The following is a 42305-nucleotide window of genomic DNA, read 5'->3' as shown; positions in this document are numbered from 1 at the left end:
TTCCGCTGATATAGCTCAGTTGGTAGAGCGCACCCTTGGTAAGGGTGAGGTCCCCAGTTCGAATCCGGGTATCAGCACCAGATTAAAATTAGATACAACCAGTTTTGTTTGACTGCCATAGCGTTGTGGTCCCACCTGATCCCATGCCGAACTCAGAAGTGAAACGCACCCGCGCCGATGATAGTGTGGCAGCTGCCATGTGAAAGTAGGTCACAGTCAAACACCTATCACCAAGCCCCGCTCAACGAGCGGGGCTTTTTGTTTTGCCTGTCTTTTATTCCTCATTGTTTTTCTGTTCCGGAGAGCTCTGGAGCCTGTCTGTTCGATCTTTTTGACTGTTATATCAATCCCGGACAAAGGGCCAGCTTCTCCGACCCGCTCAAGCACCTCCCTGTGACGCTCAGCACATGACTTCCCTGTCATGTGATGGTCGGTGAAGCAGATCCCTTCGTCCTCCTTGATGCTTCGGCGTGGCCTGTTGGCGCCGTCTTCGGGCAACTCGGTGTTCAAGAAGAGGCAACAGAGAACGGCTCCCACGACCGTGAAATGCCATGGCCGGAAAATGTTCCTGCCGTTCCGGCATTCCCCCCTTCCCTGGCGGTCAGATGGCATTCACGAGCCCCATCGATGGGTTTACGGCGAGGCGGCTGTGTTGCCTCTGGCACCAGAGGCCTCAATCTGATCAGATACTGAATGGAATTGGTATTACTGATCACTGTCATGGTACGGGGGTGTCGGAATGCTCTATCATGATGTCCTGTATAGCATGAACCGATCCTGGCTCGGAAAAGAGTGACCTGTGTCACCTTTTAATCGAGTGTTTTGCTGCAAAATGCCGCATAACTCGTATCTTATCTGCAAGTTAACAAGAGCTTGTCGAGTAGAACATTCGGTCGCAGTCAGTCAGAACAACTATGTGAGCATGATGAACGATAAACATAAGCAGATAGACATCAAGGATGTCACCGAGGCGGTGCGTTCCCACAGGCCTACAGACGAAGGTCACATCTATGTACGAGCGCAAAAAGGACAATGGCAGCAGCTGCGCAAGATGATGGGATGGTTTTTCATGCTGTTGTTTACAGTGGGTCCCTGGCTGAGCTGGAATGGACGACAGGCGTTACTGTTTGATGTAGAGCAGCAGCGTTTTCAGATATTTTCGACCACTATCTGGCCACAGGATCTGACTCTTTTGGCTCTGCTGTTGATGGTGGCGGCCTTCGCTCTGTTCTTTATCACTACTTTCCTCGGACGGGTATGGTGTGGCTACCTGTGCCCCCAGACGGTATGGACTTTCGCGTTTATCTGGTTCGAGGAAAAGCTGGAAGGCAGCGCCAACAAACGCCGCCAGCTGGACAAGTCGTCATGGAACTTCAACAAGATATGGCGCAAGAGTGCCAAGCATCTTTCCTGGCTGGCGGTATCACTTTTTACCGGTTTTACCTTCATCGCCTATTTCGTTCCGGCAAGAGAGCTGGCGGTAGATCTGCTGACCTTTTCGACCAGCTTCTGGATCGGATTCTGGGTGCTGTTCTTTGCGTTCTGTACTTACGGTAATGCGGGCTGGATGCGCACCATAATGTGTACCCACATCTGTCCCTATTCTCGCTTTCAGTCCGCCATGTTTGATAAAGACACCTATACGGTCAGCTATGACGTCGAGCGGGGCGAGAGCCGTGGCCCGCGTCCACGCAAGGCGGATCCCGAAAAGCTGGGGCTGGGTGACTGTATCGATTGCAATCTCTGTGTTCAGGTCTGTCCGGCGGGAATTGATATTCGTGACGGTCTGCAATATGAGTGCATCAACTGCGGTGCCTGTGTGGATGCCTGTGATCAGACCATGGATCGAATGGGCTATGAAAGAGGGCTTATCAGCTATACCACAGAGCACAAGTTGCAGCACGGAGAAAGCGATGTGGGGCGACCCAAGCTGATTGGTTACGGCATTGTCATGGTGCTGATGCTGGCCGCCTTTGCTTATATGGCATCCAATATCATGCCGATGGGTATCGAGATCATCCGGGATCGAAACCAGCTCTATCGTGAAACTGCCGAAGGGCTGGTAGAGAATACCTATACCCTGAAAATCATGAACAAGACGCTGGACACCGAAACCTACCGGCTTCGTGTCGAGGGGATAGATGATGTTGAGTGGATAGGTCCCGAAGAAGTCGTGGTTCGCGGTGGTGAGGTATTGAGCTTGCCGATCAGTCTGGCGGTGGATCCTTACCTGCTGTCAATGCCGGTCAAGGACATCACTTTCGTGATGACTCATACCGGGCTTGATGAAAACGACAGCAAGGCCAGGTTACGCAGCAAGAGTAAGTTCTTCAGCTCGATTAACTGATATCCTCAGACCGCAGCCAGTTGCTGCGGTCTTTTTTGGAGTGGCATGAACTATTACCAGCTTACCCCCGATGTGATTGCCGATGCGCTGGTCAGTGTCGGCATTTATATCGATTCGGGACTCATGGCGTTGAACAGCTATGAAAACCGGGTCTACCGATTCAAGAGTGATACCGATGGCATCTTGGTGGCCAAGTTTTATCGCCCACATCGCTGGAGCCGGCAGCAGATCCAGGAGGAACATGATTTTCTGTTCGCCCTGGATGATGCCGGTGTTCGCGTGGCGGTACCGCTCATACGTGATCAAAACAGCGTTTTCGAACACGGCAACATGCTGTTTGCGGTCTGGCCCTCGGTATCCGGTCGTCAGTTCGAGGCCGATAACCTCGATCAGCTTGAGGCGTTGGGAGAGCAACTGGGGCGGTTACACACGGTAGGAGAGCAGTTTGTGCTGCACCATCGACCACAGTTGAGTACCGATGACTATCTGTTGCGGGCTCAACGGGTGCTTGAGCAAGAGGCTCGGATACCGAATCGACTGCGGGGCGAATTTTTTGCCCGGCTGAATGAGGTGGTGGAGAAAGCGACCGCACTATATCGGCCCAAACAGCAGCTGACCCTGCATTGTGACTGCCATGTCAGCAATATACTGTGGCGTGACGGACTCTGGCTGCTCGACTTCGATGATTGCCGCACCGGTCCGGCGGTACAGGATCTGTGGATGATGCTCAGCGGTAGTCGTCAGGAACAGCTGTTGCAGCTGGACACCCTGCTGGCCGGTTACGAGACGGTGCGGGAATTTGATGCGGCAGAGCTGTCGCTGATTGAACCACTAAGAGCCATGCGGATGGTTAACTATATGGCCTGGTTGGCGGCGCGTTGGTCTGATCCTGCCTTTCCGGCCAATTTTCCCTGGTTTAACACCGAAGACTACTGGCAACAGCAAATTCGAGTATTATCCGATCAATTGCAGAGTCTGGATGCAGTACCATTATCCTTGACCTCCTGGAACTGATTACTTAACGTGAGTCAGCCTCTACTGAATGGGATCCTGTATGAAAAAATATATTGTTGTTTTGTTTGCCCTGCTGTTGGCTCCACTGGCCAGTGCCGCTCCCGAATTCAAGGAGGGCGTTGAATACACTGTGGTGAATGAAACCGCCAGCAGCAAACCGGAAGTGACCGAGTTTTTCTCTTATGTGTGCTCGCATTGCTACAGCTTTGAGCCACTGATGGAAAAACTGCAAGAGCGGGTACCCGAAGTACAGTTGCAGAAAGTACCGGTTTCTTTTCTCGGTCGGGAAATGGGCCCCGTGCTGCAGCGCGCCTATGGTGCTGCCGTACTGCTCAAGGTGGACGACAAGCTGACGCCGGTTATCTTCGACCAGATCCATCGGCAGAAAAAAATGCCCAATGGTCTGGATGATATCAAGGCGATCTTCGTTGCTAATGGTGTTGAAGCCAAGGCTTTCGATGGCGTGATCAACAGCTTTGCACTTAATGGCATGGTCGCCCAGTACGACAAGGCCACAGAGCGCTTCAATGTGCGCGGCACGCCCACCATAGTGGTCAGGGACAAGTATCAGCTGAACATGAGCGAAATAGGCTCGGAAGAGCGGTTTTACCGGGTGGTGGAGTATTTGCTGTCGGTAGGATAATCGGTCTTGCCATGATGCGGCCCGCCGCATCATGGCTCCGGGTGTCATGACGTATGGCGCTTGCTCTGGACTATGGTACGAACGTTGGACTGACTGTCTTCCTGATAGCCATCCCCCTGGGCCTGCCAATAGGTTGTAGGCAGATGGAACAGATAAAATTTCTCCCGGTGGGTGTCGGTGACAAATCCCATGCCCTTTAACGCCAGTTCATAATGAATATCGGTGATGAACTCGTGAGTAAAGCGCTGCCTTCCGGAGAGCGCGGCTATATCTGCTTTGGTCAGATAAACCCCACTTTTCGCCTCCTTGAAGCGTTCATGCAGCCAAATGGCAAACTCCTTCGCACTTTTCATCCGTTACTCCTTTAGGCCAAGGCCGTCTGTTTAGGTATAGCAGCGTCTTACCGGCTCAGCTCTGTAACTGTTGTAGCAGCCGATCCATGGCCCGGTAGCCCAGCGCTTCGATTAAATGATGGCGCCCTATTTCTTGTTCGTCGTTCAGATCGGCTATGGTTCTGGCGACCCGGATCAATTTATGCCAAGCGCGGATGGAGAGTTTCATTCGGTGCAGAGCCTGCTCCAGAAACAAGGCATCCTCCTGCTCCAGTGGGCAGAACTTATCCAGCTCGGCGGCACTGAGCCGGGCATTGGTTTTGCCGGCGCGTTTTAGTTGTCGTTCTCTGGCTGCCAGTACCCTCTTGCGTATCTGGGCCGACCCTTCGGCTTTGGGCCGTATGCGACTCAGCTCTCCCGGGGGTAATAGTGGTATTTCTACCGACAGATCGAAACGATCCAGAAAAGGCCCGGATATTTTGCTCAGGTAACGCAGTATCTGCTCGGAAGAGCTGCGGCTGTAGCCATCTGCATAATGGCCGCAAGGGCTGGGGTTCATGGCGCCTATCAGCTGAAAGCGGGCGGGAAACGTTACCCGATGCGCCGCCCGGGCGATGGAGATACTGCTGGTTTCCAGCGGTTCGCGCAGGGCATCCAGTACCCGTCGTTCAAATTCGGTCATTTCATCGAGAAACAGTACTCCGTTATGGGCCAGAGAAATTTCCCCGGGTCTGGGATAGCTGCCTCCGCCTACCAGCGCCACGGCAGAGGCCGAATGATGAGGCTGACGAAAGGCCCGCAGTCGCCAGTTTTCTGGATCCAGGTTCAGACCACTGATGGACCTGATGGCGGCGGTCTCGAGCGCTTCCTCCTCGCTCATCGGCGGCAGCAGCCCCGGCAGGCGACTGGCTAGCATGCTCTTGCCGGTACCGGGCGGGCCGAGCAGCAGCAGATTGTGCTCGCCGGCGGCGGCAATCTCGAGTGCCCGCTTGCCACCTTCCTGGCCGATCACATCGCAAAGATCGGTGATATAGTCGCGTTCTTCCGATATGACTCGTTCTGGAACCGCTAATTCTCCTTCTTGTTGCAACCAGGCGGTAATGGCCAGAAGGTGGGGAGCCAGCCGGGCCGGGCAGGGGTGGATCACACCGGCCTCTATACCATTGCCGGCGGGCAGTACCAGTATCCGCTCACTGTCGCGGGCGGCCAGTACCGCCGGCAGGGCGCCTTTAATCGATCGCAGCGCCCCGGTCAGTGCCAGCTCGCCCAGAAACTCCAGCTGCTCCAGGCTGGTGGCGGGGACTTGGCCTGAGGCGGCAAGAATAGCCATGGCGATGGGCAAATCGAAACGGCCCCCGTCTTTAGGCAGATCGGCGGGAGCCAGGTTGACGGTGATACGCCGGGCGGGAAATTCAAAACCGGAATTCAGCAGGGCACTGCGTACCCGATCCCGGGCTTCCTTGACCGTGGTTTCCGGCAGACCGACGATATTGAAGGCGGGCAGACCATTGGCAAGATGGGCTTCAACGGTGACCAGTGGCGCGGCGACGCCCAAACTGGCGCGGGCAAAAACAACGGCGAGTGACATCCGGTCTCCCTGATATTTTATTTTTAAAAATTAACTTTTTTTAGCTTTTTTAACTACCTTTTCGTTACCCCGATTTGGCCGTTTTTTAATATTGTGAACAAGAAAGTCTTGTCTAGCTTAGCTCACCATGCTAGTTCTATAGGTCTGCTTGAGTCGAAGGTTCCGGCTCTTCATCCTATTTAACGGTCGGTGACATGAATTTCTTTGTACGTTTCGTCAGCATTATCGTGGTCCTAGTGGTGATTATAAAATCACCTCTCGGGGCACTGTGGTCTGACGAAACGTAAAATAACCGGCAGACAACAACGCAAAACCCCCGAGTCACCCACTCGGGGGTTTTTTTTAAACCGGCTTTGGCAGTAACACATGGACAGCAATAAAATGAATGGCGCACAGTACATCGTTCAGACTTTGAAACAACAGGGAGTCACCCAGATCTTCGGTTACCCCGGCGGCGCCATCATGCCGCTCTATGACGCGCTCTACGACGGTGGAGTGGAGCATTTGCTGTGTCGTCATGAGCAGGCTGCCGCCTTGGCTGCCGTGGGCTATGCCAGAGCCAGTGGTCAGGTGGGTGTGTGTATGGCCACTTCCGGCCCCGGGGCTACCAACCTGATCACCGGTCTGGCCGATGCCATGCTCGACTCCATTCCGCTGGTGGCCATTACTGGTCAGGTGCCGATGGCAGCCATCGGCACCGATGCCTTTCAGGAAGTGGACGTGCTGGGCATGTCGTTATCCTGCACCAAGCACTCCTATCTGGTGGAAAATGTCGAGGATCTTGGTGCCGTTATCGCCGAAGCCTTCGAAGTGGCCCGCTCCGGCCGCCCCGGCCCCGTGTTGATCGACGTGCCCAAAAATATTCAGGTTGCGCTGGTTGAGCCCAAGGCAACCCCGAGTTTCAGCACCGAACCCAATGCCCTGGATGAAGACGCCCTGGCTCAGGCTCAGGCACTACTGACGAAGGCGAAGAAGCCGGTGTTGTATGTCGGTGGCGGTGTCGGCATGGCCAATGCCGAGGCAGAATTACGTGCTTTTGCCCGGCAAACAGGTATGCCGGCGGTGACCACCCTCAAGGGAATCGGCACCCTGGATCCGGATGACGAGCTGTTTTTGGGCATGCTCGGCATGCACGGTACAAAAGCCGCCAATCTGGCAGTTCAACAGAGTGATCTGCTAGTTGTGGTTGGCGCCCGTTTCGACGACCGGGTCACCGGCAAGCTGGACGCCTTTGCGGTGAACGCCAAGGTTATCCATCTGGATAAAGACGCTGCCGAATTCGGCAAGGTGCGTCACGCTCAGGTAAGCATAGATGCGGAGCTGATGACAGTACTGCCCTTGTTGGTGAGCGATAAGATGGTGAGCGATAAGTTGGGTAACGAAACGCTGGCTATCGACGACTGGCGTCAGCACTGCAAGGCACTCAAGGCCGATCACGGCTGGCGTTACGACCACCCGGGTGAAGCCATCTACGCCCCCTTGATGCTCAAGCAGTTAAGTGATGCCCTGCAGGATACCGCCATGGTGAGCTGCGACGTGGGTCAACACCAGATGTGGGTGGCTCAGCACATGAGCTTTACCAGCCCGCGCAACCACCTGAGCAGTTCGGGTCTGGGCACCATGGGCTTCGGCCTGCCGGCGGCCATCGGTGCCAAGCTGGCCCGTCCCGAACACGAATCGGTGCTGGTCTCCGGCGACGGTTCCTTCATGATGAACGTGCAGGAGCTGGGCACTCTCAAGCGCGCCCAGTTGCCGGTAAAAATGGTGCTGCTCGACAACCAGCGACTGGGCATGGTGCGTCAGTGGCAGGAACTGTTCTTCGACGGTCGCTACAGCGAAACCATACTTACCGATAACCCAGATTTTGTGGCCATGGCCGCCGCCTTCAATATTCCCGGCGAAACCATTACCTGCAAAGAGGAAGTGGAGCCAGCCATCCAGCGCATGCTGGCGGCCGATACCGCCTACCTGTTGCATGTTCGTATTTCAGAGCAGGAAAACGTATGGCCCCTGGTGCCGCCCGGTGTTGCCAACGACCAGATGATGGAGAAAAAAGCATGAACCAGCACAATTTGCAGATAGAAGCCCAGTTTCGTCCCGAGGTCCTCGAGCGGGTGCTTCGTCTGATCCGTCATCGTGGCTTTCGGGTGGATGACATGGAAATGTCCACCTCGGTTGATTGTAAAAGTCTTAATATTAGAGTTACTGTCAGCAGTGACAGAGCCATTCAGCTGTTGAGTCGCCAACTCGAAAAGCTGATGGATATAACCCGTGTCGAGGCGCAGCTTGTGGAGCAACGATTCAGAAAAACGGCTTGAGGGAACAACCAATGTCTACTGCCAAATACATCTGGTTCAATGGTGATATGGTGCCCTGGGAAAAGGCCCAGGTGCATGTAATGAGTCATGCGCTGCATTACGGCTCGTCGGTGTTCGAGGGCATTCGTGCCTATGAGACGCCCAGGGGCCCGATGATTTTTCGTCTGGAAGAGCACGTACAACGCCTGTTCGATTCAGCCAAAATCTATCGAATGAAGATCCCGTATACCCATGAAGAACTGATGGACGCCTGCCGGAAAGCGGTAAGCGAGAATGAGTTGAACAGCGCCTACCTGCGGCCGCTGGTATTTATCGGCAACGTCGGCATGGGCCTCAACGCGCCTAAAGACGTGCCGTGCGACGTGATTGTCGCCGCCATTCCCTGGGGCGCCTACTTGGGCGAAGAGGGGCTGGAGCGGGGCGTGGATGTCTGCGTGACCTCCTGGAACCGGCTGGCGCCCAATACCATGCCCACCGGCGCCAAAGCCGGCGGTAACTATCTTTCTTCTCAGTTGATATCCGGCGAAGCCAAGCGCCACGGCTATGACGAGGGCATTTCTCTCGACGTGCATGGCCACCTGAGCGAGGGCGCGGGAGAAAACCTGTTTCTGATCAAGAACAAGGTACTCTATACCCCGCCGGTTACCGCCTGTATCCTGCCCGGTATCACCCGCGATACCCTGATGACCCTGGCGCGCGAAGCCGGTTATCAGGTGCGGGAAGAAGCCATCTCTCGCGAGGCGCTGTATCTGGCCGATGAAATGTTCATGACCGGCACCGCCGCCGAGGTGACCCCGGTGCGCAGCGTGGATGGCATAGAGCTTGGGGCCGGTAAACGAGGCCCGATCACCACAGAATTGCAAAAAGCTTTTTTCGGGTTGTTCGACGGCAGCACCAGGGATAAATGGGGTTGGTTGACCCCGGTGAAAGTTTGATTTTCAAATAAGAGAGAGGGGCGCACTGCGTCCCTGTTTTACTCAATTGTTGTTACAGGAGTTATAGAATGCCAAGGTATCGTTCCGCCACCACCACTCACGGCCGCAACATGGCCGGCGCCCGCGCCCTCTGGCGCGCCACCGGCATGACCGAAGAAGATTTCGGCAAGCCGATCATCGCCGTGGTTAACTCCTTCACCCAGTTTGTGCCGGGCCATGTACACCTGAAAGACATGGGCCAGCTGGTGGCGCGTGAAATCGAAGCCGCCGGTGGCGTCGCCAAGGAATTCAACACCATCGCCGTGGATGATGGCATCGCCATGGGTCATGGCGGCATGCTCTACAGCCTGCCCAGTCGGGATCTGATCGCCGACTCGGTCGAGTACATGGTCAATGCCCACTGTGCCGACGCCATGGTGTGTATCTCCAACTGCGATAAAATCACCCCGGGCATGCTGATGGCCGCCCTGCGGGTCAATATTCCGGTGATCTTCGTCTCCGGTGGCCCCATGGAAGCCGGCAAAACCAAGTTGTCTGACCAAATCATCAAGCTGGATCTGGTCGACGCCATGATCCAGGGTGCCGATCCTACCGTGTCTGACGCTCAGAGTGAGCAAGTCGAGCGCAGCGCCTGCCCGACCTGTGGTTCCTGCTCCGGCATGTTTACCGCCAACTCCATGAACTGCCTGACCGAAGCCCTGGGCTTGTCTCAGCCCGCCAACGGCTCCCTGCTGGCCACCCACGCGGATCGTGAACAGCTGTTCAAGACAGCCGGCCATCGTATCGTCGAGCTGACCAAGCGTTATTACGAGCAGGATGACGACTCGGCCCTGCCGCGCAACATCGCCACCAAGGCGGCGTTTGAAAACGCCATGGTGCTGGATGTCGCCATGGGTGGTTCCACCAATACCGTACTGCACCTGCTGGCCGCCGCCCACGAGGCCGGTGTCGACTTCACCATGACCGACATCGATGCCCTGTCGCGCAAGGTACCCCAGCTGTGCAAGGTGGCGCCGTCCACCCCGAAATACCACATGGAAGATGTGCACCGCGCCGGTGGTGTCATGGGCATTCTCGGCGAGCTGGACCGTGCCGGTCTGCTGCATACCGAGCTGCCGACCGTGCTGGGTATGACCCTGGCCGAACAGCTGGCCCGATACGATGTGATGGTGACCGAAGACGAAGCGGTGAAAACCATGTTCCGCGCCGGTCCTGCCGGTATCCGTACCACCAAGGCATTCAGCCAGGATTGCCGCTGGCCGACTCTGGACGACGACAGAGCTGAAGGTTGTATCCGCAGCCTTGAGCACGCCTACAGTCTGGAAGGTGGCCTGGCCGTATTGTCCGGCAACCTGGCAGTAGACGGTTGTATCGTCAAGACCGCCGGTGTGTCCGACGATAACCTGGTGTTCCGTGGCCCCGCCCGCATCTATGAAAGTCAGGATACGGCGGTAGAAGGTATTCTGGGTGGCGAAGTGAAAGCCGGTGATGTGGTGGTGATCCGCTACGAAGGCCCCAAAGGCGGGCCCGGCATGCAGGAAATGCTCTACCCCACCACCTACCTCAAGTCGATGGGCCTGGGCACCAAGTGTGCGCTGATCACCGATGGTCGCTTCTCTGGCGGTACCTCGGGCCTGTCCATCGGTCATGTCTCCCCCGAGGCGGCCAACGGCGGCACCATAGGCCTGGTACAGAACGGCGATATCATCGATATCAATATTCCGGGTCGCAGCATAGTGCTGGACGTGGCGGAGTCCGAACTGGCCGCCCGTCGTGAAGTCATGGATGCCAGGGGTGAGCAAGGCTGGCGGCCGATTGGTCGCGAGCGGGAAGTGTCTTTCGCCCTGCGCGCCTATGCGTCGCTGGCCACCAGTGCTGACAAGGGCGCGGTACGCGATATCAGCAAGCTGGGGGGATAATAATGGCACAACCGGCATTGAAAGAGGCCGCCAAGCTGCGGTCGGCGACCGAATATCTACGCTGCATCCTGCTGTCTCCGGTGTATGAGGCGGCGCGGGTGACCCCCTTGTCGCCGCTCAAGAAACTTTCCGAGCGGCTGGGTCATTCGGTATCGCTGAAGCGGGAAGACATGCAACCGGTGCATTCTTTCAAGCTACGGGGTGCTTACAACAAGATTGCCCAGTTAAGCGCAGAGCAGCAGCAGGCCGGGGTCATTGCGGCCTCGGCCGGCAACCATGCCCAGGGCGTGGCCTTGTCGGCCGCCAAGCTGGGCATCGACGCCACCATAGTGATGCCCACGGTCACCCCCGACATCAAGGTGGAGTCGGTGCGCCGTTTTGGCGGCAAGGTGATACTGCATGGCAACAACTTCGATGAAGCCTATGCCCGTTGTCTGGAGCTGGCGCAGGAGCATAGCCTGACCCTGATCCCTCCCTTCGATGACGAAGACGTGATCGCCGGTCAGGGCACCATAGGGCGCGAACTGCTGGAGCAGGATACCCGCCTGACCCATGTATTTGTGCCGGTGGGCGGCGGTGGTCTGGCGGCCGGGGTGTCGGTCTACATCAAGCAGCTGCTGCCTCAGGTCAAGGTGATTGGCGTCGAGGCCGAGGGCTCGGCCTGCCTTAACGCCGCCCTCAAGGCCGGGGAAATTGTCACCCTGGACCGCGTCAGCATGTTTGCCGACGGGGTGGCGGTGAAGCGCATGGGCACCGAGACCTTTCGCCTGTGCCGCGAGTATCTCGATGGCGTGGTCACCGTCAGTTCCGACGAGATCTGCGCCGCGCTCAAGGATATCTTCGAAGATACCCGCGCCATCGCCGAGCCTTCGGGCGCGCTGTCGCTGGCCGGGTTGAAGAAGTACAGCCAGGCGGGTGATTACAAACATGCCCGCATGGCGGCGGTGCTCAGCGGTGCTAACGTCAACTTCCATTCTCTGCGTTATGTCTCCGAGCGTTGCGAGCTGGGTGAAAAGCGGGAAGGGGTGCTGGCGGTGACCATCCCCGAGCGCAAGGGGGCTTTTCTGGAATTCTGCGAGGTACTTGGCAACCGCATGGTGACCGAGTTCAACTATCGCTACTCGTCGGAAGAAAAGGCCGCTCTCTTGGTGTCGGTCCGGCTCAGCGACGGTGACCGGGAACTGACCCAGATCATGATGGAACTGGAGCAGGCCGGTTATCCGGTGGCCAACATGACCGACAACGATCTGGCCAAGTCCCATGTACGTTACATGGTGGGTGGTCGGCCACCCAAGGCGCTGCATGAACGGCTGTACAGCTTCAGGTTTCCCGAGCAACCTGGTGCCCTGATGCGCTTTCTGCATACCCTGGGTACGCACTGGAACATTAGCCTGTTTCACTACCGCAACCACGGTGCCGAATTTGGCCGGGTGCTCTGTGCCTTCGAGCTGCCCGACCAGGATCTGGCCTCGTTCGAACGCCACCTGGCCGAGCTGGGCTACCGCTGGGATGAGGTGACTCAGGATCCTGCCTATCAGTTCTTTCTGGCTCATTAATGGTAAGTTGATCTTGCGAAAGGATGCTTGCGGAGCAGAATGAGGGTGGATAATAAGATGGAGGCAACACGATAATCCTGATGGGTTATTGTGTTGCCTTTTTTTATGCCAACGCAGCCTGGGTGCGTTTGAAAACGAGTGCAGTTATGGTTCCATTAAGCTTTGTGACAGAACCAAAAACACACTTATAACGCTGGTGGTGTACCTTCAGCGTTAGAGATAACGGCGTCAATTTGTACCAAAGCGTCCATAGGGATAGCTGATACGCCAACGGTTGTTCTTGCAGGAAGATCGCTGTTGAAGAAAGTTGTGTAAACTTCGTTTACGGCATCAATATCGGCGATATTTTTCAGCTGGATATTGATTTTAACCGCATCGTCCATAACGTGGCCGATACTTTCTACAATCGCTTTAATATTTGTTAAGCACTGCTTTGCCTGCTCTGTTACATCACCAGCTACCACTGCACCCGTTTTTGGATCCAAAGGTAATTGAGCTGAAATGTGATTGTAATGAGAAAACGCGACAGTTTGTGTAGAGAGAGCACACTTTGGGGCATTTTCCGTATTGTTTGCTCTGATGACGATACCATGCCGGTCTTCAACCGCTTGGGGCGGGGTGCCATCTCCGTGTGACACAACCACATCAATTTGTACCAAAGCATCCATAGGCAAAGCGGAAGCTGCAACTATTGTCCGCGCAGGAACATAGGCCAGGGTTCTGGCGATAGCCGAGTCCGGGAAAAATGTGGTGTACACTTCGTTTACGGCATCAATGTCCGCAAGGTTTTTCAGGAAGATATTTACTTTAACGATATCGTCAAAGGGAACATCGATACTTTCTAAAATGGCCTTGATATTCTTCAGGCACTGTCCAGTCTGCTCTTTTACACCACCCGCTACCAATTCACCAGACTGAGGATCGATCGGTAATTGAGCTGAAATGTTGTTGTAATGAGAAAAAGCGACAGTGTGTGTAGATACAGAACTTTTGGGAGCATTTTCAGTGTTTTTTGCCACCTTGACGAGATCGCAAGGCGCTTGTGGAGTGGTCCCTTCACCGTTTGAAATCAGGGCATCCACCTGCAGCAGGGCACCATCCAGCGGCAAGGCATCGACTGCGACTGTCGTCCGTACGGGCAGATAGTTCTGGAAGAAGCTGGCATATACGGCATCGACAGCGTCAATGTCCGCGATGTCTTTCAGGAAGATATTGATTTTAACCACATCGTTCATGACGTGGTCGATACTTTCCACAATGGCTTTAATGTTCTCAAAGCACTGCCGTGCCTGCGCAGCGATATCAGCTGCCACAATGTCACCGGTTTCAGGGGAAACGGGCAATTGGGCCGAGATATTGTTGTAATGAGAAAAGGCAACGGATTGTGTGGATACAGAATTTACCGGTGCCTTTTCCGTGTTTATTGAACGCTTGATAATAGTGCCACTCATATCGATATAACTCCTGCTTGATATAAAGTTAACTGGATTTCAGTTTGACTCGGTACCACCGTCTGCCTTTTTGGCTCATTCAGAGCGGGTAATGGTTCAAGACGGGGCCCCTAAACTTAAAAAGCCGCACGAAGTCCGCGCGGCTTTTTGGACTTGCCCTATGGACAGCTTACCGTTTCAGCGGGGTTCAGCCAGCAGCCAACACACCACCAACTACTGCAACCACACCACCCAGGGCTCGGGTTACGCGGTTGTCGGCTTTCTGCATGGCAGCACCCAGACGACGGCCGGCAAAGGTAATGGCCAAGGTGGCGATGACGAAGCCGGCCATGTAAGACATCAGGCTGGCGCCGGCGGTCATTTCGGTACCGTGGGCGTAGCCGTGGGTGATCATGAACAGGGCGACCAGGGTGCCGCCAATGGCGGTGGGCAGCTTGGCCATGGTGGCGATCAGCACGCCGGCCAGCAGGACCGACATGGCGATGCCGGTTTCCACACCGACCAGACTCAGGCCGCCCCAGGCCAGGGCCGCACCCACGATCATGCCACCCACCACAAACAAAGGCGTGCCATTTTTCATGGCGGTGTTCTGGCGGATGCTCCAGAAACCGATGGCGGCCATGGCCAGCAGGTGGTCAAGGCCCATCATGGGGTGCAGCAAACCGCTGAGAAAATCGCTGTGGGTGTGCCCGTCATGGCCGGGGTGGGCAGAGGCGGCGGTGGCGGTCAGCATCAGGCCAACGGTCATCAGCAATTTAGTCATTTTGTTCATGGTGTTCTCCGTTAATTTACGCTGTTTGTTATTGGATTATTGATTGTTTTTAGCTGGAGCCTGATCGCTCAGTTGGTGCTGCCGGGTTTTCCGGGACGGCGCTCGGGCAACATGCCCTGCTTCAGAATGAAGCTGATGATTTCTTCCAGGCCAACGCCGTCGTACAGGTTGGCGAAGATGAAGGGGCGCTCGCCGCGCATTTTCTTGGAATCCCGCTCCATTACATCCAGCGAAGCATGCACGTATTCGGCGATGTCGATCTTGTTGATAATCAGCAAATCGGACTTGGTGATACCGGGACCGCCTTTACGGGGAATTTTGTCGCCGGCGGAGACGTCGATCACGTACAGAGTCAGGTCGGACAGCTCCGGGCTGAAGGTAGCCGCCAGGTTGTCGCCGCCGGACTCCACCAGCACCAGTTCCAGGTTGGGGTGACGCGCCTGCAGATCGTCAATAGCCGCCAGGTTCATGGAGGCATCTTCACGGATGGCGGTATGCGGGCAGCCGCCGGTTTCTACCCCGAGAATACGGTCGGCTGGCAGGGCGTCGTGCTTCAGCAGAAAGTCGGCATCTTCACGGGTGTAGATGTCGTTGGTGACCACGGCGATGTCGTAGTGATCTTTCAGGGCTTTACACAACTGGCGCAACAAGGCGGTTTTTCCGGAACCAACCGGGCCACCGACGCCTACTCGTAAACAATGTTTCATTGCGACTTTTCCTTCAGTGAGGTCGAAGCGGTCAGCTTCGGAATAATCTTGAATACTGGGTTTCATGCTGGGCACTGCCGAGGGCCAGCCCCGGTAAAATCGGGCCCAGTTGCTCGTCGGTTAACGCCAGTGCGGTTTCAACCGCAACCACCAGCTTGGGGCGCAACTGTTCGTTCAGGCGCTGAGCGGCGGTATGCCCTAAAGGCATGGCTTTGCAGGCCACCGCGAGCTGGTTTTCCAGCCAGCCCCAGACAAAGCCGAGCAAAGTCTGGCGCACCGGCACTTGCCGTTGGTGTGCGGTCCAGGCGAACACGGTGACGTAACCGGGCTCTTCCGGCAGTTGGGCGTGGCCCTGCTCTGCCTGCGGCTGCAGCGACAGGCTGGTGAGCAAGCGCATCAATGCCAGCCCTAAACGCGTGTCTTCATCGCTGAGTTCGGCGGTTTCGCGGTTGGCGTGCAGCCAGTCGTTCCAGAATGCCAGGCCGTCGCTGTCGCCCTTGGCCCAGCAATTCTGTAGCCGCGCCAGCACCGGCAATTCGCACCGGCTCAGGCCATCGTCGAGTACGCCTTCCAGCCACTCGCCCAGTTCCTGTTCGTTGCGCACCCAGCCCAGCTCAAACGCACTCTCCAAACCTTGTGACCAGGCGAATGCACCAATCGGCAATGCCGGGCTGATCAGTTGCATCAACCCCAGCAATGCCAGATCACTGGCCACGACTGGTTGGTTATCAGTGTGCATGGTTATGGTCGTCGTCATGGGAGTGATCATGTCCATGGCCGTGAGAGTGCCCGTGAGAATGTTCTCGCCCGGCGTGGGCATAGGCACCCGATTCAGGGTCAAACGGCGCCTCGTGGTGGCTCAGGGTGGCACCCAGCAGTACCGCCAGCTCTTCCAGTACGTGGTCCGGCGGGAATCGCACCCAGTGGCGGCCGTCTGCGTCTGCGCCAATGGCGAGCGACACGTGGCGGTTACCCAGGTGGTAGCACAACCGTCCCAACGGCAGACCGCCCTCGATGAACGCGGTAGTTACCGGCTCGTCGGCGGCACAAATACGGATCACCTCACCGCTGCTGGCCTGCAACAGATCGCCGTGGCGCAGCACCGGGCCACGATCGAGGAACAGGCCGACGTCGCGGCCGTTATCGGTCACCGCCTTCAGGCGGCCACGGATGCGCAGCTCGTAGGGTAAGGTCAGTGTGTCGTACACCTCGGCCTGGGTGCTGCCGTCTATTCGCTGTGTTAATTCAAGCATTTAGTTGTCCTTGCAAGCGATTTAGAACAAATGATAGCGCTGGGCCAATGGCAACTCGGACAGCGGCTCACAGGTCAGTAACACGCCGTCTGCGTGAACTTCGTAGGTTTGTGGGTCTACCGTCAGTTTCGGGCAGGCGTCGTTCAGCTTCATATCGCTCTTACGCATCTGGCGGACGTTTTTAACCGCCACCAGCGGGCTCTTCAGGCCCAGTTTTTCTTCCAGCCCGGTGTTCATGGCGGCCTGACTGACGAAGGTCATCCGGGTTGCGGCTGCCGCTCTGCCTAAGGCACCGAACATGCGGCGGTAATGCACCGGTTGTGGCGTGGATATGGAAGCGTTGGGGTCGCCCATGGCCGCTCCGGCTATCATGCCGCCTTTCAGGATGATCGACGGTTTGACGCCGAAGAACATTGGTTTCCACAACACCAGATCCGCAAACTTGCCGACTTCTATGGAGCCGACTTCGTGGCCAACGCCGTGGGTAATCGCCGGGTTGATGGTGTATTTGGCGATGTAACGCTTCACCCGGAAGTTGTCGGTGCCTCGCTCCTGGTCTTCCGGCAACAGGCCGCGCTGAAGGCGCATTTTGTGCGCAGTTTGCCAGGTGCGACATACCACTTCACCAATCCGGCCCATGGCCTGGGAATCGGAAGAGACCATCGAAATCACCCCTAGGTCGTGAAGGATGTCTTCGGCGGCAATGGTTTCGCGACGGATGCGGGAATCGGCAAAGGCCACGTCTTCCGGAATATTGGGATCCAGGTGATGACACACCATCAGCATGTCGAGGTGTTCATCAATGGTGTTAATGGTGTACGGCCGGGTCGGGTTGGTGGACGACGGCAATACGTTGGGCAGGCCACAGGCGACGATAATATCGGGCGCGTGACCACCACCGGCACCTTCGGTGTGGTAGGTGTGAATGCAACGGTCTTTGAAGGCCGCCAGGGTGTCTTCCACAAAGCCGGATTCGTTCAGGCTGTCGGCGTGAATGGCGACCTGTATGTCGTAGCGATCGGCCACATCCAGTGCGTTGCTGATGGAGGCCGGCGCTGCGCCCCAATCCTCGTGGATTTTCAGGCTCATGGCTCCGGCTTTGACCTGTTGCTCCAGCGCTTCTGGCGTACTGGCGCTGCCTTTGCCGAGAAAGCCGATGTTGATCGGTAAATCATCCACCGCCTGCATCATTTTGCCCAGATGCCAGGGGCCGGGGGTGTGGGTGGTCGCGGTGGAGCCGGTGGCCGGGCCGGTGCCACCACCGATCATGGTCGTCAGACCACTCATCAGCGCTTCGTCAACCTGCTGCGGACAGATGTAATGCACGTGGGTATCGACGCCGCCGGCGGTCAGGATGTTACCTTCACCGGCGATGATTTCGGTTCCGGGGCCGATAACGATGTCAATATCGGGCTGGGTATCCGGGTTTCCGGCCTTGCCGATGGCCGCGATGCGACCGTTTTTCAGACCCACATCGGCTTTAACGATGCCCCACCAGTCGATAATGATGGCGTTGGTAATGACAGTGTCCATCACCGCATCGTCACAACGCTGGCTCTGTCCCATGCCGTCACGAATCACTTTGCCGCCACCGAATTTTACTTCTTCACCGTAATGGGTGTGGTCGTGTTCGATTTCGATCCACAATTCGGTATCACCCAGGCGGATCCGGTCACCGGTGGTCGGGCCATACATGTCCGCATACGCTTGACGGGAAATCTTCATGTTACTGCTCCCTCTTTCGGGCTCTTGTCCAATGGCCCCATAACCTCACCACGAAAGCCGTAGATGCGGCGCAGGCCGGAAAACGGAATCAACGAGACCTCGCGGCTCTGGCCCGGCTCGAAACGAATCGCCGTACCTGCGGCGATTGCCAGGCGATACCCGTAGGCCTGTTTGCGATCAAAGCGCAGGGCCTGATTGGTTTCGGCAAAATGATAGTGGGAACCGACCTGTATGGGACGGTCGCCGGTGTTGGCGACATTCATGGTGATGCTGTCACGACCAACACACAGTTCGATGTCACCGCTTTGCAGCTGATATTCACCGGGGATCATGGCTAGCTTCCTCAGACAATGGGGTGATGAACGGTGACCAGCTTGGTACCGTCGGGAAAGGTTGCTTCGATCTGAACGTCCTGGATCATCTCGGCCACGCCGTCCATAACATCGTCACGGGTCAGTATTTCACGGCCGGCACTCATCATGTCCGCCACGGTGCGGCCTTCGCGGGCACCTTCCATAATGACGCAACTGATCAGCGCAATCGATTCAGGGTAATTCAGCTTGAGGCCTTTGGCCTTGCGGCGCTCAGCCAGTAGCCCGGCGGTAAATAACAGCAACTTGTCTTTATCTCTTGGCGTTAATTCCATCGCTAACTCCGTTAGTCGTCGACGTTGTATATTGATGGCCCATGCTGTTCATACGCATAGGCGTTGGTCGTCGCCAAAGCGGGTGCTTTGGCGTGAATAATCAGGTCAGCCAGATCCGGGGCACAGTGGCCTCGTGCCCAGTCAGCCGCGGGCGCAGAATGACTCGCGCCTGTTGAAACAAATCCCATACTTCGTTGCGTTCATGGCCGAGGTAGCGAACCAGCAGCACGCCACGGCGATAAGTCACCGCCCAGCGACAGTTGGCGGGCAGCTGTGCACGCAGCGCTTCGACGGCTTCAGCGGGATCGGCCAGGCCAATCGCCCACAAGGTAGCGTGTACGGTGGCACCGCCCTGCCCCCATTTACCGGTGAAGCGGCGATGACTGGGGTCCAGAGACTGGCGCTCCAACCACAAGGGGCGGCCATTACGGGTAACCTGGAAGCGTTGTTCGAGGTGGCCGTTGACGAACGGCAGCACGCTGGCGGGGCGGCCGAGGCCAAGGATTTCCCAGCCCAGGCATTTGGCGTTGTCTTCCAGCTCGATAATGAACGTTTGCTCGCCACGGGAGCCGTCGAACGCCAGGGTTTCCTGAGGCAACCATTCCAGCGTAGCGCCATCAGCCACTTTCAGATGAGTGTGCTGAGTCCAGGCGACGCTGTTACTGTCGGCTTTGTAGAGTTTGTTGGCGGAAGGTGTGGTTAACAGAGCATGAGCGCCTGCCGCCACGGTGACATCAACGCTGAGCGCATCGCCACTGACCAGGCCACCAGGTGGGTGCAACAGATACACATGACAACAGCCGTCGCGGCCTTCCGGATAAAATGGCCTCTGCACGCGCAAGGGCCCAAAATGGTGGGCTTTGATCATGCTGGTGATGGTGGCATCACCGTCCGTGCGGGTACCAAAACCCAGTGTTAAAGAGGCCGCCCAGTGGCGGCCGGCATCAAAGCGATGCCCAGAATCCACGACTGCCCGTTTTTTTACGGGTATAGAGGAAAGAGTCGTCATGCCATCGAACACCTTTTTTATGAGCCCAACGCAGTACCTCCGCTGATCCATCAGCCGATTTTCCTGACAGGCAGGGCTATAAGCTGAAGATAGCAGAATGATCTCGAACGTCTACGTGCGCAGGTACGGTCAGGTTGACGGAGTCGGCTTGTCAGCCGGCGCCGGTTATCAGCTTGCGAGCATTGATTGCTTGTAAAATGCAAAACTGATGCAGATAAAATTCGTATACAGATTAGGGCGGAGACGAACGTCTCTGGGTGTGTATGCCAATTTGAGGAACTCAAAGGCCTGAAAAAACAGACTTTTCGAACCACCAGCTGTGCCCTGTGCCGATTATATCGTAGTGAAAAAAAACCGTCTAGGCGCTGGGCCGCAATTCTGGCAAAAAATTCGTTTTAATTCGGTTTTCAGTCTCACCGGCCCGATGGCTGACGAGCTTGGTCTGGGTGCTGAGGCGCGGGATCTTAAGCCATGCGGTTGGTGTCGTCGTTGCGATACTTGGGATAACATACCGACAGACTCGGCTTGTGTTCAATCAGGTAACAAGGCAGTACGTGTTACCAGACTAAATATACGACCAACAGGGAGAAATATTAATGAAACTGGGCTTTATCGGAATAGGACTGATGGGCAAGCCGATGACGCAGCGTTTGCTGCAGGCCGGTTTTGAGGTGTCGGTATGGAACCGTAGCTCAGACAAGCTGGCCGAAGTGAAAGCCGCGGGTGCTACCGTGGCGAGCAGCATCGGCGAGCTGGTTGAGCAGGTGGATCTGGTGCTGCTGTGCCTGGCCAATACCGCCGTGGTAGAAGAGGTGGTGCTCGGCGCCGGTGGTGTGGCCGGCCACGGTCGGGCAGATCAGCTGCTGGTGGACTTTTCCAGCTCGGATCCGGAAGCGACCCGGGACTTTGCTGCCCGGCTCAAGGCCCAGTGTGGCATGGGGTGGGTCGACTCGCCGGTATCCGGTGGTGTTGCCGGCGCCGAGGCGGGGAGCCTGGCCATCATGTGTGGTGGCGACGCCGCCGACATAGAGCGTATTCGGCCAGTGCTGGCGCCGCTGTCACAGCGCGCCACCCACATGGGCCCTGTTGGTGCCGGTCAGGTCACCAAGGTCTGTAATCAGATGATCGTCGGCTGCAACCTGATGGTACTGGCGGAAATGATGGCGCTGGCCAAGGCCTGCGGCGTAGATGCGGACAAAATCCCCGAGGCGCTGGCCGGCGGTTTCGCCGACTCCAAGCCGATGCAGATCACCGGCCCTCTGATGGCCGATGAATCCGATCCGGATCCCAAGTGGCATGTACGCACCCTGCTCAAGGATCTGGACATGGCAGTGGCCCAGAGCCTGCGTGAGGGCAGCGCCACGCCGATGTCGGGGCTGGCCGCCCAGCTGATGCGACAGCACGGTAGCAAGGGGTATCTGGAGCGAGACCCTGCGACCCTGATCAAGCTGTACAAGGACTGACAAAAGGAGCCGAAAGGCTCCTTTTTTCTTGTTTGGTCAAGCCCAAGGCCTATCGTCTCGCATCGGACAAAGGGCCCGCTCTGCCGACTCGCTCAGGTAAATGACACTCACCGTTTCAGCCCACTGCGAACATTCACTGGATGTGCGGTCAGGCTGAAACCGTTCGTCACGGCGAGACAAGCGCGCCCCTCTGCGCTCAGCACATGACATCTGATCGCCTGGGACGGCGGGAATGCCGAAATAGCAGGAGCACTTTTCGGCCCTGTCATGTGATGGTCGGCGGAGCAGATCCCTTTGTCCTCCTTGATGAGCCAGAGTAGTCTGCTGGCGCAGTCTTCAGATAACTCGGTGCTCAGGAAGAGGAAACCGGGTTTGCCTCTGCCGACCTTCCGCTTCAGGGATGAAGCGGTAGAGCGTACAGGGATGTATTTACAGCGTGTCGGTGGAGGTAATTCGGTTGCCTCTGGACTTAGGCCCAGATACTTAATTAAGTAAGTGTTAAGCACAAAAAAGGAGCCTTTCGGCTCCTTTTGTCATCTTGATCAATACCGGCTCAGGGAGCCAGCGCCAGGCTGTGGCGATAGTAGTTGTTCGCCTTGGCCAGATCCTTGCGCTTCTCTGCCAGACCGGCCAGCAGCACATAGTCGCCGGCGGATGGCTTGAGTGCCACCGCCTGCTGCAGATGCGCTTCCGCTTCTTTCGGCTTGCTGTCTTTCAGATACAGCTGGCCCAGGGTGGAGTGCAGCTCGGGCAGGGTTTCTTGTTTCGCCTTCTTCTCCAGCACCGTCAGCAGCGGGTGATAATCGCTCAGCTGCAATCGGGTCATGCAGGCCAGCAGTAGTGGATCGGTTTTCTTGTTCAGGCCTTCCAGCAGCAGCTGCTGGGCTTCCTTGTGGGCTTTGAGCCCGATCAGCCGATCGCACAGCGGGGCCAGAATCTCGGCCTGGTATTTTTCCTTGCGTGGCAGGCCCTGCCACAGGGCAATCAGCCCCTCGCTGCCATCGGCATTGGCGGTGCTGTCAAACCAGCCGGCATAAGCCTGCTGCTTGAGCAACTGCTGCTCGTCGGCTTCGATCAGCCCCTGACTGGCCAGAGCGTCCAGGGTTTCCAGCAAAGATGACCATTCACCAGTGGCGAAATAGACGTCTTTCTGCAGCTTGAGCAGGGCAGGCTGGCTGCCGTACTCTTTTTCCAGCTGGCGTACACCGGACAGGGCCTGTTCAAGCTGGCCCTGCTGATACTGCAGTCGGGCCTGAGTAAGACCGACCGCCAGGCCGGCGCCCGGGCTCTGCTCATGGGCCTGGCGCAAATAGTCGTCGCGCTTTTCTTCGTGGCCCAGAGCCTGGGCGGCGGTGGCCGCATTCAGGTAGTTGAGCAGGGCCTGATCGTTGCCCTTGGTGCCCTTGAGCAGCATCTTCTCGGCAGTGGCATAGTCTTCCGCCACCAGCGCCTGCATGCCGCTCTGGGTGTAACTCAGAGCCTTGCGACGACGGCGGCCGGCAAACCAGCTGCGGGTGCGATGGCTCAGGCCAAAGATGCGACCCAGCAGCCACTCGACAAACAGCAGCAACACATAGAAGAGCACCACGGCGACCAGAAAGACGGTGGCGGTGGTTTCGATGGTGTAGTCACCGGCGGCCACCAGCACATAACCCTGTTGGCCAGTGATATCCGGACCTATGACCAGGCCGGCGACCAGAATGACGATGATAATGGCAAGACGTATCATGGACTCCCCCTTACAGGCCGGTTAGCAGGCGTTGCAGCCTGTCATCCAGTAGTTGCTGCAGGCGTTCCTGAGCGCTGAATTGCTCGGGATAGTCCACCTTGATCTGCTGACCATCAAGCTGCTCGAGCTGTTCCAGCATGAACTGGCGTACGCTGTCGTCGGCAAAATAGTCCTGTAGCCATTGTTTGGTCTGGGCCAGAGAGCTGTCGTAGATGTCCTGCTGCTCGCGATAAACCGCCAGCTGAGCCTGCAACAGCTTGCCCTTGAGATTTTCGCTCAGATACCAGTGTTGCTGCGGTGACAGCAGCGCTTCCACGTTGCCGTCGCGACGGCGCACGGTCACGAAATCATCGCTGAAGCTGGCCCAGCTTTTCTTCAGGTTTTCCTTCCAGTCGCTGACCGATTCGGACAGGGAGAAATCCGGCTCTTCGGCCCGGGCCATGATGACACCGGCCAGGGTGAGCTTGTCGACCTGATCATTGATGCTGTTGAGCTTGATCACCAGGCCTTCCCGATCGACGCTTTTCACCGACTTGATGCTGGCGATATCGTCCGCCAATGCGCGGCGCACCGGGGTCAGGCTGGGATCGTTGAGCGCGGCCAGCCGTTCGTCGGCGTTGGCCAGCATCATGGCGGCGGAAACGGCATCCTGCTCCAGCCAGAGCTTGCGACCGGCCATGCGCACCAGATATTCGGCTTCTGCCAGCATCCAGTCGTTGGGGCGTTTGCTGTCCAGATCCAGCACCTTGTGCGACAGTCCCTCGAGTTGTTCGCTGGTGCTGTTCTGGTTGCTTACCACGGCGGCCAGCTTGCTGCTCTGCGTGGCCTCGGCCTGCTCGATACGGCTCTGCTGCTGTTGCAGCTCGGCCTGCATCCGGTTCAGTTGTTCGGTCTGAGCCAGTGCCTGGTTATGACCGTGCCAGTACAGAATCGCCGCCAGCACGATGGCGATGATGATAGCGATAATGGCCAGTATCTTGCCGGACGAAGAGGCTTTTTTCTGTTCAGGCTCTTTCTGTTCCAGTTCAGGAGGCGTAGCAGACGGCGCCGCCTGCTGTTTTTCGCTGGTCACGCCGGCATCAACCTCGCCGGCGACCGCCGTGTTCTGATTTTCTTGTTTATTGTCAGTCTTGTCTGTCATTCCGTTTCCTCTCATCCAGAGCGGCAATCAGTGCCTGATTGGATGCACCTTCTGCATTAATGACCTGAGTGAAGCCCAGCTCCTTGGCCTCGAGGGCGACCCGGATGCTGGGAACAATCAATAAACGGCTTAGCAGCCAGTCCCTTGCGCTATAGGCGGCCAGCTGAACAATGTGATGCAGCAGGCCGCCACTGGTGATGATAATACTGTCCACGTCCTGGCTCTGCCAGCTTTTCACCAAGGCGCCGCTCGAATCTTGATGATAACAGCGGCGGTAGACTTCGCAATAATCGACCAGGGCCCCTCTTTGCATCAGGGTGGGGGCGATCAGATGACGACCGCCGTTGCCACGTAAAATCACCACCCGGCGGCCCGCCAGCTGCTGTAAGCCCGGCAGTGAAATAATGCCTTCGGAGCGGGGGTCTTCGGGCACGGTTACCCCGGGAACATCCACGGCGGCAAAGGCCTTGCCGGTGGCGTCGCCCACGGCAATATAGTTGGCCTTCGGCCAGCCATGACCCTGTTGTTTCAATGCATTATCGGCGAAATGGACCGCCTGTACGCTGACCGCTATCACATAATCCCGGGCCGACAGGCCGCCAAGCAGGGCGGGCAGCCGGTCGAGTTCGGCGCCGGCCACAAAACTCAGCAGCGGGCTGGTCACCGGCTGGTGTCCAGCGGCCTGCAGGGCCTGGCTCAGGCTGGCGGCCTGCGGTTCGGCGCGAACTACCAGCGGCGTCATGACCGATAAACCTCATCCAGTATCTGGTCCGCGCCCCGGGCCAGCAGGCGTTTGGCCAGCTCGGCACCCAGGGCTTCGCCCTGACTGGCGGGACCCGTGACTTCGTCGAAGATGATCTGGCTGCCATCGGGGCGGCCGACCAGGCCGCGCAGCCAGACATTATCGCCCTGCAGCTCGGCATAGGAGCCGATAGGCACCTGACAGCCGCCCTGCAGGCCGTGGTTCATGGCACGCTCCGCGACCACCCGCAGCCGGGTGTCATGGTGATCGAGCGGCGCCAGCAGTTCGAGCAGTTCGGCATCATCCAGCCGACACTCTATCCCCACGGCGCCCTGGCCGTTGGCTGGCAGGCTGTCTTCCGGGCTCATCAGGCCGGCGATACGATCGTCCAGCTCCAGTCGCTTGAGGCCGGCGGCGGCGAGGATGATGGCATCGTACTGACCTTCATCCAGCTTGCGCAGTCGGGTTTGTACGTTGCCGCGCAGGGTCTTGACCTCAAGATGCGGGTAGCGGGCGCGGATCTGGCATTCCCGACGCAGGCTGGCGGTGCCGACCACGGCGCCGGCCGGCAGTTGCTCGAGGTGGGTATAGTGATTGGAAACAAAGGCATCACGCGGGTCTTCCCGCTCGCAGATCACGGTCAGGCCCAGGCCCTCGGGAAATTCCACCGGCACGTCTTTCATCGAATGCACGGCGATATCGGCACGGCCGTCCAGCATGGCCTGCTCCAGCTCCTTGATGAAGAGCCCCTTGCCGCCAATCTTGGACAGGGGGGTGTCGAGCATAATGTCACCCTGAGTGGTCATCGGCACCAGCTCGACACCGATATGGGGGTGCAGCTGCTCCAGCCGGGCTTTGACATAATGGGCCTGCCACAGCGCCAGCAGGCTCTTGCGGGTGGCGATGCGGATGATGCGATTTGCCATTTGAATCTCGTCTTTGTGTCCATTAATACGCCGATACTATCATTCCTGTCGGCGCTTTACAGGGGGGAACACCGGCTCGGCGGCATGTTGCCGAAATGTGTATTGCCACATATTGTTCATCTATCTGCGAATTGTTACCATGATCACACTTTTGACCTTTCCGGGTCTGTGTCGGTCCACCAAAGGCCTGAACCCTTGCACGCGAATTTTCACCGGCTCGTCGAGCGATGTGAGCAGTTTAACCAGCAGAAACAGGCTCGAGCCCTGGCGGTAATGAGCCGTTACGGCCAGCAGGTCTTTCAGTTACTGCCGGTGCTGTTGCACTATCACCACCCCCTGTTGCCGGGCTATGTGCCGGGTGATGTGCCTGCGGGTGTGTGTCATTTCCTGCCCAATCAACGTCAGCAGCAGTTTATCGATGAACTCTGCCAGGCTGCCAACGGTCATCAGGGTCTGGAGCACGGTCAGAACGAAATCTTTGGCCTCTATTCCATGGGCAGCACCTCCTCCATCGGCCAGAGCCGCCATTCCGATCTGGATGTCTGGGTCTGTTATTCCCACAGGATGGAGCCGGAGCGGGTCGCCTGGCTGCAGCAGAAATGCCTGCTGATTTCCCAGTGGGCGGAGCAGCGGCAGGTTGAGCTCAATCTGTTCCTGATCCCGGACAACAAGTTCCGTACCGACAATCAACAGCTGGTCGAAGGCGAAAGCTGTGGCAGCGCCCAGCACCTGCTGTTGCTGGACGAGTTTTATCGCAGCCACCTGCGCATTGCCGGCAAGAAGCTGGTGTGGATGTTTGCGCCGGGCAAGCTCGGGCCCCAATACGATCGTTTTGTGGCCGAGCAGTTTGCCAAGGGCACCCTCAATACCGACGAATGGCTGGATCTGGGCGGCTTTGACCGCATACCGGCGGAGGAATATTTCGGCTCGGCCCTGTGGCAGCTGTACAAAAGTATCGACTCGCCTTACAAGGCGGTGCTGAAAACGGTGTTGATGGAAGCCTACTCCCACGAATATCCGGACACCAAGCTGCTCTGCCGTCATCTAAAGGGGCACTTCCACACCGCCGAACGGCTCGATGAGCGTCAGGATCACTATATGCTGATGCTGGAAAAGGTGACCGGATATCTCAAGTCCATCGGTGATGACAAACGGCTCGATCTGGTGCGGCGTTGTTTTTATCTCAAGGTGTCGGAAGGGCTGGATCTGAGCCAGGACTGCGACGATCAGGACCAGGATAGCTGGCGGCGAACCCGCATCAATCAACTGGTGTTGGCCTGGGGTTGGTCAACGGAAAAAGTCGCCTTGCTGAACGACAGGGCCAACTGGAAGGTGGAAGAGGTCAAGTCTGCCTACGGCGAGCTGCTGGAAGCGCTGATGCAGAGCTATCGCAATCTGATCCAGTTTGCCCGGCGTAACAATATCAGCGAGTCGATCAACCCGGAAGACATCGGTATTCTGTCGCGCAAGCTGTATGCGGCCTTCGAAAACCTGCCGGGCAAGGTGCAGCTGATTAACCTGCATATAGCGCCGGATCTGGGCGAGCCGGATATCAGCCTGGTGCAGGTGCCGGAAGGGCGGCTCAACAAGGCCGGCTGGTACCTGTACAAATATGGTCTGACACCCGCCGATATCATAGGGCGCAGCCAGCTTGAATACAGCGGTTATGCAGGCAAGCTGATCGCTTGGGCCCACTTCAACGGCCTGCTGGTGACGGATACCCGGCTGCATCTGTTCAACCAGAATACCGATGTCAGCCAACGGCATTTGCAGGAGTACTGCGGCGATTTGGCGCGACTCTTCCCGGTTCGTACGCCATCACCCAGTAACCTGTCTCTGAGCCGGCCCTGCGAGGTACGCCAGCTCGGCATCTTCCTCAATCTGGAGCAGGATCCCACCGCTCACTGGCACGGCAGGCCCATCGAGTTCAACGCCAGGACCAGCGATCCCTTCAGCTTCGGCCAGCAGTTGGAAAATCTGGTGGGCTCGCTGGATCTGCTCTATCGCAACTCCTGGGACGAAATACGCACCCTGCACTTTAACGGCCCCACGGCGGTGGTGGACGCTCTGACCACCATTCTCGGCAAGATGCATCAGGGGGCCAATGCACCCGAAAGCCTGCAGGTGTTCTGTTACAGCCGGAATTTCCGCAGCCTGATCCGCACCCGGTTCGAACAACTGATCAATGAATGTATCGGCCTGCGGCTGGCCAAGGAGCAGGGCAGCACCGTCAAGACACTGTTACTGGGCAGCGAAGAATACAGTATCTTCTTCGAACGGCGCGGGGTCAGCGTGCAACAGCGAAAAGGTGCCATCAGTGACCCGGTGCCTCGGCAGAAGCCGACCCATAAGACGTTGCGTCTGGATCAGCAGGAAGGCAAACCGGTACCGGAAGTCGTGGATGTCTATGCCAGTGAGGGACTGATGCAGTTCTTCTTCGAAGACAGCGGCGAGGACTACAACCTCTATATTCTCGATGAGGCCAATCGTGTCGAGGTTTACCGCCAGGTGGCCGGCAGCAAGGACGAACTGGTGCAGAGCATCAACCGCTTCTATACCTCCGACCAGCAGGTGGCCGGACAGAGCCATTTTGCCCATTTCAACCTGCCGCAGTATTACGAAATCGTGGCGAAAGACGGGCAACAGCGCGTGCTGCCCTACAGAACCGTCAAGGAAGACAGAGACGACTCCCGGCCCTGCCCTGCCAGTTAGAGCGCGAGTTCGGTTTCCCCCTGGCGTTGTGCCTGCAGGCTGAGCCAGCTCAGCAGTTCAACGCCCTGACGATTGTCGATCCACTTGTCGCCCTGCAGGGCGAAGTGATGGCCGTTTTCCCGGGTGGCCAGCCAGATCTGATGTAGCGGCTCCTGGCGGTTGATCACGAACTTGATGTTGTTCTCGAAGGTCAGCGTCATGACGCCGCCGATGGTTTCGCAGTCGATATCGACCCCGCTTCTATCTATGCACTCTTCAATATGCTGGTAAATGGCATCCGCCAAGGCATGGAACTCACTGTCTTTCATCGCCCGCTTCCTATTGCTTTTGAGAATGTGAATGCGATTATAAGAGCCTGGAAACATATTCACAGTCATCCTATGAACATATTCAAGCTAACCGCGCTGGTTGCCCTGTGCCTGAGTCTGGCGGCATGCGGCCTGAAAGGCCCGCTGACCCTGCCGGACACCGAGCAAAAGCAACCCCAGGTTGAGCAGTCGTAAAGGAAAATATCTTGGATTATTTTAATTATCAGGACGATGGCCGCCTTTACGGTGAAGCCTGCGATCTCAATCGTCTGGCCGAGCAACACGGCACCCCGCTCTATGTCTATTCCCGAGCCACCCTGGAACGTCACTGGAAAGCCTTCGACGAGGCCGCCGGTGATGTAAACCATCTGATCTGTTACGCAGTGAAGGCCAACTCCAACCTGGCGGTGCTCAACGTGCTGGCCCGGCTGGGCTCCGGCTTCGATATAGTGTCAAAGGGTGAGCTGTGCCGCGTGCTGGCCGCCGGTGGCGACCCGGGCAAGGTGGTGTTTTCCGGCGTCGGCAAACGAGTCGATGAAATCCGCTTCGCCCTGGAGCAGAACATCTTCTGCTTCAACGTGGAATCGGTGGCCGAGCTGGCACGCATCAACCAGATAGCGGGTGAGATGGGCCGCAAGGCGCCCATCTCCATTCGGGTAAATCCGGACATCGATGCCGGTACCCACCCCTACATCTCCACCGGGCTGAAGGAAAACAAGTTCGGCATTCCCATCGAGCAGGCCCAGAACATTTATCGTCAGGCGGCGAACATGGAGCACCTCGATATTCACGGGGTAGACTGCCATATCGGCTCTCAGCTGACCGAGCTGTCGCCCTTCCTGGAAGCGGTAGACAAGCTGTTGGCGCTGATCGATGCCTTGGCCGAAGACGGCATCCAGATCCGTCATCTGGATGTGGGCGGTGGCCTGGGCGTGCGTTACGATCAGGAAACGCCACCCGAGCCCAGCAGCTATGCCGAACAGCTCAAGGCGCGCCTGCAGGATCGCAACCTGACCCTGGTGTTTGAACCGGGCCGGGCCATTGCCGCCAACGCCGGTGTGCTGCTGACCCGGGTGGAGCATCTGAAGCCCGGCGAAGCCAAGAACTTTGCCATCGTCGATGCGGCCATGAACGACTTGATCCGCCCGGCTCTGTACAGCGCCTGGCAGGCCATTATTCCGCTGGACAAGACCCTGGAACGGCAGACCGCCGTCTATGACGTGGTAGGCCCGGTGTGTGAAACCGGCGACTTCATCGGCAAGGACAGGGAGCTTGCGATCACCGAAGGTGACCTGCTGGCGGTACGTTCTGCCGGCGCCTATGGCTTTGTGATGGCGTCCAACTACAACAGTCGCCCGCGGGCCGCCGAGGTAATGGTGGACGGGGATCAGGCTCTGGTGGTACGTGAGCGTGAGCAACTGGCCGATTTGTGGCGGGGCGAAAGCCTGTTGCCCGAATCCTGAGGGGTGAACGTGATCCAGTTTTCCAAGATGCAGGGGCTCGGCAACGACTTTATGGTGGTCGATGGCGTCACCCAAAAGGTATTTTTCAATCCCGAGGTGATCCGGCAGCTGGCCGATCGTCATTTTGGTATCGGCTTCGACCAGCTGCTGCTGGTGGAGCCGCCCTATGATCCGGACCTCGACTTTCACTATCGCATCTTCAACGCCGACGGCTCCGAGGTGGAGCAGTGCGGCAACGGCGCTCGCTGCTTCGCCCGTTTCGTGCGGCTGAAGGGGCTGACCCACAAAGACAGGATCAGCGTCAGCACCCAGAAAGGCAACATAGTGCTACAGCTCGAGAAAGACAATCAGGTCACGGTCAACATGGGCGTGCCCGAGTTTGACCCGGCCAGGATTCCGTTCAAGGCCCAGAAGGCGGAGAAAACCTATCTGGTGCGGGCCGAGCAGCAGACGGTGCTCTGTGGTGCCGTGTCCATGGGCAACCCGCACTGCGTGCTGGAAGTGGACGATATAAACACCGATCTGGTCGCTACCCTGGGCCCCGAGCTGGAAAATCACGAGCGCTTTCCGTCCCGGGTCAACGTCGGTTTCATGCAGATCCTCAATGCCCGCGAGATCAAGCTGCGGGTGCATGAGCGCGGCGCGGGGGAAACCCTGGCCTGCGGCACTGGCGCCTGTGCGGCGGCGGTCATGGGCATGAGCTGGGGCAAGTTGGCGGACCGGGTTCAGGTACAGCTGCCCGGCGGTAACCTCAGTATCGCCTGGAAGGGGCCGGGCAAGCCGGTGTACATGACAGGCCCGGCGGAACATGTGTTTGACGGGCAGATCAACCTATGACCGATAACGTAAACGAGAGTAGCCAGTGTGTGAAAACGGGCCTGAACGACAGCCAGATTGCCGATTATCTGACAGCCCGGCCCCATTTTTTCGACCGGCATCGCACCCTTCTGGAGCAGCTGCGACTGCCTCACGCACAGCGTGGCAGCGTGTCGCTGGTGGAAGTGAAGCTGGATCGTCAGCGCCAGCGTATCTATGAGCTGGAAGATGAAATCACCGGGCTGATGACGGTGGCCGGAGAAAACGAGCGTATCTTTCGGGTCTATATGGACTTGATGCCCCGATTGTTCGAATGCACCAGTGTGAGCGAGCTGGAGCTGTGCATGCGCCGCACTCTGCAAGAGCAATTACGCATCTCCGGGCTGCGGCTGGTGCTGGATCCGCGCACCTATCCGGGCGAGCAAAGCCCGGCCGGAGAGCAACTGGAGCGGCTCTATCGCGAACGGATGGCGAGCCAGGATGTGTACCTGGGTCGGCTCGGCAAGGATGAGAAGCATCATCTGTTCCAGGACGCGATGGTGAATTCCTGCGCCCTGATCCGTCTGGGCAGCCGTGGTGATATGGGCCTGCTGGCGTTTGGCAGTATCGACAGCGGTCATTATCGCTCGGGTATGGATACTCTGCTGATCCGCCAACTGGCCGATATTCTCGCGCTGTTACTTCCCAAGCTGGTGTCACAGGTTCAAGTGGCCGATGACGACCGCTGAGCTGACCCCGGCCATTACCGACTTTCTCGAATACCTGCGGGTAGAGCGCCAGTTGAGCGTGCATACCCGCGACGGCTATGGCCGTCACCTCAACGCCATGGCCGGGCAGCTGGCCGAATTGTCGCTCGACGGCTGGCCGGCGCTCACGGTCAGCCATGTGCGTGGCCTGGCCACGCGCATGCATAAGGGCGGACTGTCGCCGCGCTCCATCGCCACCAAGCTCAGCAGCCTGCGCAGCTTCTGCGACTGGCTTATTATGCAAGGCCTGCTGCAGGCCAATCCCGCCCGGGGCGTCAGCGCGCCCAAGCAGGGCCGCCCCCTGCCCAAAAACCTGGACGTGGACGAGCTGCATCAGCTGATGAACATCGACGAGACGGATCCGCTGGCGGTGCGTGACCGGGCCATCATGGAGCTGATGTATTCTTCCGGCCTGCGGCTGGCCGAGCTGGTGAACCTGAACCTGGGGGACATTCAGTTTGCCGAACGTCAGGTGCGGGTGATCGGCAAGGGCAACAAGGAACGCATACTGCCGGTGGGGCGTATGGCGCTGGAGTGGCTGGACAAGTGGCTCAAGGTACGCGGCGGCCTGGCAGGCCCCGACGAGCCGGCACTGTTTGTCAGCCAGCGACAGCGGCGCATCAGTCATCGCAGCGTTCAGTTGCGGCTGGCCCAATGGGGCGGCAAGCAGGCGCTGTCGAGCCATATTCATCCGCACAAGCTGCGTCATTCCTTTGCGACCCACATGCTGGAGTCGAGCGGCGACCTGCGGGCGGTGCAGGAGCTGCTGGGCCATGCGGATCTGGCCACCACCCAGATCTATACCCATCTGGATTTTCAGCATCTGGCCAAGGCCTATGATCAGGCCCACCCCAGAGCCAAACGCAGCAAGGATGAAGACGTCTGACGCCTGGATATTCAGGGGCGAAAGTCGGACAAAGGGCCCGCTCAGCCGACACGCCGTAAACCCCTCCCTGGGGGCTCAGCCGCGCCGTCCGTGGCGCGGCCAGGAAATGCTCCTGCCGTCCAGGCATTCCCGCCATCCATGGCGGTCAGATGGTCGGCCGAGCAGATCCCTTTGTCCTCTGTCGGATTCCTGAGTCATCAATTTCGAGTGCCTGACGACATCGAGCATCAAAATTTAATAAATGTGCCGGACGACGCTATGGTCGATCTGGCGAACGATTCAACCGGGCAGTTGCAGGATACAGCTAAGCCGACCGTCGACAGCAGGGATGCTGTCGTCGAGCATAGATGGGCGAGTTTTCTCGCGAGTACCAAGCTTGTTGCCTGACCGAACTTCCTGTGAAAGTTCGCAGCAGGGAACAAGTGAAGGTGGCATTCTATGCTGCGAGTCGGTGTGCTGTGCCTGTTACTGCCGGGCTACAGATTTTAGAGAGATGCCCATGCGCTTTTATAAACGACTTACCCCCGTCAAGGTCATCAGCTTCGATCTGGACGATACCCTGTACGACAACGTGCCGGTGATAGCGGCGGCGGAAGCCTGGTTGCTGGATGCACTCAAGCAGCATCATCCGGAATCCACCCTGCTCGGCAAGGAAAACCTGGCGGCGATCAAACGCCGGATCTTGCTGGAGCAACCCGAACTGAGCCACGACGTGAGTGCCTGCCGCCTGCGGGTGCTGAGCGAAGGCCTGCGGCAACAGGGGCTGGATGAAGCGCGGGCGACGGCTATGGCTGAGAAGTTTTATCGGGGCTTTCTGGAGCAACGCGGTAAAATCACGGTGCCGGAGGCGACCCACAGGGTGTTGTCGGCTCTGGGAGAAAAATATCGGCTGACGGTGATCACCAACGGCAACCTGCCGATTGAGAGCACCGAGCTGGCACCTTATTTCGATATCGTGCTCAGGGCCGGTACCGATGGCCGGATGAAACCGGCACCGGATATGTTTCATCGGCTGGCGGTTCGGACCGGCGTGAGCCTGGCGGAGATTCTGCATATCGGCGATCACATCAACACCGACGTAGCTGGCGCCGTGCACAGCGGCTGTCAGGCGATATGGCTCAACGACAATGGCCGGACCGAGTCGGATCTGCGCTGTTTGCCTCATGTCGCCCTGGAGCGGTTGGAGCAAATGCTGGAGCTGTTATAATCGCCTCCATACTGTAAATATTCCCAGGAGTTGTAATGGATGTATCCAGCCTGCTTGACGGCATGAACGACAAGCAAAGGGACGCGGTCGCCGCTCCCGCCCAGAATATGCTGGTGCTGGCCGGTGCCGGCAGTGGCAAGACCCGGGTGCTGGTGCATCGCATCGCCTGGCTGATGCAGGTGGAACAGGTGCCAGCGTCGGCCATTCTGGCGGTGACCTTTACCAACAAGGCCTCGGCGGAAATGCGCGGTCGGGTCGAGCAGTTGCTCGGCGGTCGGCTGTTCGGGCTCTGGCTCGGTACCTTCCACGGTCTGGCGCACCGGCTGCTGCGGGCCCATCATCTGGATGCCAACCTGCCGCAGGATTTTCAGATCCTGGACTCGGACGACCAGCTGCGACTGCTCAAGCGTATCCTCAAGGGCATGAATCTGGATGAAAAACAGTGGCCGCCGCGTCAGGCTGCCGGCTTCATCAATGCCCGCAAAGACGAAGGCCTTCGCCCGAAAGACATTCAGGTGCTCAACGATCCGCTGCAGCAGACCTATCAGCGGATCTATCAGGTGTATCAGGACACCTGTGACCGGGCCGGGTTGGTGGACTTTGCCGAGCTGTTACTGCGCGCCCACGAACTGTGGCTGTATAAACCCCATATTCTGGCCCACTATCAGGACCGGTTCCGCCATATTCTGGTGGACGAATTTCAGGATACCAACAGCATTCAATACGCCTGGTTGCAGATGCTGGCGGGCCAGCAGGCCCGGGTCATGATAGTGGGTGACGACGATCAGTCCATCTACGGCTGGCGCGGCGCCCGGGTGGAGAATATAGCTCGCTTCCTGCGCGACTTTCCCGGTGCCGACACCATACGCCTGGAGCAGAACTACCGCTCTACCGGCACCATCCTCAAGGCCGCCAACACCCTGATTGCCAACAATGCCGAGCGCATGGGCAAGGAACTGTGGACCGAAGGTGCCGAAGGTGAGCCCATCGCCCTCTATGGCGCCTTCAACGAGGTGGACGAAGCCCGCTTCGTGGTCGAGCGCATCAAGCAATGGCGGCAGCAGGACGGCAGTTTGAGCGAAGCGGCGATTCTGTATCGCAACAACGCCCAGTCCCGCGTGCTGGAAGAGGCGCTGATCCAGGCGCGACTGCCTTACCGTATCTATGGCGGCCTGCGCTTCTTCGATCGGCAGGAAATCAAGGATGCGCTGGGTTATCTGCGGCTGATGAATAACAGGGGCGACGAGGCGGCGTTCGAGCGTATCGTCAATACACCCACCCGTGGCATCGGCGAACGGACCCTGGGCCTGGTGCGCCAGGCGGCCCGGGAGCGGCAGGTCACCCTGTGGCAGTCGGCCTGGGCGCTAGTGGAAGAAAAAGTGCTCACCGGCCGAGCGGCCTCGGCGGTGAGCCGCTTTCTGGCGCTGATCAACCAGCTGGAAGACGAGACCCGCGAGCTGCCGCTGCATGTGCAGACCGACAGGGTGATCGAGCTGTCCGGGCTCAAGGCCATGTATCAGGCCGAAAAAGGCGAAAAAGCCCAGGCCCGGGTAGAAAACCTGGAAGAACTGGTCAGCGCCACCCGCCAGTTCACCCCGTCCGAAGACGACGATATGCCATTGCTGTCGGCCTTTCTGTCTCACGCCGCCCTGGAGGCGGGCGAGAGCCAGGCGGATCAGTTCGATGATGCGGTACAGCTGATGACGCTGCACTCGGCCAAGGGCCTGGAATTCCCGCTGGTGTTCATGGTGGGGGTGGAAGAGGGCATGTTCCCCAGCCAGCAGTCGGCGGAAGAAAGCCAACGGCTGGAAGAGGAGCGGCGTCTGGCCTACGTGGGCATGACCCGGGCCATGAGCAAGCTCTATATCAGCCACGCCGAGAGCCGCCGCCTCTACGGCCGGGAAATGTTCCACCGGCCCAGCCGCTTCATCAAGGAGCTACCCGCCGACTGTCTGGAAGAAATCCGGCTCAAGGCCACGGTCAGTCGTGCCATCCCCAACGGTCGCTTCAGTCAGAACCGGGTGCAGGATACCTTCAACGAAACCGGCTTCCGCCTGGGACAGCGGGTATTACACCCCAAATTTGGCGAGGGCATAGTGCTCAACTTCGAAGGTGCCGGCGCCCAGAGTCGGGTGCAGGTCAACTTCGATGACGGCGGCAGCAAGTGGCTGGTCACCTCCTACGCTCGATTGGAAGCGCTTTAAAAGGCAGCTGTCAGTCGTAAGCTTGTCTTTTAGTCACAAGTTTTTGTTGATTTCTGGTGACAAGTGCTCATAGAAAATCGGACAAAGGGCCCGCTCCGCCGACTCGCCGTAAATACATCCCTGTAGGCTCAACCGCGCCATCCGTGACGCGGATGGTCGGCTGAGCAGATCCCTTTGTCCTTCTTGACGATCCGGCGTCGCCTGCTTGTGATGCCAACAGTTAACTCGGGCGTAAAGAAGAGGCAGCGGGGATTGCCTCATCCGACCGTCAAATGGCCAGGGATGGCATTTACCGAGCGTCACAGGGATGTGCTTGCAGCCTGTCGGAGGAGGCAACCCTGTTGCCTCTTGATTCCACACGTTGATTTGTGACTAAGAGACAGGTCGTAAGCTATAAGCGGTCAGCCGTCAGGTGTTTGCCTCACGCCTCACGCCGCTTGAACCGTCTTCGCTGTCTGACCCCGTCCAGTGTGTAGATCACCAATGCCACCCAGATAAGCGTAAAGGTGATGACCTTGTCCTGGGTGAAGGGTTCGTCGTAGAGCAGTACCGCCAACAGAAACATCAGGCTGGGGCCCAGATACTGGAAGAAGCCGAGGGTAGACAGCTTGAGCCGTTTGGCGGCACCGGCAAACAGCAGCAGCGGCGCCGTGGTTACCACCCCCGCGGCAATCAGCCAGAGGTTGGTGTTCAGCGAATTACTGCTCATCTGGCTGGTGGCGCTGTCGGCAAAACCCCATAGATAGATGGCGGCGACGGGGAGCAGCACCAGGGTTTCCAGCATCAGGCCGGTAAAGGGATCTACCGGTACCTTCTTGCGGATCAGGCCATAGCAACCGAAGGAAATGGCCAGCACCAGCGCCACCCAGGGCAGGCTGCCGAATACCAGAAGCTGTATCACCACGCCGCTGCCCGCCAGCCCCACAGCCAGCCATTGCATGGGCCGAAAGCGTTCGCCAAGAAACAGCATGGCCAGCACGATATTGAACAGCGGATTGATGTAGTAGCCCAGGCTGGCATCCAGCATGTGGTCGTTATTCACCGCCCAGATAAACACCAGCCAGTTAAGTCCTATGATGGTCGACGATATGACCAGCATCAGCAGGTGTTTGGGTTCGCGCAACATGGCCCGAACTCGCGGCCAGTAGCCGAGTCCACTTATCAGCGCCAGCAGCAGCAGGAAGGACCAGATCACCCGATGGCTGAGGATCTCGTAGGCCGGTACATGCATCAGCTGCTTGAAATATATGGGGGCGATACCCCACAGGAAATACGCCCCGAGCGCAAACAGAGCGCCCTGGGTAGACTGGTCTTTTTCCATGGTCAGAAATCTGGTAATAGGTGAAAGGTCCAGTGTAACGACAAGATGCCAAAGCTGACCAGCAGCAAATGTCACTATGGCCTGGAATTAGTTTGGTTTCGTATGGCTACACACCTTGCCGGTGAAGGGGATCGGTCATGCCCTTGGCCCAGTCCGGTTTATTGTTGTCGGGCTCTGCTTTACAATGCTCCTTCGCTTTTACCCCTGCAGGCCGAGATGAACTCCTTTACCGAAGAACCTGATTCCGTTCCCATTCCCGACACACCGCTTGCGGTGTTGCAGCAGGTGTTCGGCTACCAGAGCTTTCGTGACGGCCAGCAGGAGATCATCGACACCGTGATTGCCGGGCGCGACGCCCTGGTGATCAAGCCCACCGGCGGCGGCAAGTCCATCTGTTACCAGATTCCCGCCCTGTTGCGCCCCGGCCTGACCATAGTGGTGTCGCCGCTGATCTCGTTGATGAAGGATCAGGTGGATACCCTGGTGGCCAACGGGGTGGCGGCGGTCTATATCAACAGCTCGCTGAGCCGGGAAGAGATGCTGCGTCACTTCACGGCCATGCGCCGGGGTGAGCTCAAGCTGGTTTATGTGTCGCCGGAACGGCTGCTGCAACACGAATTCATGGAGCGGATCGGCGAGCTGGAGCTGGGGCTGTTCGCCATCGACGAGGCCCATTGTATTTCCCAGTGGGGTCATGACTTCCGGCCAGAATACGCCGCCCTGGGGCGACTCAAACAGTGGTTTCCCCATATTCCGGTGATGGCGCTGACCGCGACTGCCGACGAGGCCACCCGGCAGGACATGCTGAGCCGGTTGAGCCTGACCGATCCCCTTATTCATATCTCCAGCTTCGACCGGCCCAATATTCGCTACACCCTGGTGGATAAATTCAAGGGTATCGATCAGCTGTTGCGTTACGTGGCCGAGCAACCGGGTCACTGCGGCATCGTCTATTGTTCCAGCCGCAAGCGGGTGGAAGAGGTGGCCGAACGGCTGCTGGCCCGGGGCCACAAGGCGGCCAGTTATCATGCGGGATTGCCGCTGGAGCTGCGTCAGTCGGTACAGGAGCGGTTTATCCGCGACGATCTGGACATAGTGGTGGCCACCGTCGCCTTCGGCATGGGTATCGACAAGCCCAATGTGCGTTACGTGGTGCACTACGACATCCCCAAGAATATCGAGTCCTACTATCAGGAAACCGGCCGCGGCGGCCGTGACGGCCTGCCGGCAGAAGCGCTGCTGCTCTACGATCCGGGCGATGTGGGCCGGGTGCGGCGCTTGCTGGAAAACAGCGACAACGAAAAGCAGGTGCAGGTAGAGCTGTACAAGCTCAACGTGATGGCGGCGTTCGCCGAGTCGCTGACCTGCCGGCGTCAGGTGCTGCTCAACTACTTCGGTGAATACCAGCGCGAACCCTGCGGTAACTGCGATATCTGCCTGGATCCACCGAAAAGCTACGATGGCACCGAAGATGCGCAAAAGGCGCTGTCCTGCGTTTATCGGGTGGGCCAGCACTTCGGCGTCATCTATGTGGTGGAGGTGTTGCGGGGCGCGGACACCCAGCGTATTCGTGAACATGGCCACGACAAACTGTCCACCTATGGGCTCGGCAAAGACAAGAGTCAGGAACACTGGGTCAGCGTCATTCGCCAGTTGATTCATTCGGGGCTGCTGACTCAGAACATCACCCGCAACATGGTGCTGCAGCTGACCGAGGCGGCGCGACCCGTGCTGCGCGGTGAGGCCGGTTTGCAGCTGGCGGAACCCCGGCTGGTCAGGGTAAAGCAGAAAGACAAGGGGGAGGCGGTGCTGAGCCGGGCCGAAGACAGGGCCTTGTTCAAGGAACTACGACAACTGCGCAAGCAGCTGGCAGTGGAGGCCGATGTTCCGCCCTATGTGGTGTTCAGCGATGCAACCCTGACCGAGCTGGCCCGTTATCGGCCCAAGACTGAGCCGGAGCTGCTGGGTATCAATGGTGTGGGTCAGCGCAAGCTGGAACGCTATGGCGCGGCTTTTCTGGCACTGTTGCGCCAGCAGGACTAGGGTGTGCCGAAACACACCCTCGGGTCCGCCAAGGGCGAACCCGGATCTCTTACAGGCCGGAGTAGTAGGCGGCCAGATCTTCGATGTCCTGATCGGACAGCGGCTTGGCCATGGGGGCCATGATGGGGTTGCTGCGCTCGCCGTCGCGGAAGTGCTGCAGCTGGGTAACCAGATAGGCGGCTTTCTGACTGGCCAGGTTCGGGTAGATGTCCATGGCGGAAATGCCTTCGGCGCCATGGCAGGCGGCACAAACGGCAGACTTGGCCTTGCCGGCTTCGGCATCACCGGCGGCGAAGGCAGGGGCGCTGAGCAGGGCCAGGGCAGCGGCGGCTGTCATCAATTTTTTCATGAGTGAACTCCGTTATTGTTAGATAGATAAATTGCTTCCGAGCTTCGTTAAACAGCGGTTGCCGATGTTCGGGCGGCGGTCGGGGCCGCACAGGCTGTCTCGCCATCGACACCCGACTACTGTACCCCAGTACGCAGGAATCGCTATTTATTTGGCCAAAGCAGTATAAAGTAAGCCATGGTCAAAAAGAAAATGCGGTCGACGACCACAGGATGGAATATATGACGTTAAACAATTTATATGCAAGGTTTGACTGGGCCGGTGCCCGGGTCGAACCAACCCCCCTGTCATCGCCCCGACTGCTGTTACTGAACCGTGATCTGGCCGACGAGCTGGGCATGGCGCTGTCCGAGCCGCAGTGGCGGGATCTGACCAGCGGCAACCAATTGTTGCCGGAAATGGAACCCTTTGCCCAGGTGTATGCGGGGCATCAGTTTGGCGGTTTCAGCCCGCAGCTGGGCGATGGCCGCGCTCTGCTGCTGGGCGAAGTGGTGGCGCCGAATGGCAGCCGCTGGGATCTGCATCTCAAGGGGGCCGGCAAGACGCCGTATTCCCGCTTCGGCGACGGCCGGGCCGTGTTGCGCTCCTCTCTGCGCGAATATCTGGCCTCCGAGGCCATGCACCATCTTGGCATCGCTACCACCCGGGCGCTGAGCCTGGTGGGCAGCGAAGAGCCGGTATACCGGGAGCGGGTCGAGCCGGGTGCCGCCGTGCTGCGGGCTGCCCCCAGCCATCTGCGTTTCGGCCATTTCGAGTATTTCTATTACAGCGGCAAGGCGGAGCGGATCCCCACCCTGCTTGACTACCTGATCGACACCCAGTGGGCCGATCTCACTAAAGATCAGGCCGGTTACACGGCGCTGTTCGAGCGGGTGGTAGAAAAGACGGCGACGATGATTGCCCAGTGGCAGCTGGTAGGCTTCTGTCACGGGGTGATGAACACCGACAACATGTCGATGCTGGGCCTGACCCTGGATTATGGCCCTTACGGTTTTCTCGATGCCTACGATCCAGACCATATCTGCAACCATTCGGATCCGGGTGGCCGCTATGCCTACGATCAACAGCCGGCGGTCGGCAACTGGAACCTGCAACGGCTGGCCCAGTCTCTGTCCGGGGTGATCGAGCTGGAAGCGTTGCAGCTGGCGCTGGGTAAATACGAGTACCGGTTGATGTCGACCTATTCCGAAGGAATGCGACAGAAGCTGGGGCTGGAGGCCTGGGAAGACGAGGATCCGGCCCTGTTCCGGGACATGTTTGATCTGATGGCGGCCCAGAAGGTGGATTACAGTTGCTGGTTCCGCCGCCTGGCACAGCAGGCATCAACCGGCCCTGTGCCCGATAGCCTGCTGGCCCTGCTGAGCACGCCCGAGGCCTGGAACGACTGGTTTGGCCGTTATCAGGCTCGGCTGGCACGGGAGGGCAAGCCCCAGGCCGAAAAAGCCGGACAGATGAATGCGGTCAATCCCAAATACATACTGCGCAACCATCTGGCCCAGCAGGCCATCGAGCGGGCGGAGCAGGGCGACATGAGCGAGGCCGACCGTCTGCTGATGTTGCTGGCCCGGCCCTTCGACGAGCAGCCCGAGCTGGACCATTACGCCATGCCGGCCCCGGAATGGGCCGAGTCACTCTGTATTTCCTGCAGTTCCTGATGATGACGATGACGATGCTCAACACCGACACACCGCTGACCATGGAAAACTTTCCTGCCTGGGCCGAGACACTGATCAAGGAGCTGGATCTCGACCTGCTCGAGCGGGAGCAGGGGGCCGACTATTACCAGTGGCTGGTCAGTTTTGAAGAGAGCCGATTATTTCTGTGCTTTCAGCATTATGCGGACTGCGCCTGGCTGCAGCCGCTGAGCGAGCAGGATCGGGATGTGGCCGACTGGCTGAGCAAACAGTGGAACGGCTGAACAGACCCTGAAACTCAGATATTCCTGTTCGCGCTACCAGCAGCCAACTCAGGCGTTAAGAAGAGGCAGCAGGGATTGCTTCCACCGACCGTGAAATGCCATGGATGGCATTTCCG

General features: G+C 58.2%; 38 protein-coding genes, 1 tRNA gene and 1 rRNA gene. 22 read left to right on the top strand and 18 right to left on the bottom strand.

Annotated features, from left to right (window positions below):
- The first annotated feature begins 4 nt into the window (after positions 1–4).
- The 5 genes from UN63_RS11465 to UN63_RS11440 all read left to right on the top strand — a co-directional run bounded on the left by UN63_RS11465 (position 5) and on the right by UN63_RS11440 (position 4004).
- Positions 5–80 (top strand) — tRNA-Thr (locus tag UN63_RS11465).
- Positions 81–107: 27 nt separating this feature from the next.
- A 5S ribosomal RNA gene (rrf, locus tag UN63_RS11460) occupies positions 108–222 on the top strand.
- 703 nt (positions 223–925) lie between these two features.
- Positions 926–2347, top strand: coding sequence for a cytochrome c oxidase accessory protein CcoG (ccoG, locus tag UN63_RS11450; protein WP_104486883.1), 1422 nt, complete (start codon positions 926–928; stop codon positions 2345–2347).
- A 45-nt stretch (positions 2348–2392) separates the two neighbouring features.
- On the top strand, positions 2393–3361 hold the full coding sequence (locus UN63_RS11445) for a serine/threonine protein kinase (RefSeq protein WP_104486882.1): 969 nt from the start codon (positions 2393–2395) through the stop codon (positions 3359–3361).
- A gap of 40 nt (positions 3362–3401) precedes the next feature.
- Positions 3402–4004, top strand: coding sequence for a thiol:disulfide interchange protein DsbA/DsbL (locus UN63_RS11440; RefSeq protein ID WP_104486881.1), 603 nt, complete (start codon positions 3402–3404; stop codon positions 4002–4004).
- A 44-nt stretch (positions 4005–4048) separates the two neighbouring features.
- Here UN63_RS11440 and UN63_RS11435 read toward each other — a convergent pair whose 3' ends face one another.
- Positions 4049–4357 carry a hypothetical protein gene (locus UN63_RS11435; protein WP_181068236.1) on the bottom strand — a complete coding sequence of 103 codons (309 nt, stop codon included), beginning with the start codon at positions 4355–4357 and terminating at the stop codon, positions 4049–4051.
- A 55-nt stretch (positions 4358–4412) separates the two neighbouring features.
- The gene (locus UN63_RS11430) at positions 4413–5924 is read right to left on the bottom strand and encodes a YifB family Mg chelatase-like AAA ATPase (protein ID WP_104486880.1); all 1512 of its coding nucleotides are present in this window, start codon (positions 5922–5924) and stop codon (positions 4413–4415) included.
- Positions 5925–6305: 381 nt separating this feature from the next.
- Between UN63_RS11430 and ilvG the strand changes: the two genes are divergently transcribed.
- The 5 genes from ilvG (at position 6306) to ilvA (ending at position 12652) form a co-directional block, all read left to right on the top strand.
- Positions 6306–7985, top strand: coding sequence for an acetolactate synthase 2 catalytic subunit (gene ilvG, locus UN63_RS11425; protein WP_104486879.1), 1680 nt, complete (start codon positions 6306–6308; stop codon positions 7983–7985).
- Entirely contained in the window at positions 7982–8242 is a 261-nt protein-coding gene (gene ilvM, locus UN63_RS11420) for an acetolactate synthase 2 small subunit (RefSeq protein WP_104486878.1), read from the top strand. The genes ilvG and ilvM overlap by 4 nt, the downstream gene beginning before the upstream one ends.
- An 11-nt stretch (positions 8243–8253) precedes the next feature.
- Complete coding sequence (locus UN63_RS11415) at positions 8254–9177, top strand: branched-chain amino acid transaminase (RefSeq protein WP_104486877.1); 924 nt, start codon at positions 8254–8256, stop codon at positions 9175–9177.
- Positions 9178–9245: 68 nt separating this feature from the next.
- Complete coding sequence (ilvD, locus tag UN63_RS11410; RefSeq protein ID WP_104486876.1) at positions 9246–11096, top strand: dihydroxy-acid dehydratase; 1851 nt, start codon at positions 9246–9248, stop codon at positions 11094–11096.
- A 35-nt stretch (positions 11097–11131) separates the two neighbouring features.
- On the top strand, positions 11132–12652 hold the full coding sequence (ilvA, locus tag UN63_RS11405; protein ID WP_104486888.1) for a threonine ammonia-lyase, biosynthetic: 1521 nt from the start codon (positions 11132–11134) through the stop codon (positions 12650–12652).
- Between the two features lie 185 nt (positions 12653–12837).
- Here the strand turns inward: ilvA and UN63_RS11400 are convergent, their stop codons facing one another.
- From UN63_RS11400 to UN63_RS11360, 9 genes are all read right to left on the bottom strand, one after another.
- Positions 12838–14103 (bottom strand): RidA family protein, encoded by a 1266-nt coding sequence (locus tag UN63_RS11400; protein WP_104486875.1) that lies wholly within the window; start codon positions 14101–14103, stop codon positions 12838–12840.
- A 187-nt stretch (positions 14104–14290) separates the two neighbouring features.
- Positions 14291–14875 (bottom strand): HupE/UreJ family protein, encoded by a 585-nt coding sequence (locus UN63_RS11395; RefSeq protein WP_104486874.1) that lies wholly within the window; start codon positions 14873–14875, stop codon positions 14291–14293.
- Positions 14876–14943: 68 nt separating this feature from the next.
- Positions 14944–15582, bottom strand: coding sequence for an urease accessory protein UreG (gene ureG / locus UN63_RS11390; protein ID WP_104486873.1), 639 nt, complete (start codon positions 15580–15582; stop codon positions 14944–14946).
- 31 nt (positions 15583–15613) lie between these two features.
- Positions 15614–16339 (bottom strand): urease accessory protein UreF, encoded by a 726-nt coding sequence (locus UN63_RS11385; RefSeq protein WP_229793579.1) that lies wholly within the window; start codon positions 16337–16339, stop codon positions 15614–15616.
- Positions 16311–16835 (bottom strand): urease accessory protein UreE, encoded by a 525-nt coding sequence (gene ureE / locus UN63_RS11380; RefSeq protein ID WP_104486871.1) that lies wholly within the window; start codon positions 16833–16835, stop codon positions 16311–16313. Before ureE ends, UN63_RS11385 begins: the two co-directional genes overlap by 29 nt.
- A gap of 21 nt (positions 16836–16856) precedes the next feature.
- The gene (gene ureC / locus UN63_RS11375) at positions 16857–18560 is read right to left on the bottom strand and encodes an urease subunit alpha (protein ID WP_104486870.1); all 1704 of its coding nucleotides are present in this window, start codon (positions 18558–18560) and stop codon (positions 16857–16859) included.
- Positions 18557–18892, bottom strand: a complete 336-nt coding sequence (locus UN63_RS11370) for an urease subunit beta (RefSeq protein WP_104486869.1) — start codon at positions 18890–18892, stop codon at positions 18557–18559. The genes ureC and UN63_RS11370 overlap by 4 nt, the downstream gene beginning before the upstream one ends.
- Before the next feature lie 11 nt (positions 18893–18903).
- Complete coding sequence (gene ureA / locus UN63_RS11365) at positions 18904–19206, bottom strand: urease subunit gamma (protein WP_104486868.1); 303 nt, start codon at positions 19204–19206, stop codon at positions 18904–18906.
- 100 nt (positions 19207–19306) lie between these two features.
- Positions 19307–20173, bottom strand: a complete 867-nt coding sequence (locus UN63_RS11360) for an urease accessory protein UreD (RefSeq protein ID WP_219821152.1) — start codon at positions 20171–20173, stop codon at positions 19307–19309.
- Between the two features lie 638 nt (positions 20174–20811).
- Here UN63_RS11360 and UN63_RS11350 point away from each other — a divergent pair.
- Positions 20812–21678, top strand: coding sequence for an NAD(P)-dependent oxidoreductase (locus UN63_RS11350; RefSeq protein WP_104486867.1), 867 nt, complete (start codon positions 20812–20814; stop codon positions 21676–21678).
- A 553-nt stretch (positions 21679–22231) separates the two neighbouring features.
- Here the strand turns inward: UN63_RS11350 and UN63_RS11345 are convergent.
- Genes UN63_RS11345 through hemC form a run of 4 tightly spaced genes read right to left on the bottom strand, consistent with a single transcriptional unit; the run spans position 22232 to position 26216 of the window.
- A complete protein-coding gene (locus tag UN63_RS11345) occupies positions 22232–23407 on the bottom strand; it encodes a heme biosynthesis HemY N-terminal domain-containing protein (protein ID WP_104486866.1) in 1176 nt (391 codons plus the stop codon).
- A gap of 10 nt (positions 23408–23417) precedes the next feature.
- Positions 23418–24548 carry a uroporphyrinogen-III C-methyltransferase gene (locus UN63_RS11340; protein WP_104486865.1) on the bottom strand — a complete coding sequence of 377 codons (1131 nt, stop codon included), beginning with the start codon at positions 24546–24548 and terminating at the stop codon, positions 23418–23420.
- A complete protein-coding gene (locus UN63_RS11335) occupies positions 24532–25290 on the bottom strand; it encodes a uroporphyrinogen-III synthase (protein WP_104486864.1) in 759 nt (252 codons plus the stop codon). Before UN63_RS11335 ends, UN63_RS11340 begins: the two co-directional genes overlap by 17 nt.
- Positions 25287–26216, bottom strand: a complete 930-nt coding sequence (gene hemC, locus UN63_RS11330) for a hydroxymethylbilane synthase (protein ID WP_104486863.1) — start codon at positions 26214–26216, stop codon at positions 25287–25289. The genes UN63_RS11335 and hemC overlap by 4 nt, the downstream gene beginning before the upstream one ends.
- 195 nt (positions 26217–26411) lie before the next feature.
- Here hemC and UN63_RS11325 point away from each other — a divergent pair, with 195 nt between their 5' ends.
- Positions 26412–28928 carry a class I adenylate cyclase gene (locus tag UN63_RS11325; protein ID WP_229793580.1) on the top strand — a complete coding sequence of 839 codons (2517 nt, stop codon included), beginning with the start codon at positions 26412–26414 and terminating at the stop codon, positions 28926–28928.
- On the opposite strand, the gene cyaY is transcribed toward UN63_RS11325, so the two are convergent.
- A complete protein-coding gene (cyaY, locus tag UN63_RS11320) occupies positions 28925–29236 on the bottom strand; it encodes an iron donor protein CyaY (protein WP_104486861.1) in 312 nt (103 codons plus the stop codon). The two genes, UN63_RS11325 and cyaY, sit on opposite strands and share 4 nt — an antisense overlap.
- A 72-nt stretch (positions 29237–29308) precedes the next feature.
- Between cyaY and lptM the strand changes: the two genes are divergently transcribed.
- The 7 genes from lptM to uvrD all read left to right on the top strand — a co-directional run bounded on the left by lptM (position 29309) and on the right by uvrD (position 36558).
- A complete protein-coding gene (lptM, locus tag UN63_RS17090; RefSeq protein ID WP_181068235.1) occupies positions 29309–29431 on the top strand; it encodes an LPS translocon maturation chaperone LptM in 123 nt (40 codons plus the stop codon).
- 11 nt (positions 29432–29442) lie between these two features.
- Complete coding sequence (gene lysA, locus UN63_RS11315) at positions 29443–30699, top strand: diaminopimelate decarboxylase (RefSeq protein ID WP_104486860.1); 1257 nt, start codon at positions 29443–29445, stop codon at positions 30697–30699.
- A gap of 9 nt (positions 30700–30708) precedes the next feature.
- Complete coding sequence (gene dapF, locus UN63_RS11310) at positions 30709–31536, top strand: diaminopimelate epimerase (protein ID WP_342352436.1); 828 nt, start codon at positions 30709–30711, stop codon at positions 31534–31536.
- On the top strand, positions 31533–32243 hold the full coding sequence (locus tag UN63_RS11305) for a DUF484 family protein (protein ID WP_104486859.1): 711 nt from the start codon (positions 31533–31535) through the stop codon (positions 32241–32243). Before dapF ends, UN63_RS11305 begins: the two co-directional genes overlap by 4 nt.
- On the top strand, positions 32230–33147 hold the full coding sequence (xerC, locus tag UN63_RS11300) for a tyrosine recombinase XerC (protein WP_104486858.1): 918 nt from the start codon (positions 32230–32232) through the stop codon (positions 33145–33147). The genes UN63_RS11305 and xerC overlap by 14 nt, the downstream gene beginning before the upstream one ends.
- Positions 33148–33646: 499 nt before the next feature.
- Positions 33647–34354 carry an HAD-IA family hydrolase gene (locus tag UN63_RS11290; protein WP_104486856.1) on the top strand — a complete coding sequence of 236 codons (708 nt, stop codon included), beginning with the start codon at positions 33647–33649 and terminating at the stop codon, positions 34352–34354.
- Between the two features lie 35 nt (positions 34355–34389).
- Positions 34390–36558 (top strand): DNA helicase II, encoded by a 2169-nt coding sequence (uvrD, locus tag UN63_RS11285; RefSeq protein WP_104486855.1) that lies wholly within the window; start codon positions 34390–34392, stop codon positions 36556–36558.
- Positions 36559–36979: 421 nt separating this feature from the next.
- Here uvrD and rarD read toward each other — a convergent pair whose 3' ends face one another.
- The gene (gene rarD / locus UN63_RS11280; protein WP_104486854.1) at positions 36980–37879 is read right to left on the bottom strand and encodes an EamA family transporter RarD; all 900 of its coding nucleotides are present in this window, start codon (positions 37877–37879) and stop codon (positions 36980–36982) included.
- Between the two features lie 216 nt (positions 37880–38095).
- Between rarD and recQ the strand changes: the two genes are divergently transcribed.
- A complete protein-coding gene (gene recQ, locus UN63_RS11275) occupies positions 38096–39922 on the top strand; it encodes a DNA helicase RecQ (RefSeq protein WP_104486853.1) in 1827 nt (608 codons plus the stop codon).
- A gap of 49 nt (positions 39923–39971) precedes the next feature.
- On the opposite strand, the gene UN63_RS11270 is transcribed toward recQ, so the two are convergent.
- On the bottom strand, positions 39972–40271 hold the full coding sequence (locus UN63_RS11270; protein ID WP_104486852.1) for a c-type cytochrome: 300 nt from the start codon (positions 40269–40271) through the stop codon (positions 39972–39974).
- Positions 40272–40492: 221 nt separating this feature from the next.
- Here UN63_RS11270 and UN63_RS11265 point away from each other — a divergent pair, with 221 nt between their 5' ends.
- Entirely contained in the window at positions 40493–41926 is a 1434-nt protein-coding gene (locus tag UN63_RS11265; protein WP_104486851.1) for a protein adenylyltransferase SelO, read from the top strand.
- The gene (locus tag UN63_RS11260; RefSeq protein ID WP_229793581.1) at positions 41926–42189 is read left to right on the top strand and encodes a DUF3630 family protein; all 264 of its coding nucleotides are present in this window, start codon (positions 41926–41928) and stop codon (positions 42187–42189) included. The genes UN63_RS11265 and UN63_RS11260 overlap by 1 nt, the downstream gene beginning before the upstream one ends.
- Positions 42190–42305: the final 116 nt, after the last annotated feature.

Source organism: Oceanisphaera arctica (genome assembly GCF_002936955.1).
In the GTDB taxonomy this organism is placed as follows: domain Bacteria; phylum Pseudomonadota; class Gammaproteobacteria; order Enterobacterales; family Aeromonadaceae; genus Oceanimonas; species Oceanimonas arctica.
Note: the sequence above shows the minus strand (reverse complement) of the source record. Positions and strands in the feature narration are given on the sequence as shown.

Coding starts and splice junctions, on each gene's coding strand:
- ccoG (WP_104486883.1), top strand. CDS start 926: ATGAACGATAAACATAAGCAGATAGACATCAAGGATGTCACCGAGGCG.
- UN63_RS11445 (WP_104486882.1), top strand. CDS start 2,393: ATGAACTATTACCAGCTTACCCCCGATGTGATTGCCGATGCGCTGGTC.
- UN63_RS11440 (WP_104486881.1), top strand. CDS start 3,402: ATGAAAAAATATATTGTTGTTTTGTTTGCCCTGCTGTTGGCTCCACTG.
- UN63_RS11435 (WP_181068236.1), bottom strand. CDS start 4,357: ATGAAAAGTGCGAAGGAGTTTGCCATTTGGCTGCATGAACGCTTCAAG.
- UN63_RS11430 (WP_104486880.1), bottom strand. CDS start 5,924: ATGTCACTCGCCGTTGTTTTTGCCCGCGCCAGTTTGGGCGTCGCCGCG.
- ilvG (WP_104486879.1), top strand. CDS start 6,306: ATGAATGGCGCACAGTACATCGTTCAGACTTTGAAACAACAGGGAGTC.
- ilvM (WP_104486878.1), top strand. CDS start 7,982: ATGAACCAGCACAATTTGCAGATAGAAGCCCAGTTTCGTCCCGAGGTC.
- UN63_RS11415 (WP_104486877.1), top strand. CDS start 8,254: ATGTCTACTGCCAAATACATCTGGTTCAATGGTGATATGGTGCCCTGG.
- ilvD (WP_104486876.1), top strand. CDS start 9,246: ATGCCAAGGTATCGTTCCGCCACCACCACTCACGGCCGCAACATGGCC.
- UN63_RS11400 (WP_104486875.1), bottom strand. CDS start 14,103: ATGAGTGGCACTATTATCAAGCGTTCAATAAACACGGAAAAGGCACCG.
- UN63_RS11395 (WP_104486874.1), bottom strand. CDS start 14,875: ATGAACAAAATGACTAAATTGCTGATGACCGTTGGCCTGATGCTGACC.
- ureG (WP_104486873.1), bottom strand. CDS start 15,582: ATGAAACATTGTTTACGAGTAGGCGTCGGTGGCCCGGTTGGTTCCGGA.
- UN63_RS11385 (WP_229793579.1), bottom strand. CDS start 16,339: ATGACGACGACCATAACCATGCACACTGATAACCAACCAGTCGTGGCC.
- ureE (WP_104486871.1), bottom strand. CDS start 16,835: ATGCTTGAATTAACACAGCGAATAGACGGCAGCACCCAGGCCGAGGTG.
- ureC (WP_104486870.1), bottom strand. CDS start 18,560: ATGAAGATTTCCCGTCAAGCGTATGCGGACATGTATGGCCCGACCACC.
- UN63_RS11370 (WP_104486869.1), bottom strand. CDS start 18,892: ATGATCCCCGGTGAATATCAGCTGCAAAGCGGTGACATCGAACTGTGT.
- ureA (WP_104486868.1), bottom strand. CDS start 19,206: ATGGAATTAACGCCAAGAGATAAAGACAAGTTGCTGTTATTTACCGCC.
- UN63_RS11350 (WP_104486867.1), top strand. CDS start 20,812: ATGAAACTGGGCTTTATCGGAATAGGACTGATGGGCAAGCCGATGACG.
- UN63_RS11345 (WP_104486866.1), bottom strand. CDS start 23,407: ATGATACGTCTTGCCATTATCATCGTCATTCTGGTCGCCGGCCTGGTC.
- UN63_RS11340 (WP_104486865.1), bottom strand. CDS start 24,548: ATGACAGACAAGACTGACAATAAACAAGAAAATCAGAACACGGCGGTC.
- UN63_RS11335 (WP_104486864.1), bottom strand. CDS start 25,290: ATGACGCCGCTGGTAGTTCGCGCCGAACCGCAGGCCGCCAGCCTGAGC.
- hemC (WP_104486863.1), bottom strand. CDS start 26,216: ATGGCAAATCGCATCATCCGCATCGCCACCCGCAAGAGCCTGCTGGCG.
- cyaY (WP_104486861.1), bottom strand. CDS start 29,236: ATGAAAGACAGTGAGTTCCATGCCTTGGCGGATGCCATTTACCAGCAT.
- lptM (WP_181068235.1), top strand. CDS start 29,309: ATGAACATATTCAAGCTAACCGCGCTGGTTGCCCTGTGCCTGAGTCTG.
- UN63_RS11305 (WP_104486859.1), top strand. CDS start 31,533: ATGACCGATAACGTAAACGAGAGTAGCCAGTGTGTGAAAACGGGCCTG.
- xerC (WP_104486858.1), top strand. CDS start 32,230: ATGACGACCGCTGAGCTGACCCCGGCCATTACCGACTTTCTCGAATAC.
- UN63_RS11290 (WP_104486856.1), top strand. CDS start 33,647: ATGCGCTTTTATAAACGACTTACCCCCGTCAAGGTCATCAGCTTCGAT.
- uvrD (WP_104486855.1), top strand. CDS start 34,390: ATGGATGTATCCAGCCTGCTTGACGGCATGAACGACAAGCAAAGGGAC.
- rarD (WP_104486854.1), bottom strand. CDS start 37,879: ATGGAAAAAGACCAGTCTACCCAGGGCGCTCTGTTTGCGCTCGGGGCG.
- recQ (WP_104486853.1), top strand. CDS start 38,096: ATGAACTCCTTTACCGAAGAACCTGATTCCGTTCCCATTCCCGACACA.
- UN63_RS11270 (WP_104486852.1), bottom strand. CDS start 40,271: ATGAAAAAATTGATGACAGCCGCCGCTGCCCTGGCCCTGCTCAGCGCC.
- UN63_RS11265 (WP_104486851.1), top strand. CDS start 40,493: ATGACGTTAAACAATTTATATGCAAGGTTTGACTGGGCCGGTGCCCGG.
- UN63_RS11260 (WP_229793581.1), top strand. CDS start 41,926: ATGATGACGATGACGATGCTCAACACCGACACACCGCTGACCATGGAA.